This window comes from Xanthomonas sp. 4461 (assembly GCF_024806475.1).
Lineage (GTDB): Bacteria > Pseudomonadota > Gammaproteobacteria > Xanthomonadales > Xanthomonadaceae > Xanthomonas > Xanthomonas arboricola_F.
In genome coordinates, this window is the sequence record NZ_JANTYV010000001.1 from 803,535 (window position 1) to 861,205 (window position 57,671).

The 57,671-nt window shown below is 66.4% G+C and carries 36 protein-coding genes and 1 pseudogene (2 of these 37 cut by a window edge); 22 read left to right on the plus strand and 15 right to left on the minus strand.

The window, feature by feature from the left end:
• From FHY19_RS03340 to nudE, 5 genes and pseudogenes are all read right to left on the minus strand, one after another.
• Window positions 1-913, minus strand: the 5' portion of a protein-coding gene (locus FHY19_RS03340) for an SPFH domain-containing protein (protein WP_259151979.1). The gene continues 53 nt to the left of window position 1, outside the view; 913 of the gene's 966 nt are visible here — the first part of the coding sequence; it begins with the start codon at window positions 911-913; its stop codon lies beyond the left edge, outside the window.
• A gap of 157 nt (window positions 914-1,070) precedes the next feature.
• Window positions 1,071-1,406: a YnfA family protein gene (locus FHY19_RS03345; RefSeq protein WP_259161616.1), complete on the minus strand. Its 336-nt coding sequence runs from the start codon at window positions 1,404-1,406 to the stop codon at window positions 1,071-1,073.
• A gap of 35 nt (window positions 1,407-1,441) precedes the next feature.
• Window positions 1,442-2,257, minus strand: a pseudogene (mazG, locus tag FHY19_RS03350) (nucleoside triphosphate pyrophosphohydrolase); the annotation flags it as partial.
• Between the two features lie 179 nt (window positions 2,258-2,436).
• Window positions 2,437-3,237 carry a 3'(2'),5'-bisphosphate nucleotidase CysQ gene (gene cysQ / locus FHY19_RS03355; RefSeq protein ID WP_259151981.1) on the minus strand — a complete coding sequence of 267 codons (801 nt, stop codon included), beginning with the start codon at window positions 3,235-3,237 and terminating at the stop codon, window positions 2,437-2,439.
• Window positions 3,234-3,782, minus strand: a complete 549-nt coding sequence (nudE, locus tag FHY19_RS03360) for an ADP compounds hydrolase NudE (protein ID WP_039423334.1) — start codon at window positions 3,780-3,782, stop codon at window positions 3,234-3,236. The genes cysQ and nudE overlap by 4 nt, the downstream gene beginning before the upstream one ends.
• Window positions 3,783-3,823: 41 nt before the next feature.
• Here nudE and bioA point away from each other — a divergent pair, with 41 nt between their 5' ends.
• Both bioA and FHY19_RS03370 read left to right on the plus strand, forming a co-directional pair.
• Window positions 3,824-5,242, plus strand: a complete 1,419-nt coding sequence (bioA, locus tag FHY19_RS03365; protein WP_259161623.1) for an adenosylmethionine--8-amino-7-oxononanoate transaminase — start codon at window positions 3,824-3,826, stop codon at window positions 5,240-5,242.
• The gene (locus FHY19_RS03370; RefSeq protein WP_259151983.1) at window positions 5,233-5,967 is read left to right on the plus strand and encodes a 16S rRNA (uracil(1498)-N(3))-methyltransferase; all 735 of its coding nucleotides are present in this window, start codon (window positions 5,233-5,235) and stop codon (window positions 5,965-5,967) included. Before bioA ends, FHY19_RS03370 begins: the two co-directional genes overlap by 10 nt.
• Before the next feature lie 367 nt (window positions 5,968-6,334).
• Here FHY19_RS03370 and FHY19_RS03375 read toward each other — a convergent pair whose 3' ends face one another.
• A complete protein-coding gene (locus tag FHY19_RS03375; protein ID WP_259163907.1) occupies window positions 6,335-7,333 on the minus strand; it encodes a glucokinase family protein in 999 nt (332 codons plus the stop codon).
• 718 nt (window positions 7,334-8,051) lie between these two features.
• Here FHY19_RS03375 and FHY19_RS03380 point away from each other — a divergent pair.
• From FHY19_RS03380 to FHY19_RS03390, 3 genes are all read left to right on the plus strand, one after another.
• Window positions 8,052-10,715 carry a TonB-dependent receptor gene (locus FHY19_RS03380; protein WP_259161625.1) on the plus strand — a complete coding sequence of 888 codons (2,664 nt, stop codon included), beginning with the start codon at window positions 8,052-8,054 and terminating at the stop codon, window positions 10,713-10,715.
• 208 nt (window positions 10,716-10,923) lie between these two features.
• On the plus strand, window positions 10,924-12,606 hold the full coding sequence (locus tag FHY19_RS03385) for an alpha-L-fucosidase (RefSeq protein WP_259161627.1): 1,683 nt from the start codon (window positions 10,924-10,926) through the stop codon (window positions 12,604-12,606).
• Window positions 12,607-12,609: 3 nt separating this feature from the next.
• Window positions 12,610-13,683, plus strand: coding sequence for a glycosyl hydrolase family 18 protein (locus tag FHY19_RS03390; protein ID WP_259161636.1), 1,074 nt, complete (start codon window positions 12,610-12,612; stop codon window positions 13,681-13,683).
• Between the two features lie 262 nt (window positions 13,684-13,945).
• On the opposite strand, the gene FHY19_RS03395 is transcribed toward FHY19_RS03390, so the two are convergent.
• Complete coding sequence (locus FHY19_RS03395; RefSeq protein WP_259151988.1) at window positions 13,946-14,161, minus strand: hypothetical protein; 216 nt, start codon at window positions 14,159-14,161, stop codon at window positions 13,946-13,948.
• On the opposite strand from FHY19_RS03395, the gene FHY19_RS03400 reads away from it, so the two are divergent.
• From FHY19_RS03400 to FHY19_RS03460, 13 genes are all read left to right on the plus strand, one after another.
• Window positions 14,160-16,574, plus strand: coding sequence for a family 20 glycosylhydrolase (locus FHY19_RS03400; protein WP_259161645.1), 2,415 nt, complete (start codon window positions 14,160-14,162; stop codon window positions 16,572-16,574). The genes FHY19_RS03395 and FHY19_RS03400 overlap by 2 nt on opposite strands.
• Before the next feature lie 21 nt (window positions 16,575-16,595).
• Window positions 16,596-19,298, plus strand: a complete 2,703-nt coding sequence (locus tag FHY19_RS03405; protein WP_259161646.1) for a glycoside hydrolase family 2 protein — start codon at window positions 16,596-16,598, stop codon at window positions 19,296-19,298.
• 178 nt (window positions 19,299-19,476) lie between these two features.
• On the plus strand, window positions 19,477-19,623 hold the full coding sequence (locus FHY19_RS03410; RefSeq protein ID WP_259161647.1) for a hypothetical protein: 147 nt from the start codon (window positions 19,477-19,479) through the stop codon (window positions 19,621-19,623).
• Window positions 19,624-19,627: 4 nt separating this feature from the next.
• Complete coding sequence (locus FHY19_RS03415) at window positions 19,628-22,288, plus strand: glycoside hydrolase family 3 protein (RefSeq protein WP_259161653.1); 2,661 nt, start codon at window positions 19,628-19,630, stop codon at window positions 22,286-22,288.
• A 720-nt stretch (window positions 22,289-23,008) separates the two neighbouring features.
• Window positions 23,009-25,918 carry a TonB-dependent receptor gene (locus FHY19_RS03420; protein ID WP_259163915.1) on the plus strand — a complete coding sequence of 970 codons (2,910 nt, stop codon included), beginning with the start codon at window positions 23,009-23,011 and terminating at the stop codon, window positions 25,916-25,918.
• Between the two features lie 81 nt (window positions 25,919-25,999).
• Window positions 26,000-27,913, plus strand: a complete 1,914-nt coding sequence (locus FHY19_RS03425; RefSeq protein WP_259161655.1) for a beta-galactosidase — start codon at window positions 26,000-26,002, stop codon at window positions 27,911-27,913.
• Window positions 27,907-29,274 carry an APC family permease gene (locus tag FHY19_RS03430; RefSeq protein ID WP_259151993.1) on the plus strand — a complete coding sequence of 456 codons (1,368 nt, stop codon included), beginning with the start codon at window positions 27,907-27,909 and terminating at the stop codon, window positions 29,272-29,274. Before FHY19_RS03425 ends, FHY19_RS03430 begins: the two co-directional genes overlap by 7 nt.
• Window positions 29,253-30,194 carry a carbohydrate kinase family protein gene (locus FHY19_RS03435; RefSeq protein ID WP_259161656.1) on the plus strand — a complete coding sequence of 314 codons (942 nt, stop codon included), beginning with the start codon at window positions 29,253-29,255 and terminating at the stop codon, window positions 30,192-30,194. The genes FHY19_RS03430 and FHY19_RS03435 overlap by 22 nt, the downstream gene beginning before the upstream one ends.
• Entirely contained in the window at window positions 30,191-31,615 is a 1,425-nt protein-coding gene (locus tag FHY19_RS03440; protein ID WP_259161658.1) for a 6-phospho-beta-glucosidase, read from the plus strand. The genes FHY19_RS03435 and FHY19_RS03440 overlap by 4 nt, the downstream gene beginning before the upstream one ends.
• Window positions 31,616-31,887: 272 nt before the next feature.
• Window positions 31,888-33,351, plus strand: coding sequence for a glycoside hydrolase family 125 protein (locus FHY19_RS03445; protein ID WP_259161661.1), 1,464 nt, complete (start codon window positions 31,888-31,890; stop codon window positions 33,349-33,351).
• Window positions 33,352-33,465: 114 nt separating this feature from the next.
• Window positions 33,466-35,808 (plus strand): GH92 family glycosyl hydrolase, encoded by a 2,343-nt coding sequence (locus FHY19_RS03450; RefSeq protein ID WP_259161667.1) that lies wholly within the window; start codon window positions 33,466-33,468, stop codon window positions 35,806-35,808.
• 339 nt (window positions 35,809-36,147) lie between these two features.
• Window positions 36,148-37,983, plus strand: coding sequence for a beta-galactosidase family protein (locus FHY19_RS03455; protein ID WP_259163924.1), 1,836 nt, complete (start codon window positions 36,148-36,150; stop codon window positions 37,981-37,983).
• 681 nt (window positions 37,984-38,664) lie between these two features.
• Entirely contained in the window at window positions 38,665-38,868 is a 204-nt protein-coding gene (locus FHY19_RS03460) for a hypothetical protein (RefSeq protein WP_259152004.1), read from the plus strand.
• Between the two features lie 54 nt (window positions 38,869-38,922).
• On the opposite strand, the gene FHY19_RS03465 is transcribed toward FHY19_RS03460, so the two are convergent.
• On the minus strand, window positions 38,923-39,252 hold the full coding sequence (locus tag FHY19_RS03465; protein ID WP_259161669.1) for a RebB family R body protein: 330 nt from the start codon (window positions 39,250-39,252) through the stop codon (window positions 38,923-38,925).
• Window positions 39,253-39,715: 463 nt separating this feature from the next.
• Between FHY19_RS03465 and FHY19_RS03470 the strand changes: the two genes are divergently transcribed.
• Window positions 39,716-40,792: a sialidase family protein gene (locus tag FHY19_RS03470; protein ID WP_259161670.1), complete on the plus strand. Its 1,077-nt coding sequence runs from the start codon at window positions 39,716-39,718 to the stop codon at window positions 40,790-40,792.
• A gap of 226 nt (window positions 40,793-41,018) precedes the next feature.
• Here the strand turns inward: FHY19_RS03470 and FHY19_RS03475 are convergent, their stop codons facing one another.
• The 3 genes from FHY19_RS03475 to FHY19_RS03485 all read right to left on the minus strand — a co-directional run bounded on the left by FHY19_RS03475 (window position 41,019) and on the right by FHY19_RS03485 (window position 43,069).
• Entirely contained in the window at window positions 41,019-41,765 is a 747-nt protein-coding gene (locus tag FHY19_RS03475) for a copper homeostasis protein CutC (protein WP_259161678.1), read from the minus strand.
• Window positions 41,762-42,826 carry a N(4)-(beta-N-acetylglucosaminyl)-L-asparaginase gene (locus FHY19_RS03480; RefSeq protein WP_259152013.1) on the minus strand — a complete coding sequence of 355 codons (1,065 nt, stop codon included), beginning with the start codon at window positions 42,824-42,826 and terminating at the stop codon, window positions 41,762-41,764. The genes FHY19_RS03475 and FHY19_RS03480 overlap by 4 nt, the downstream gene beginning before the upstream one ends.
• A gap of 87 nt (window positions 42,827-42,913) precedes the next feature.
• A complete protein-coding gene (locus FHY19_RS03485; RefSeq protein WP_259161680.1) occupies window positions 42,914-43,069 on the minus strand; it encodes a hypothetical protein in 156 nt (51 codons plus the stop codon).
• A gap of 501 nt (window positions 43,070-43,570) precedes the next feature.
• On the opposite strand from FHY19_RS03485, the gene FHY19_RS03490 reads away from it, so the two are divergent.
• From FHY19_RS03490 to FHY19_RS03500, 3 genes are read left to right on the plus strand one after another with little or no spacing between them, the layout of a single operon-like run.
• Window positions 43,571-45,385 carry a von Willebrand factor type A domain-containing protein gene (locus tag FHY19_RS03490; protein ID WP_259161683.1) on the plus strand — a complete coding sequence of 605 codons (1,815 nt, stop codon included), beginning with the start codon at window positions 43,571-43,573 and terminating at the stop codon, window positions 45,383-45,385.
• 29 nt (window positions 45,386-45,414) lie between these two features.
• On the plus strand, window positions 45,415-45,987 hold the full coding sequence (locus FHY19_RS03495) for a sigma-70 family RNA polymerase sigma factor (protein WP_104562684.1): 573 nt from the start codon (window positions 45,415-45,417) through the stop codon (window positions 45,985-45,987).
• Complete coding sequence (locus FHY19_RS03500; protein ID WP_259161684.1) at window positions 45,984-48,047, plus strand: hypothetical protein; 2,064 nt, start codon at window positions 45,984-45,986, stop codon at window positions 48,045-48,047. The genes FHY19_RS03495 and FHY19_RS03500 overlap by 4 nt, the downstream gene beginning before the upstream one ends.
• Window positions 48,048-48,824: 777 nt before the next feature.
• Here the strand turns inward: FHY19_RS03500 and FHY19_RS03505 are convergent.
• From FHY19_RS03505 to FHY19_RS03520, 4 genes are all read right to left on the minus strand, one after another.
• Window positions 48,825-49,415 (minus strand): GNAT family N-acetyltransferase, encoded by a 591-nt coding sequence (locus FHY19_RS03505; protein ID WP_259161690.1) that lies wholly within the window; start codon window positions 49,413-49,415, stop codon window positions 48,825-48,827.
• 297 nt (window positions 49,416-49,712) lie between these two features.
• Window positions 49,713-50,192 carry a chemotaxis protein CheW gene (locus tag FHY19_RS03510; protein WP_046962981.1) on the minus strand — a complete coding sequence of 160 codons (480 nt, stop codon included), beginning with the start codon at window positions 50,190-50,192 and terminating at the stop codon, window positions 49,713-49,715.
• 33 nt (window positions 50,193-50,225) lie between these two features.
• Complete coding sequence (locus tag FHY19_RS03515) at window positions 50,226-51,413, minus strand: chemotaxis protein CheB (RefSeq protein WP_259163933.1); 1,188 nt, start codon at window positions 51,411-51,413, stop codon at window positions 50,226-50,228.
• A 7-nt stretch (window positions 51,414-51,420) separates the two neighbouring features.
• A protein-coding gene (locus FHY19_RS03520) for an Hpt domain-containing protein (protein WP_259161696.1) crosses the window boundary here: on the minus strand, window positions 51,421-57,671 show its 3' portion. Its footprint extends 814 nt past the window's final position; the window shows 6,251 of its 7,065 coding nt (coding positions 815-7,065); the start codon falls outside the window, past its right edge; the stop codon is at window positions 51,421-51,423.

The following is a 57,671-nucleotide window of genomic DNA, read 5'->3' on the forward strand; positions in this document are numbered from 1 at the left end:
GCTTGCCGATCGCTTCCTTGGCCAGTTCGGCGATGCCGGCGATCGAGCCGATGATGCCGCTGGACTCCATCGGCATCAGCACGAACTTCTGGTTGGGCGCGGTGGCCAGCGCCTTGAACGCCTCCACATACTTCTGCGCGACGAAGTAATTGATCGCCTGCACGCTGCCGTTGGCGATCGCATCGGACACCACCTGGGTGGCACGGGCTTCGGCCTCGGCCAGACGCTCGCGCGCCTCGGCGTCACGGAAGGCGGCCTCCTTGCGGCCTTCGGCTTCGAGCACGGCGGCCTGTTTCTCGCCATCGGCGCGCAGGATTTCCGATTGACGCGAGCCTTCGGCCTCCAGAATCTGCGCGCGCTTTTCGCGCTCGGCCTTCATCTGCCGCGCCATCGAGTCGATCAGGTCGCGCGGCGGCTGGATGTCGCGAATTTCGATCCGCGTCACCTTGATGCCCCACGGATTGGTGGCCTGGTCGACCACGCTCAGCAACTGCGCATTGATGGTCTCGCGCTGGCTCAGCGATTCGTCCAGATCCATCGAACCGATCACGGTGCGGATATTGGTCTGCACCAGCGCGATGCTGGCGATCTCCAGATTGGAGACTTCATAGGCGGCCTTGGCGGCGTCCAGCACCTGGAAAAACACCACGCCATCCACGCGCACCACCGCGTTGTCCTTGGTGATGACGTCCTGGCTGGGAACGTCGAGCACCTGTTCCATCATGTTGATCTTGCGCCCTACGCCGTAGACCACCGGCACCAGAAAGTGCAGCCCCGGACTCATGGTATGGGTGTAGCGGCCGAAGCGCTCCACCGTCCACTGAAATCCCTGCGGCACCATGCGCACGGTCTTGAACAACACGATGACGCCGGCAACCAGAACGGCGATGGCCAAAAACGAAGTCGGAAACATGTGCATCCCCTTGCATGTGACGAGTCGATCCCTGCAACAGTATGCACGCGCACTGCCCCTCGCCGGCTCTGGGGCTGCAGTGCAGGGATACGCTCGCGCCCCCTGCCGTGCCGGGCGGCGAGTGCCTCAGCGTGCGCAGATCACGCGATGATCAGGCTCAGACAGTGCGCGGGGCGAACATGATGACGGCCATGCCGAGCAGACAGCAGGCGGCGCCAAGCAGGTCCCATCGGGTCGGGGTGATGCGGTCCACCCACCACAACCACATCAGGGCGCTGGCGATGTAGACCCCGCCATAGGCGGCGTACACGCGTCCGCTGGCAGCCGGATGCAGGCTCAACAGCCACACGAAGATCGCAAGGCTCAGCGCGCTGGGCAGCAGCAGCCACGCACTGCCGCCTTTTCGTAGCCATAGATAAGGAAGGTAGCAGCCGACCAGTTCGGCCACTGCGGTGGCGACGAACAGCAACAGCGTGGTCAGCGCAGCGCTCATGCGCCGGTTGCGGCGGCGGTACTGACCACTGCGGCGGCGGACTCGTCGCGCTTGACCTGTCGCCACAGCGCTTCCTGCGCGTCTAGCGACAACGCATCCAGGGGGGTGCCCTGCGCATGCGCATGGGCTTCCATCGCACGGAAGCGCCGTTCGAATTTCAGATTGGCATGCCGAAGCGCGGCACCCACATCGACCTTGGCATGCCGCGCAAGATTGGCGCAGACGAACAGCACATCGCCCAGTTCGTCTTCCAGGCGCGCCTGATTGTCGGCGACCGGTCCGCGCGCGAATTCCACCCGCAGCTCCTTCACTTCTTCTTCCAGTTTTTCCAGCACCGGCGCCGGGTCGGGCCAGTCGAAGCCCACCCGCGCCGCGCGCGACTGCAGCTTGGTGGAGCGCTGCCACTCCGGCAGGCCACGCGCGATGCCGGCCAGTGCGGAGTCGTCCTGCTGCCCTGCGGCACGGCGTTCTTCGCGCTTGATCTGGTCCCAGTTGGCGCTTACCGCCTGCGCATCGTCCACCGCCTGCGCGGCGAACACGTGCGGGTGACGGCGAACGAGCTTGTCGCTGAGCGTGGCGACCACGTCGGCGAAGTCGAACGCGCCCTGTTCGGACGCCATCTGCGCATGGAAGACCACCTGCAGCAACAGGTCGCCCAGCTCGTCGCGCAGCCCCGGCAGGTCGTTGCGATCGATCGCGTCGGCAACCTCGTAGGCTTCTTCGATGGTGTACGGCGCGATGCTGGCAAAGCTCTGCTCCACATCCCAGGGGCAACCATGTTCACGGTCGCGCAGGCGCGCCATCAACTGCAACAGGCCCTGGATATCGCCGGTGGACGGAGTCTGGAGCATGGTCTATTCCTGAAGCGATCTTGGAAGGCGCATCCGCGCCGGGATCTTCTGCGCGTTGCGGTATCGCGCGTGGCAGCAAGCCAGGCGCGCGATGCCGCCGCAGTGCACCGGTCGGCCGATGCGGACCCTGCGCGTGCGCAGCACCTGCCATGCAATACGCGCACGGCAGGCGGGCATGCTCAGGCCAGCCAATCGCGCCAGGGCAGATTGGGATCGCCCAGCGCGATGAAGTCGCCATTGAGCAAGGTGTCGCGGCGGTTGTAGCGGAACGGCTTGCCGGAAGCGCCGGCCAGCAGCACACCGCCGGCTGCGTGCAGCACGCATTGTCCGGCCGCGGTGTCCCATTCGGAAGTGGGCCCGAAGCGCGGGTAGACATCCAGGTCGCCCTCGGCAATGCGGCAGAACTTCAACGAGGAGCCTTGCGCCACCACGTCGATCTGCCCCATGCGCTCCAACGCAGCGGCGGTGCGCGCATCGCGGTGCGAGCGGCTGGCGGCAACCCGCAAGGGGCTGGCAGCCGGCATGCGGGTGTGCAGCATTTCGTCGCGATCGCCGTCGCGGCGGAAGGCGTTCTCGCCGCGTGCGGCGTACCAGACCCGGCCATCGACCGGTGCCTGCACCACGCCCAGCACCGGCGCGCCCATGTGGATGAGTGCGATGTTGACGCTGAACTCGCCATTGCGTTTGACGAACTCGCGGGTGCCATCCAGCGGATCGACCAGCCAGTAGCTGGTCCAGTACTGACGCTCTTCCCAGGCCATGTGCGCAGACTCTTCCGACAGTACCGGCACGTCGGGCGTGACCCGGCGCAGGCCGTCGACGATGACGCGATTGGCGGCCAGGTCGGCCTGGGTCAGCGGGCTGGCATCGTCCTTGATCTCCACCGCGAAGTCCTGCGCGTACACCTGCATGATGGCCTCGCCCGCTTCGCGGGCAATGGCGATCACGGTTTCGCGCAATTCCATCGGGATGCGGATCATGGGTTGCGCTCCAGCCACTCGCGCGCAATGAACAGGGCGGCCAGCGAGCGGCCTTCGGAGAAATCTTCGCGCAGCATCAATTCGTCCAGACGTGCGATTGGCCAGGGCACCACTTCCATCTCTTCCGGCTCATCGCCGACCAGGCGCTCGGGGTAGAGGTCGCGCGCCAGCACCAACCAGGATTGGTGACTCATATAAGTAGGAGCGAGCGTCATCGCGCGCAGCACCTGGACCTGCCGCGCACCGTAGCCGGCTTCTTCCTTGAGCTCGCGGTCGGCCGCCTGCTCCGGCGTCTCGCCGGCATCGATGCGCCCCTTGACCAGACCCAGCTCGTAGCGATGCACGCCGGCGGCGTATTCGCGCACCAGCAGCACGGTGCTCTCGTCGAGCATCGGCACCACGACGACGGCACCGTGGCCCTGGCTGAGTTGACGTTCGTAGAGGCGGCGCTGCCCGTTGGAAAACTCCAGATCCAGCTGCTGGCGACGGAACGGCCCGTCGCCCAGATCGGTGATCTTGTGGATGGTCGGCAGACGCGGGCTCATGCGTGGCACGCAGCCGCGGAGCGGACCGATAGAATAGGCAGATGCATCGACATGTTCATGAGCCCGAAATCCTAGCAGACCCTGCAGCCTCCGAAACTGCCGAACATTGGCGGCAACGCGATCTTGCCGTGCTGTGGCACCCGTGCACGCAGATGCGCGAGCATCCGCACACGCTTCCGCTGGTCCCCATCGCCGGTGGCCAGGGTGCGTGGCTGATCGGTCACGACGGCCGTCGCTACCTGGACGCGGTGAGCAGCTGGTGGACCAACCTGTTCGGCCATGCCGAGCCGCGCATCGGCGCAGCCATCGCGCAGCAGGCCGGCACCCTGGAGCAGGTCATGCTGGCCGGCTTCACGCATGCGCCGGCAGTGCAACTGGCCGAGCGCCTGCTGGCGATTGCGCCGCGCCAGCCCGACCGAGCGCCGCTGGCCAAGGTGTTCTATGCCGACAATGGCTCGGCCGGCGTCGAAGTGGCCTTGAAGATGGCCTTCCATTATTTCCACAACCGCGGCGAGCATCGCCGCACGCGTTTCATCGCACTGGAAAACGGCTATCACGGCGAGACCATCGGCGCGCTGTCGGTGGGCGACATCCCGCTGTATCGGCGCGTGTATGCGCCGTTGCTGCTGGAGTCGATCTTTGCGCCCTCGCCCGATGCCTACCTGGCCGAGCCGGGCCAGAGCGCGGAAGACTACGCGCTGCAGGCGGCCGATGCGCTGCAGGCACTGTTCGAACAATCGCCCGGCGAAATCTGCGCGTTGATCCTGGAACCGCGCGTGCAGTGCGCCGGAGGCATGCGCATGTACCACCCGGCCTACCTGCGCCGTGCGCGCCAATTGTGCGATGCGCATGGCGCGTTTTTGATCGCCGACGAGATCGCCACCGGCTTCGGACGCACCGGCACGCTGTTCGCGTGCGAACAGGCCGGTGTGATGCCCGATCTGTTGTGCCTGTCCAAGGGATTGACCGGCGGCTTTCTGCCGCTCTCGGCGGTGCTGGCCACGCAGCAGTTGTACGACGCGTTTCTGGACGACTCGCGCGAGCGCGCGTTTCTGCATTCGCACAGCTACACCGGCAACCCCCTGGCGTGCGCGGCGGCATTGGCGACCCTGCAGATCTTCGCAGACGACGACGTGATTGCGCGCAACCAGCACACCGCCGCGCGCATGAGTACCTTCGCTGCGCAGATCGGCGAGCACAGCGCAGTGGCGGACGTGCGCCAGGCCGGCATGATCGTGGCCTTCGAACTGACCCAGGGCGGCGACAAGCGCACGCCGTTCGCCGCCGCGGCACGGGTCGGGTTGAAGGCGTATCGCGCGGCGCTGGAACGCGGCGTCGTGCTGCGCCCGCTGGGCGACGTGCTGTACTGGATGCCCCCTTACTGTGTGGACGACGCGCAGCTTGCCTTGCTTGCCGCGACCACCCGTCACGCCATCGAGGAGGCCGTCGCATGCGCCTGACCCGCTCCCATGTCGCATTGCCGCTGCACTGCGACCAGGAAGTGACCCTGCCAGAAGAGTCCGCCAATCATCTGCTGCGCGTGCTGCGCCTGCGCGAGGGCGATGCCTGCATCCTGTTCAATGGCGATGGCAGCGACTACCACGCACGCATCACCGTGGCCGGCAAGCGCGAGGCACGTGCACTGGTCGAGCGTGCGCAAGCGCTGTCCAACGAATCGCCCTTACGCATCACGCTACTCCAGGGCATCGCACGCGGCGAAAAAATGGACCTGATCCTGCAAAAAGCCACCGAGCTGGGGGTTGCGGCCATCGTGCCGGTCAACGCCGAACGCACCGAGGTCAAGCTCGATGCGGTGCGCATGGAAAAACGCCTTGCGCATTGGCGCAGTGTGGTGGTGTCGGCCTGCGAGCAATCCGGCCGCGCACGCGTGCCGACCGTCGCAGCGCCGCTGGGCTTGCACGAGGCGGCGCAGGCCAGCGACCCACAGGCGCAACGACTGACCCTGGACCCGCAGGGTGAGCATCGCCTGTCCACGCTGAGTGCGAATGTCGACCAGGGGCTCATCGTGGCGATCGGGCCGGAAGGCGGTTGGTCGCCACGCGACCGCGCCACGCTGGCCGATGCCGGTTTCACCGGCCTGCAATTGGGTCCACGCATCCTGCGCACGGAAACCGCCGGACTGGCGGCCATTGCGGCATTGCAGGCGCGATTCGGGGATCTGTAGGTTCGACGAGCCGTAGGACATCGCGGCCGACGACGCGAAGTGCGGGACATGCATTGCCTCGTGAGACCGGACGTTTGTCGCGGCCAGCAACCCGCGTAGGAGCGCGCCTGGGCGCGAGAAGCCTTACCGGGAAGGCCCAGTCGCGCCCAGGTGCGCTCCTACGGGATGCGGTGATGCGATTGCCGATCGGCCCGATACGGCGACACTGGAATGACCGCAGTGACGTGAAATTCCGGGCCCACGCGTAGGAGCGCACCGGATGATTGTCGCGGCCAGCAGCCCGCGTAGGAGCGCACCTGGGCGCGAGAGGCATTATCGGTAACGCCCAGTCGCGCCCAGGTGCGCTCCTACGGTGTAGCGCCGCGCGTCAGCGGCCGTGTTGCAGAAACCAGCTGGCCGCGCCGATCACGCCTAGCTGGCCGTGTTCGACGATGCTGACCGGCACCTGTTCCAATGCGGGCCGCAGCGTGCCCTTGTCGAGCAGGCGGGCAGCGAAGTCGCTGGCGGCGATGAACCCGGCGATCTGCGGCAGGAATCCGCCGGCCAGATAGACGCCGCTGCGGATGCCATAAAGCAGCATCATGTCTCCGACCACGCTGCCCATGAACCCGCAGAACGCCTGCAGCGCATCGCGCGCGAGCGCGTCGTTGCCGGCCAATGCGGCGGCGGTGACATCGGCCGGGCCCTGATGCACCGCGTTCTCGCCAAGCAGCGCCGCCAAGGCAGTGTAAAGATTCAGCAGGCCCGGACCGGACAGCAAGGTTTCGGTGCCCACGTGCGTGCGCGTGCGGCGCAGCTCCTGCAGCAAGGCCACTTCCAGATCGCTGGCAGCGGCGAGCGCGGCATGGCCGGCCTCGGTCGGCAACACCATCGGGGTGGCGCCATTGGGAATCCACACCGCCGCGCCCAGCCCGGTTCCGGGACCGAGGACCAGCGCCGGGCCAGGTGCGCCCTGGGCGGGACCGGACAGCTGCATGACCTGATTGCCGGTCATGTAATTGGCTGCGTAGGCGACCGCTTCGAAATCGTTGACCAAATGCAACGCCTGCATGCCGAGCTGGCGGCGAATCTGTTCCGGCGCCAATACCCACGGCAGGTTCGCGGTGATCACGCTACCGTCTTCCAGCGCATAACCGGCACTGGCGATCACACCGCGCCGCACTGGCGCGCATCCCAGCTCTGCAAAGAACGCGGACATGATCTCGGCCAGGCCCGGGTAATCGGCGCAGCGGTACTTGCGATAGTCCAGCACCGTGACCGGCTTGCGCGCATCGGTGCTTGCGCAGACCAGCGCAAGGCGCACATGCGTCCCTCCCACGTCTGCGGCAACGAAGGTGTCGGGGCGCGGAAAGGCCACCGCGTCCATTGGGCTGCTTGCGCTCACGCATTCTCCTGATAAGTGGCAGCGGGCTGGCGTCATGTCCCGCTGTCCGACGAACGGCAGTGGGTAGACAACGTTGTCAGTAATCGCCTTGTAACGCAACTGTGGCGACCACGGTCGGCGCGATCTTCCGCACCACCCATCATCCACGAAAAATCCGCACGCATCACGGAGATTTCCGCACAAAAACCGAGTCTCCGCGACTGGAACGCCATTTAGCCATTGAAAGCGCCAATTGCGCACGCGGGGCATGGCTGCATGTGTGCGCAAGCACTCAGCCACTTCTGGGATTACGTCGCAAAAAATGCTGCATTGCAGCGCAATCGCAGCGACATCAGAGATCTGTGACGATGTGTTGACAACGCTGTCAACGCTACGCGAGACTCGATCCAAATCGAGGTTCTGGCAGGAGGGGCCGGAAACTGTTCGGTAGTTGAAGAACGGCGCTTCCCTCGCCTGTCACCCCAGATTCGCGAGTGGCGCGTCATCCGACGTTCGACTCGCCGATGTCGCATTCGCTTCACCGCTTCACCACACGGGGGACACCTCCTCTACCACGCGAATCGACGCCACCTGCTGCCATTGCGGAGCCAAGGAGTGCGATCACCGCGATCGGTCAGGGCGTGTTGTTTTGCCGGCCACGCCGAGCGCGTGACGCCTTTGACGGCGGCGCGCTCACAGCACTAACCAACGAGGTTTAGCCATGCACAGCCGCACCACGACGTTAGCACTCTGTATCACCGCCGCTCTGTACTGCTCCGGCTCTGCAATGGCTGCCGGACAAGAACAACAGGCCGCGGCTGGCACCACGCCATCTGCCACCACCGAGTTGGACACGATCACCGTCACCGGATACCGCGCGTCGCTGGAGAAGAGCCAGGCGGTCAAGCGCTCGGCCAACTCCATCGTCGATGCGATCAGCGCCGAAGACATCGGCAAGTTCCCGGACATCAATGCGGCCGAATCGCTGTCGCACCTGCCGGGCATCAGCGTCGACCGCCAGTTCGGCGAAGGCGAAAAGGTCAGTATCAACGGCACCGACCCGGCCTTGAACCGCGTGCTGCTCAACGGCCAGACCATCGCCTCGGGCGACTGGGGCGGCAATCCGACCGACACCAGCGGCCGTACCTTCAACTACACCCTGCTGTCGCCGGAAATCATCGGCCTGATGGAGGTCTACAAGACCCCCGAGGCACGCATCGACGAAGGCTCGATCGGCGGCACCGTGATCGTGCACACCCGCAAGCCGCTGGACCTGCCCAAGAACACCATCCGCGGCTCGGTCGGCTACAACTACAACGACCGCTCGGAAGAAGGCAATCCGCGCGGCTCGGCGCTGTGGAGCTGGAAGAACGACGACGAAACCTTCGGTGCGTTGATCTCCGCCACGCACGACAAGCAGGACCTGGCGCGCGCCGGTATCGAATACTTCGGCTACACCACCGGCGCCAACATTCCCGCCAGCGCCACCATCACCGGCGACGGCAGCGATGTGGCCACCGCCCGTGTACCGGCCGGCATCAACAGCGCGTTCTTCCAGCAGACCCGCGAACGCAGCGGCGTGCAGGGCGCGTTGCAGTGGAAGCCGAACGAGCAGAACGAGTTCAACCTGACCGGCCTGTACATCAAGGGCGAGTACAACAACTTCAGCGAATCGCGTTACGTCTGCCCGGCGTGCAACAACGACCTGCAGAAGGTCACCAGTGCCAATGTGCAGAACGGCGTGGTCACTTCGGCGACCTTCGGCGATGGTGCCGCGGGGCAGCCGTACGCACAGCTGGACGCGAACTACCGCGAGAGCACCGTCACCACCAAGAGCCTGAACCTGCGTCACGACTGGTCGGGCGAGAAGTGGGTGTTCACCACCCAGGTCGGCGACACCAAGGCCACCGGCGGCAAGAACCCCGAGTACCTGATGAAGTTCCTGATGACCGACGGCGGCTACAACTATGCCTTCGATGGTCAGAACACCGCGGTGAACTACGACAACGGCGGCGCCTCGAACTGGACGCTGCCCGGTTCGCCGGCCGGCCTGCCCGCCGGTTCGCAGGACTCCAGCGCGATGCAGGCCGGCGGTATCTTCTATCAGAAGAGCACCGACGAAGAGAAATACTTCCAGTGGGATGCGGCACGCGATCTGGAGCTGGGGCCGTTCACCAAACTGCTGTTCGGCTACAAGTACATCAACCACAACAACGGCGTGGACGCGCGCGGCAACCGCATCAATACCACCGATGCGATCTCGCTGACCCAGTTCAATCCGGGCACCACCCCGAGCGGTCTGTACGACGGCCTGGGCGCAAGTGGCGACCTGACCACCTGGCCGACCGCCAGCCTGAACTCGATCCGCAACTATCTGCTGTCGCAGCCGCAGGGTCCGTACCGTCCCGATTACGGCTCCTCGTTCGAGGTGAAGGAGATCACGCAGAACTTCTACACCCAGTTGAACTACGAGACCGGCAAGTGGCGTGGTAACGTCGGCGTACGCCTTGTCGACACCACCGACAAGTCGCTGTACTGGCAGACCGCCGATGGCGGCACCAACTACTCGCGCGTGGCCGAGAACAACGACTACCGCAAGGCGCTGCCGAGCTTCAACATCGCCTACGACATCACCGACGACGCCGTGCTGCGCTTCTCGGCTGCCAAGGTGATCGCACGTCCACGCTACGGCGATCTGGCCGGCACGTTCAGCATCAACAGTGCGAACGGCAATCTGACCGCCGGTGGCGGTAACCCGGATCTGAAGCCGTACGAGTCCACCAACTACGACCTTGCTGCGGAGTGGTATTTCGCGCCGTCCAGCATGCTGTCCGGTGAAGTGTTCTATCGCGACATCAGCTCCTACATCGTCAACACCACCAGCCAGCAGCAGTTGACCGATCCGATCAGCGGCAACTCCGGCATCTACACGGTGACCTCGCCGATCAACGTCTCCGATGCCAAGGTCAAGGGCGTGTCGGTGAACTACCAGCAGTCGCTGGGTCTGGGCTTCGGTGTGCAGGCCAACTACACCTTTGCCGAATCCGATTCGAGCTCGGGCCTGAATTTGCCGTACCTGTCGCGCGACACCTACAACATCATCCCGTACTGGGAGCATGGCGACTGGATGGTACGTGTGAACTACAGCTTCCGTTCCAAGTACTTCACCCAGATCGGCCGCCTGGCCTCGCAGGACTTCGCAGACAGCTACAAGCAGCTCGACCTGACCGCCTCGTATCAAATCACCGATTACATGGGCATTACCTTCGGCGCGACCAACCTGCTGGATTCCACCTACCGGCTGTTCAGCAACACCCGCTCGACCCCCACGGCGTTCTACAAGAACGGCCGCGGCTATCAGGCCCAGCTGAACTTCAAGTTCTGATGTAGCACCGGCGCGCCACCGACCCTCCACGGTGGCGCGCTTTTTTTTGAGTTGTGCGTTGCATGCAGCGCACCGCTCGATGTTTTACCAAGGAGTGGTACTGGCCACGCCCCTTCGCGGTTGAGGGAGCATGGCCAGGCCCGCTTTTGCCATCCACGCACGGTTGCAGCATCGCCGGCGCGTCTTGCTCAACAGGAGTGCAGTTCCCATGACGACCGATAGCCGCGTGTTTGCGGCTCCATCCCGCCGCCACGCCGGAGCTGTACCCAGAACGCGAATGCTCGCGCTCGGTCTGCTGCTCGCGTTGCCTGCCGCCACGCTCAGCGCGCAATCGCCCACCGCGCCGACCGCCACCACGCTCAGCCCGGAACAGATCGACCAGCAGTGGCTCAGCGCCACCGCCAAGTACGCGCCAGAACGCGATCGCCTAGTGCGCGAAGCCGAAGCCGGCGCACGCAAGGGCCCGTTTCGCCCCGATTGGGCCGCGCTGAAGGCATATCAATCGCCGGCGTGGTACGACAACGCCAAGTTCGGCATCTTCATCCATTGGGGCGTGTTCTCGGTGCCGGCGTTCGGCAGCGAGTGGTATTCGCGCAACATGTATCTGCAAGGCTCCAAGGAGTTCGCCCATCACGTGGCCACCTATGGCCCACAGGCGAGCTCCGGCTACAAGGACCTGATTCCCAAGTTCACCGCGCCCAAGTTCGATCCGAATGGCTGGGCCAAGCTGTTCCGCGAATCCGGCGCGCGCTACGTGGTGCCGGTGGCCGAACACCACGACGGCTTTGCGCTGTACGACTCCAAGTTGTCGGACTGGACCGCGATGAAGATGGGGCCCAGGCGCGACCTGCTGGGCGAGCTGTCCACCGCCATCCGCGCACAAGGCCTGCACTTCGGCCTGTCCTCGCACCGCGCCGAACACAACTGGTTCTTCGACGGCGGGCGAAAATTCGATTCCGACGTCAACGACCCGCGCTATGCGGCGCTGTACGGCCCGGCGCAGGTACGCCTGCCGGGCAAGGACGATGCCGACGTAGCCAACGACTGGACGCCGGTGTCGCAGGCCTGGCTGGACGACTGGCTGGCACGCACCACCGAGTTGATCGACACCTATCAACCGGACCTGATCTATTTCGACTGGTGGATCGCCCACCCCACGTTCCGTCGCAGCCTGCCGACCATGCTGGCGTACTACTACAACCAGGGCGCGGCGCGCACCGAAGCCGATCGCGGCGTGGTGGTGAACTACAAGCTCGGTGCGTTTCCGGAAGGGGCCGGCACGCTGGATATCGAACGCGGCCAGCTCACCGGCATCCATCCCACGCATTGGCAGACCGATACCTCGGTGAGCAATGCCTCGTGGGGGTACATCGAAAACGACACCTACAAGTCGCCGACCTTCATCATCCACATGCTGGCCGACGTGGTGGCCAAGAACGGCAACCTGATGCTCAACATCGGCCCGCGGGCGGATGGCTCGATCCCGGATACCGAACGCGGCATCCTGCTGGCGATCGGCAAGTGGCTCAAGACAAACGGCGGCGCGATCTACGACAGCAAGCCCTGGCGCGTGTATGGCGAAGGCCCGACCGAAGTGGTGGGCGGCACCTTCCAGGACGTCAAGACCAAGCCGTATACGGCCGAAGATTTTCGCTTCACCACCCGCGATGGCGCGCTGTATGCGATCGAGCTCGGCTGGCCGACCGATGGCGAGGCGGTGATCCGCTCGCTCAACGCCGCCGATGGCGTGCGCGGCGTGACCCTGCTGGCAAACGGCAAGAAGATCCCGTTCGAACAACGCGCCGATGGCCTGCATCTGCGCCTTCCCGTAAAGCCGGTTGGCGAGAGCGCGTATGTGTTCCGCATCGACCTTTCTTCCCCCACTCCCTGACGGATGTTGTCTTTCATGAGTAAGCGATTGACCTGGATGTTGCTTGCGCTGGCACTGACCTGCGCCCCGGCCCTGGCCCTGGCCAAGAGCCCCACGGCGTTGTTCTATCTGATGAACACGCAGAAATCGACCAACTCGTTCATTGCCAACGTCGACAAGATCGATGTGGTGGTGCCCACCTGGTACGGCGTCGACCAGAACGGCCTGGTCAACGGCACGCCCAATATGTACCTGTACGACATCGCCAGGCAGAAGAACCTGCGGGTGATGCCGATCCTGTCGATGACCACCGGCCGCGACGGCTTCCACAAGCTGATGCACGACGAAGCGGCCAAGAAGCGCATGATCGAATCGCTGCTGATCCACGGCAAGCAGCACAAGTACTACGGCTTCCAGTTCGATTTCGAGAACATCGCCTGGACCGATCGCGATGCCTACACCTTGATGGTCAAGCAGACCGCCGACGCCTTGCACAAGGCCGGCTTCAAGATGTCGGTGGCGGTGGTGCCCAACGCCCCGGGTCACGCCGAAGGCGGCCAGTTCTCCAAGTGGATGTGGGAATACTGGCGCGGTGCGTACGACCTGAAGGCGCTGGGCCAGGCTGCGGATCTGATCAGCATCATGACCTACGACCAGCACACCCGCTGGACCACCCCCGGCCCGGTGGATGGCATGGTGTGGATGAAGAAGCACCTGGATTACGCGATCACCCAGGTACCTAAGGAAAAACTCTCGCTCGGCATCGCCACCTACGGCTACCGCTGGTACACCGGCAACCCGGTCAAGGAAGACGGCACCGAAGCGTCGAACATCTCCGCAACCTACATCGATGCCGACGAATCCTTCCCGCTGGCGATCGAACAGAACGCCACCGTGCAGTGGGATCCGGTGGAGCAGGAATCGTGGTTCTACTTCTACCGCGACGACATGCGCGAGTGGGTGTTCCGCCCGGACGCACGCAGCTTCAAGGCACGCTACGACATGGCCAAGCAATACGGCCTGGAAGGGTTCAGCTGCTGGGTGCTGGGTGCGGAAGATCCGAAGGTGTGGGACGAATTGCCGGTCGCGCAGCGCTGACCCACACACCCGACTGGCGCAGCGCGTTGAAGCGTGCGCCAGTCCCTGCGTAAAGTGTGGCGGCTTTGGTACTGTGCGTTGCGCGATGCATGAGCAGATCGCCATGTGCACCCGATTCGGCAAGCGATGCGCATGCGCTCGAAATCATCGGTCGCCACTCGTACACTGCAATGGGGCTGCAGCCACTGTCGCCACATGTGTGAGTCGCATCGTCGCAGCGGCCAGGCATCGCTGGCTTGCGGCACTGCACGATGCGGCTGCCCTACCCCGCTGCGTCGGTGTCTTGTCGCAGCGCCCCGCTCTCCGCCATATCGGGATGTGATTGCATGATGGTCAACACCAGCCGGACTCCACACACACCATTGTCGAGAGTGCTGTGGCTGGACACGTCGCCATCGGGCACACCCTTATCAAGTACGCCCTTATCAAGCACGTCTGCATCGAACAAGCTGTCATTGCGCATGCCGTCGTTGGGCATGCTGTCAGCAGGCGCGCTGCCGTCGCGCCTGCTTGCGTTGTCGCTGGTCGCGCTGATGCTGGCCGGCTGCGGTAAACGCGAAGCCGGCACTGCACCGGCTGTGGCACGTGCAGGCGCCACAGCGGCCGCACCATCGGCCGATGCACCATTCCCCCTGATTCCAGCACCGGTCGAGGCGACGCCTGCGGCCGGTCGTTTCACCATCGACACCGGCACCGTGATTTCGATAGAAGCAGGCGACGCCGATGCGCGGCGCAGTGCCGAGTATCTGGCCGGCCTGCTCAAGCGCACCCGCGGGCTGACGTTGGAAGTGCGTGCCGAGGCCACCCCTTCTCCGGCCAGCATCCGCCTGGAACGCGACGCGCAGGCAGCGGTGACGCAGAAGGAAGGCTACAGCCTGGAAGTCACTGCCAAAGGCATCCGCATCGCTGCGCGCGATGGTGCCGGGCTGTTCTATGGCGCAATCAGCGCCTGGCAATTGATGACTTCGGATGCGCGCAAGGGTGCCGTGACCGTGCCCGGTGTGAGCATCCGCGACTGGCCGCGCTTTGGCTGGCGCGGCCAGCATCTGGACGTGGCCCGCCATTTCCACGACGTGGACACCGTCAAGCATGTGCTGGACGCGATGGCCGTGCACAAGCTCAATGTGCTGCACTGGCATCTGACCGACGACCAGGGCTGGCGCATCGAAATCAAGCGTTACCCCAAACTCACCGAGGTCGGTGCCTGGCGCACACCGCCGGGTGCCGGCAGACACGGCACGCCGGAGCGCTCCGGTGGTTTTTATACGCAGGAGCAGATCAGCGAAATCGTCGCATATGCGGCGCGCCTGCACATTACCGTGTTGCCCGAGCTGGACATGCCCGGCCATGCGCAGGCAGCCGTTGCCGCCTACCCCGAAGAGGTGGGCGTGCCTGGCGTGCGCACCCAGGTGGGCGTGGACTGGGGCGTCAACCCGTACCTGTTCAACACCAGCGAGCGCAGCCTGAGCTTCATCACCAACGTGCTGGATGAAGTGCTGACATTGTTTCCGTCGCCGTATATCCACATCGGTGGCGATGAGGCAGTCAAGGATCAATGGGAAGCCTCGCCCGCGGTGCGTGCGCAGATGCGCAAGCTCGGGGTCAAGGACGCGCACGCGATGCAGGGCTGGTTCAACGAACAGCTTGCGACCTACCTCACCAAGCACGGCCGGCGCATGATCGGCTGGGATGAAATTCTGGAAGGCGGCGTGCCGCAGAGTGCGTCGGTGATGTCGTGGCGCGGCGTCGAGGGTGCGGTCACTGCGGCCAAGCAAGGCCACGATGTGGTGCTTGCGCCGGGCGACTGGCTGTATCTGGACAACCTGCAGACCACCCGCAGCGACGAACCCAACGGTCGCCTGACGGTGTTGCCGTTGTCGAAGGTCTACGCGTTCAACCCGGTGCCTGCCGAGCTCAGCGCCGAACAGGCCAGGCACGTACTGGGCGCACAAGGTGCGTTGTGGTCCGAATACATCCCCTCGCGCTGGCATGTGGATCACGCGCTGTTCCCGCGCCTGTCGGCAGTGGCGGAAATGACCTGGTCACCGCAGGCGGCACGCAACTGGGACAGTTTTCTGACACGCATGCCGGCACAGCTGCAGCGCTACAAGGCACTGGGCATCGATTACAGCGACGGCGCCTTCGCCGCCGATATCGCCCTGGAAGACGGCCCCAACCCGGTGCTTGCCGGCGGCCCGGCCAAGGTGACGTTGGGCACGCAGACCGGCGCAGGCACACTGCATTACACCGTCGACGGCAGCGACCCCACCCCGGCATCGCCGCGCTATGAGGCGCCGTTGACGATCAGCCTGCCGACCACGGTCAAGGCCACCGCGTTCACCGCCGATGGCATACCGCTGGCCGCAGCGCGCAGCCGCACCTTCGACCGCGCCTCGCTGTTGCGCGTGGACACGCAAGGCCTGCGCGATTGCGTGGCACAGGGCGCGCTCGGCCTGCGCCTGCCATTGCTGCCGGAAATGACCGGCGCCGCGACGCCGGTCTACAACGTCGATCTGTTCCATGCCTGCCGGCTGTATCCGCAGGCACGACTGGATGGCGTCGGCGCGATCCGGATCGAGGCCGCGCGCCTGCCCAACAACTTCGGTCTGGCGCACGAGCAATCCAAGGTGGTGCAGTACCCGGCCAAGACCCGCGGCGGCGAGCTGGAAGTACGCCAGGGCTGCGACGGCGAACTGATCGCCAGCGTGCAACTCCCCAGGAGCGACACCCTGGGCGAACAGTTCACCCTGGAAACCCCGCTGCCTGCACGCACCGGCATCCATGATCTCTGCCTGCGCTTCACCGCGCCGATTCGCGGCCCGTTGTATGCCATCGGCGCCGTCCAACTGATTGAAACCACCGCGCAGGCGCCCCCCGCCGCCACGCGCTGACCCATCCAAGGAGACTCACCCATGCCCCTGCCGCACCGCACTGCCCCCGCACTGTCACCGCTCACACCCGCCCGTCTCGGGCTTGCCCTGACCTTTGCACTTTCGCAGGCCTGGGCGGCACCGCCTACGGCAGTGAACCTGGACAGCGGCTGGCAGGTGCGTCTGGTGCCGGGGCAGGAACAGGCCAAGACCTATCCCAAGGCCGCCAGCTGGATGCCGGCGCAGGTGCCGGGCGTGGTGCAGACCGACCTGATCGCCGCCAAGGTGGTGCCCGACCCGTTCCTGCGCGACAACGAGGGCAAGATCCAGTGGGCCGGCTTGAGCGACTGGCAGTACCAGACCCGCTTCAACGTGGATGCGGCCACGCTCAAGCGCGAGCACGTGGAGCTGGTGTTCGATGGCCTGGACACACTGGCCGAGGTCACCCTCAACGGCAAGCCGCTGCTGAGTGCCGACAACATGTTCCGGCAGTGGCGGGTGGACGCCAAGCCGCTGCTCAAGCGCGGCGACAATGTGCTGGAAATCAAGTTCCTTTCGCCGATCAAGAAGATCCAGCCGTGGCTGGCCAAGCAGCCGTATGCGCTGCCGGGCGCCTACGATTCGGCGTTCGGCGATGAGCCCGATGGCCGCCACAGCTCCACCTACGTGCGCAAGGCGCCGTATAGCTACGGCTGGGACTGGGGCCCGCGCATGGTCAATGCCGGCATCTGGAAGGATGTGCGCGTGGAAGCCTGGGATGCGCTGCGCGTGGACGGCCTGCATATCGCCCAGCAACGCGTCGACGCGGATGCTGCGCAATTGCAGGCGCAGCTGGAACTGCAGGCCGGCCGCAGCGGGCCGGTGCAGGTGACCCTGGATGTGCTGGGCCCGGATGGGCAAAAAATCGGCCAGTTCACCCAGGACGCGGTGGTCGACCCGGGCAAGAACCGCATCGACCTGGCGGTACGCATCGCCAAGCCCAAACGCTGGTTCCCGGCCGGCTACGGCGCGCAGGACCGCTACACCTTCGTGGCCAGCGTACGCGACGCCGATGGCGACAGCCAGCAGATCAAGCGCGTCACCGGCCTGCGTTCGGTGGAGCTGCGCCGCGAAAAGGACACCTGGGGCAAGAGCATGGAGATCGTGATCAACGGCATCCCGATCTTCGCCAAGGGCGCCAACCTGATTCCGCTGGATGCGTTCCCCTCGCGAGTCAGCCAGGAGCGCATGCGCAGCACCTTGCAGGATGCGCGCGACGCCAACATGAACATGCTGCGCATGTGGGGCGGCGGGCATTACCAGGACGACCACTTCTACGAGGTGGCCGACGAGCTGGGCATCATGATCTGGCAGGATTTCATGTTCGGTGGCGCGGTGCCTCCGTATGACGTGGAGTTCCGCGAGAACACGCGACAGGAGGCGATCGAACAGGTCAAACGCCTGCGTGATCACCCCAGCATCGTGTTGTGGTGCGGCAATAACGAGGTGCAGACCGGCTGGGAAAACTGGGGCGACCGGGTCAAGTTCAAGCAATCGCTGGACCCGGAAGAACGCACCCGCGTCGAACGCGGCATGACCACCCTGTTCGGCACCGTGTTCCGCGAAGTGGTGGCCACCTACGATAGCGACGTGCCGTACTGGGCCACCTCGCCGGGTACCGACTTCGACGGCGGTGCCGACCAGACCAACGATGGCGATATGCACTATTGGAAAGTGTGGGGCGGCCCCGCGCTGCCGGTGACCGAATACCTCAACGTCACCCCGCGCTTCATGTCCGAGTACGGCCTGCAGTCGTTCCCGGACATGCGCACCGTGCGCGTGTTTGCCGATGCGGCCGACATGGATCCGGAATCGCCGGTGATGCGCGCGCACCAGAAGTTCGACAAGGGCAATGGCAACAAGCGGCTGATGCTGTACATCCGCCGCGAATTCGGCGAGCCCAAGGATTTCGAAAGCTTCGTCTACCTGAGCCAGCTGATGCAGGCCGAAGGCATCAACCTGGCCGCCTCGCACCTGCGCGCCTCGCGTCCGCAGTCGATGGGCTCGCTGTACTGGCAGCTCAACGATGTCTGGCCGGGCGCGTCGTGGTCCAGCGTGGATTACTACGGCCGCTGGAAAGCACTGCAGTACCATGCGCGCCGCTTCTATGCGCCGGAACTGATCGCCGCATTGCGCAACGACAAGGGCCAGACCCAGGTCTCGCTGATCTCCGATCGCACCACCGCCTTGAATGCACGCTGGCGCATGCGGGTGATGAGCATGGACGGCAAGGTGCTGAGCAAGCGCGAGCAGAAGACTACGGTCAAGCCGCTGAGCAGCCTGCAGGTGGGCAACTTCAGCGATGCGCAATTGCTGGGCAAGGCCGACCCCAAGCGCAGCTATGCGGTGTTCGAGTTGCTGGAGGGCGACACGCTGCTGTCGCGTGAAGTGGTGTTCTTCGCACCGGCCAAGCAGCTCGCACTGCCAACTGCGAAGGTCGACAGCCAATGGCGCGCCGATGGCGATGGCTATGCGCTGACCCTGACCAGCAACACGCTGGCGCGCGAGGTGTGGCTGTCGTTCGGCGACCTGGAGGTGAAGGTGGCCGATAACGCCTTCGACCTGCTGCCGGGCGAACCGCTGACGCTGCACGTGTCCAGCAAGCTGCCGATGGCGCAGGTGCAGTCTGCGTTGCAGGTACGCGATTTGGGATCGACGCTGGCCGGCGCTCCGCCGGAGCCGCCGGAGGCAGCGGCGACGAAATGAGCTCCGGGACGGCCCTCATCCGCCCTGCGGGCACCTTCTCCCGCCAGGCGGGAGAAGGACTCGGTATCCGCTCAAGCGTGCCCTTTCCCACATGCATGGCCGTCCCCTCACACGCATGACCACGCCCGCGTTGGGTGTCCTTCTCCCGCTGGCGGGAGAAGGTGCCCCGCAGGGGCGGATGAGGGGCCGCCGCAGTACCAGCAACAACCATTACACCAATGGCGCGCATGACACCGCCGCGCCGGAACCCAAGCTCGCCGCAGCCGCAGCCGCTGCGGCAACACCAGAACAACGCCTGGCGGATCTTTCCGCTGCGCAGGAGTGAATCGATGTCATCCGTGTTTGTCACGCGTCTTGCCCTGGCACTGAGCCTGAGCCTTGGCCTGCCCTGTATCGCCCTCGCCGCGCCTGCCGACCGCAGCGGCACGCCCGAACAGCGCGCCGCCGCGCTGGTGGCGCAGATGAGCCGCGAGGAAAAGGTCGCCCAGGCGATGAACGATGCGCCGGCGATTCCGCGCCTGGGCATCCCCGCCTACGAATGGTGGAGCGAGGGCCTGCACGGGATCGCACGCAATGGCTACGCCACGGTGTTTCCGCAGGCGATCGGCCTGGCCGCCAGCTGGAATACGACGCTGATGCAGCAGGTGGGCACGGTGGTGTCCACCGAGGCGCGCGCCAAGTTCAATCTGGCCGGCGCCCCAGGCAAGGACCACAAACGCTACGCGGGCCTGACCATCTGGTCGCCCAACATCAACATCTTCCGCGATCCGCGCTGGGGCCGTGGCATGGAAACCTACGGCGAGGATCCTTTCCTCACCGGGCAATTGGCAGTGGGCTTCATTCGCGGCCTGCAGGGCGACGATCTCGATCACCCGCGCACTATCGCCACGCCCAAGCACATCGCCGTGCACAGCGGCCCGGAACCGGGCCGGCACGGTTTCGATGTGGATGTGTCGCCACGCGATGTGGAAGCGACCTATACGCCGGCCTTCCGCGCGGCGCTGGTCGATGGACAGGCCTGGTCGGTGATGTGCGCGTATAACTCGCTGCATGGCACACCGGCCTGCGCGGCCGACTGGTTGCTCAATGGCCGCGTACGTGGCGACTGGGGCTTCAAGGGCTTTGTGGTGTCCGACTGCGATGCGGTGGACGACATGACCCAGTTCCACTACTTCCGCCCGGACAATGCAGGCTCGTCGGCCGCCGCACTCAAGGCCGGTCACGATCTCAATTGCGGGCATGCCTATCGCGACCTCGACACAGCGATCGAGCGCGGCGAAGTGGACGAAGCCTTGCTCGACCAATCGCTGGTACGCCTGTTTGCCGCGCGCTATCGGTTGGGCGAACTCGCAGCACCGCGCAAGGACCCGTATGCGCGCCTGGGCGCCAAGGACATCGACAACAACGCCAACCGCGCACTCGCGTTGCAGGCCGCTGCCGAATCGATCGTGCTGCTGAAGAACAACGCCGATACCCTGCCGTTGAAAGCCGGCATCAAGCTGGCGGTGATCGGCCCCAATGCCGATGCCCTGGCCGCACTGGAAGCCAACTATCAGGGCACCTCCTCCGCACCGATCACCCCGCTGCTCGGCCTGCGCCAGCACTTCGGTGCGCAGCAGGTGCGCTACGCGCAAGGCGCGCCGCTGGCCGCCGGCGTGCCGGGCATGATTCCGGAAACCGCCCTGCGCAGCGACGGCAAGCCGGGATTGCGTGGCGAATATTTCGACAATGTCGACATGACCGGCAGCCCGGCGGTGGTACGCCAGGACCGCACCGTCAGCTTCAACTGGGATCAGGTCAGCCCGGCCAAGGGCGTACCGGCCGATCGCTACGCAGTGCGCTGGAGCGGCGAACTGCTGCCGCCGGGCGCGGGCGATTACACGTTGGCGGTGCGCGTGGCGCGCTGCTTCGACTGCACCGGGCATGACCCGGTGCGGCTGTATATCGACGACAAGCTGGTGGTTGCCGGCAATGCCGAAGACAAGCACGTGCCGGCCGGCATGCACAACGCCGATGGCCGAAGTGTGGAAACCGTGCTGCATTTCGACGACACCCGCCCGCGCAAGATCCGCCTGGAAATGGAACATCGCGGCCAGGACCAGGGCCTGCGCCTGGAATGGCTGGCACCGGCCGCCGCACAACTGGCCGAAGCCGAACAGGCAGTGGCGCAGTCCGATGCGGTGGTGGCCTTCGTCGGCCTGTCGCCGGATGTGGAAGGCGAGGAACTGCGCATCGACGTGCCCGGCTTCGATGGCGGCGACCGCAACGACATCGCCCTGCCCGCCCCGCAACAAGCCCTGCTGGAACGCGCCAAGGCCTCCGGCAAGCCGCTGGTGGTGGTGTTGATGAGCGGCAGCGCGGTGGCGTTGAACTGGGCCAAGGCCAACGCCGACGCCATCGTGGCGGCGTGGTATCCGGGCCAGTCCGGCGGCACCGCGATCGCGCGCGCACTGGCGGGCGAGGACAACCCCGGCGGGCGTCTGCCGGTCACGTTCTACCGCTCCACCAAGGACCTGCCCCCGTATGTCAGCTACGACATGAAGGGCCGTACCTATCGCTACTTCAAGGGCGACCCGCTGTTCCCGTTCGGCTATGGGCTGAGCTACACCAGCTTCGCCTACGACGCACCGCGCCTGTCCACCACCACGCTGCAAGCCGGCAGCACGCTGCAGGTGACAACCACGGTACGCAACACCGGCAGCCGCGCCGGCGATGAAGTGGCGCAGGTGTATCTGCAGTACCCGGACCGGCCGCAATCCCCCTTGCGCAGCCTGGTCGGCTTCCAGCGCGTGCATCTGAAACCGGGCGAACAGCGCACGCTAAACTTCACCCTGGATGCGCGCGCCCTGAGCGATGTGGACCGTACCGGACAGCGTGCGGTGGAAGCGGGCGACTACACGCTGTTTGTCGGCGGTGGTCAGCCGGGAACCGGCGTGGTTGGTGCAGCGGCAGCGTTTTCGATTTCGGGACGTTCGCCGTTGCCGAAGTAAAGCGTTCGCACACCTGCTGCACAACAGGCGTCGGCTGTCGTGGCCGGCGCCTGTTGCTCAATGCACGTGTTGCAGCGCATCGCAGAACGCCTGGATTGCGTCTGCGCAATGGCCAATTGGTGATCTATCTGCAAGCACCACGATGATGTCCGCACATACTTCACACGTGCTTGACAGACATTCAAACGGGGTCTATCACTGACCGAGGTCGGCACCACGCGCCATCGGCGAGACGACCGACTCACCTTGACGGCAACAACGTTTCCACGCAGTACCTGCACCGGGAGATGGTTGAATGCAGCATCGTCGTATCGACCAGCGCCTGGGTGTTGCCGATCGTGCAGTGCATCGCACGCACGCCTGCTGCGCTGCTGTCACGCTGGTGCAGCCGTCATGACCAAGCACTACAAACTGAGCGCCATGCGCTCGCGCTCGAAGTGCATCGCCGGCTACTCGCCGCCACGCCACTGACGCCTGCACCGCTGTAACAGCTGGCAGACGCTCCGGCGCCAACCCCGTTCGGTCTTTCGCACACGCTTCCGTTGCGTGCCGTGCGTTGCCGTGCGCGCACACCGCCGTGCAGAGCGTCTGCCCTAGAGCAAGGCATCGGAAGGCGTTGCCATCGGCAACGTTGCCCAGCATCTGGCGAGGTGGCATGTGCACAAGCATGAGCGTTTGACCCGCAAGCGATTGATCGTGGCGATCCTGGCCGTGACCGGCATGACCTCGGCGGCCTGCGCCGTGGCCGGCACGGTAGAGGGAACCCTCAAGGAGCGCGGCAGCGGCAAGCCGGCCGCCAACGCAAAGGTGCGCATCGCAGGCACCGCATACAGCGCGGTGGCCGATGCGCGCGGGCACTTCGTCATCCGCGACGTGCCGGCCGGGCAGTACGCACTGGCGCTGGACTACCCGGGCTTCGGCGCCGCAGACACCCGCATCCAGGTTGATGGCAGCGGCACTGCCGCGGTGGACGTCGCACTGGACGAGGTCAAGCAACTCAAGGCGGTCAGCGTGGTGCGCAACCGCTACGATGCCAGCGATCTCAAGATCAATGCGGCCAACACCGTCGATGTGCTGTCGGCCAACGACCTGCAGCGCACCGCCGTGCACAACGTGGCCGAAGCGTTGGGCCTGATCGCCGGCATCAACATCACCAGCACCGGCTCGGGCTACTTCGGCGGCATCGACGGTGCAGCGCGCGGCGAAGGCATGTTCGCCTCGGTGCGTGGGCTGCCGTCCGAATACAACGTCAACATGATCGACGGCGTCACCGTGGCACAAGGCATGCCGTACAGCCGCAGCGTGCAACTGAGCCTGTTGCCGCCCACCGGCCTGCAGACCATCGTCGCCAACAAGACCTCCACCGCCGACATGGACGGCGATGCGATCGGCGGCACGCTGGATTTCCGCACACCCACCGCCTACGACTTCAAGGACATCACCAGCGGTAGCGTCACCGGCAGCGGGCGGCTGGAAAGCCGTGCGCGTGATTACGGCGGCGATGGCCTGGGCGGTGGATTCGGCGGCGAATTCCAGCACAAGTTCGGTGAGGCGCAACAGTTCGGCGTGTATGCCAGCGCCTACTACGACTACCGCACCACCACCAACAGCGAGGTGGCCGCGGCCACCAGCGCGCTCAACGATGGGTCGTGGGAATATCTGAATACCGATGCCGAAGGCGGAAACGCGGCAGGTTTGGATCCGCAACACAACCTCACCAGCACCGGCATGAACGTCGGCATCGCTGCCGGCTGGGAGCGTCGCTACGGCGGCAATGCCTCGTTCGACTGGCATGTGGACGACAGCCTGTCGCTGTATGCGCGCATGACCTACGCCTATGCCAAGACCGATCAAGGCACCACCTTCGTGCAGCTGTTGCCGCAGGATGTGAGCTATGTGCCGACCGGCACAGCCGGCGCTTTCACACCGAATATCGGCCGCATCGCGGCGCGGTTCTGGTACGAAACCAATCCGGAGGTCGCCGACCTGGCCACCTTTCAGATCGGTGCAAAAAAGATTGTGGGTGGCTGGACCTTCATGCCCAACGTGTTCTACAGCTTCGGCGACAACGACCGCCCCGACCATGTCGAAATCGACGGGCGAGAGGACAAGTTCACCCAGGACAACTACGCCTATTCCGGCAACACCTTGGTGCGCTACGGCGGCGGTGCATTCCCGTATCCGCAACTCACACCTGCACTGCAGGCGCAGGTCAACAACATCCCGGCGTTGTATGCCAGCAGCTATGGCGAGCTGACCAAGATCTATTCCGGCCAGAAGAAAGGCGGCGCGCGTTTCGATACCCGCTACGACTTTGCCGATGGCGCGCTGCGCTCGCTGCAGTTCGGGGTGAAGTACAGCAGGAGCCGTCGCAGCTTCAGCAATCGCGACTGGTATACCGGCGGCGTGGATGGCACCACCACGCTCGGCGATCTGGGCATCTTCACCGGCACCTACGCATCGATCTTTCCCGGCAAATATGACTGGAACACGCCGCGCGTGAGCGAAGCGGCAGTGGCCGGCGTGATTGCGCAACACCTCACCGACGACGATCTGGATACCTGCGGCAGCGCGTTCTACGTCAACAACTTCAACTGCAACACCATGCGCGGCACCGAGGCGGTGAGCGCGGCCTATGCCAGCGCCACCTTCACCATCGGCAACCTGGATATCGTGCCGGGCGTGCGCCTGGAGCATACCGCCATCGACAACACGTTCTGGGTGACCCCGGTGGATGCGGACGGCAACCAGGTGGTCGGCAACTTCGCCCATAACAGCACCACCTACAACGAGCCGCTGCCCAGCGTGTTCCTGACCTGGCGGCCGGACCTGCGCACTGCCTACCGCGCCTCGCTGTGGACCAGCTACACCCGCCCGGCATTCGTGCAGTTGGGCGGCGGCAGCCAGATCGGCATCTCCAACGGCGTCACCACGATCACCCAAGGCAACCCCGACCTGAAGCCGATCGAATCGACCAACCTGGATCTGTCCGGCGAGTGGTCCACCGAGCGCGGCGGCTTCTTCTCGCTGGCGGGCTTCTACAAGCAGTTGCGCAACTACATCTACGATGCCGGCTCGGCCCAGGCCAACGGCAACACCACCGGCAGCGGCACGGTGCTGTACCACATGCCCACCAATGGCGGCGACGGCAAGATCTACGGTGTGGAACTCAGCGCGCGGCAGAAGTTCCAGGACCTGCCCGCGCCCTTCGACGGCCTGGGCATCAGTGCCAACGCCACCCGCCAGCATGCGCGCGCCGACCTGGGCCTTGCTGGCTTCGACAACGAACACATGCAATCGGCGCCGTCGGCGATGGCCAACCTGGAGTTGTTCTACGAGCACAACGGGTTCTCGTTGAACCTGAGCTACCACTTCAGCAGTTCGTACCTGCTGGGCTACGACTTCCTGCATGAAGGCGCGCCCTGGAACGACCTGTGGGCACGCCCGACCCGGCGCGTGGATCTGCACACCGGCTACCGCTTCGACAATGGCGTGAGCATGGACCTGTCGATCTCCAACCTGACCAAGGAATACAGCTACTGGGCGCATGTGGGCCGCAACAACCTGGCGATCTCCGACATCGTCGATGCCGGCAGCACCGCCTTGCTGACGGTCAAGTACGCCTTCTAGCGCACCGGCATGCAGCGCCGCGCACCACCAGCACGCGGCGCGTTGCAACGCGGCTGGTTCCTTCCCCTGGCTGGAGACACCATGAAGCGCAGGACCTTGTGCACGTTCGGCCTGCTCGCCCCGTTCGGGCTGGCGGCATCGCCGCAGCCGCAGCCGTCGCTGCACGCACCGCAACCGGATGGGCAGGCGCATGCATTCGGATTCGCGCAGGGGCACTTCACCCTGGATGGGCAGCCCTGGCAGCTGCGTAGCGGCGAAATGCATCCGCTGCGCATCGCGCGCGCCGATTGGCTGCACCGCATCCGCATGGCCAAGGCGATGGGCCTGAATACCATCGCGTTGTATCTGATGTGGAATGCGCTGGAACGCGAACCGGGGCAGTTCGATCTGGATACCGGCGAGCGCGACTTCGTCGCCTTCATCCGGCTGTGCCAGCAGGAAGGCATGTGGGTGTACCTGCGCCCCGGTCCCTATGTGTGCGCGGAATGGACGCTGGGCGGGCTGCCGCCGTACCTGCTGCGCGAGCCGGGCATGCGCCTGCGCGACCGGACCGACGCGCGCTACATGGCTGCGGTGCAGCGCTACATCGATGCGGTGGCGCCGCGGATCGCACCGCTGATGGCCAGTGCCGGCGGCCCGGTGCTGATGCTGCAGATCGAAAACGAATACAACATGCACGGCGCCGATGCGGGCTACCTGCGGGCTTTGGCTGCACTGTGGCGCACGCACGGCATCGATGGCCCGTTCTCGTTGGCCGAAGGCATGAAGGATCTGCGCCGACGCAAGGCCTATCTTCCCGGTGCCGCGCTGGGACTGGATGGCGCCGATCTCGCTGAACTGCAGGAAGCAAAACAGATCGCAGGCAATGCGCCGGTGTGGGTGGCCGAAGGCTATCCTGGCTGGTTGACGCATTGGGGCGAAGAGGCCTTCGCGCAGCGCGACTACGCGCCGATGCTGCAGCAACTGATGGCCGCCGGTGGCTCGTTCAATCTCTATGTGGTGCACGGCGGCAGCAATTTCGGATTGAGCGCCGGTGCCAATGCCGAAGACGATGGTTCGCAGTTCCAGCCCGCGCTGACCAGCTACGACTACAGCGCCCCGATCGACGAAGGCGGGCGCGCCACGCCTGCGTACCTGACGCTGCGAAACATCATCGCGACGCATACCGGCAGCGCGCTGCCGGCGCTGCCGGCGCCGCCACCGCGCGCGCGTTTTGCGCCGGTCATGGCGCAGCCGATCGCCGCGCTGTGGGACAACCTCAGCACCGGGCCGCTGCAGGTCGCACGCCCGACCGACAACCAGACCCTGCTCCGGCAGAACCTGGGTCTGGTGGTGTACCGGCGCCGCATCGCGGCCGGTACGCATCTGCAACTGGGGCGAGTGCACGACTACGCGAGCGTGCAACTCGACGGTCGCGAGATCGGCCATGTCTCGCGCATGCAGCACGCACGCCTCAACAGCGATCCGCAGCTGACCTTGCCGGACGTCACCTCCACCGAGCGAGTGCTGGAGGTGCTGGTGGACAGCTTCGGCCATATCAACTTCGGCCCGGCGCTGGGCGATGCAAAAGGCCTGCTTGGTCCGGTGCACCTCGATGGCAGGGAACTGCGCGACTGGCAGGTGCAGGGCATGGCGCTGGACGGCGATGCGCCGCCCACGCTGCGGGCCTTGCAAGGTCTCCCCACCCGGCCTGGCCTGTTCTTCGCAACCGAAATCACCCTGGACACGGTCGGCGACATCCACGTGGACATGCGTCAGTGGCGCAAGGGCTATCTGTGGATCAACGGCAGGCTGCTCGGGCGCTACTGGGAAATCGGCCCGCAGCGCTGCCTGCATTGCCCGGGCGCCTGGTTGCGGCCCGGCCGCAACGCGGTGCTGGTGCTGGATCTGCATCAACTGCAGCCCGCCGCCATCCACTGTGCCGACGGGCTGACCGCCTCGGTCAAACGCAGCAACGACGTATCGCTCGCGCATGCGGAGCGCTGCGCATGTTGAGCGCCCCCATCGCACCTTCACCGGCCACGCTCGTCGCTGCGCCACCGCGCACGCTCGGAGTCTGGAGCGCGCTGTCGGCGAACCTGCTCAACATGATCGGCATCGGCCCGTTCATCACCATCCCGTTGGCGTTGTCGGCGCTGGCCGGGCCGGCGGTGTTGCTGGGCTGGGTCGCCGGCGCGCTGCTGTGCGTGTGCGATGGATTGGTGTGGGCCGAACTGGGCGCGGCGATTCCGCGCTCCGGCGGGCCGTATCACTACCTGCGCGAGGCCTACGGGCGCGAACGCTGGGGGCGGCTGTTCGGTTTTCTATACCTGTGGCAGACACTGTTGACCGCGCCACTGTCGGTTGGCTCGGCAGCGGTGGGCTGCGCGCAATACCTGGCTTTCCTGATGCCGGGACTGAGCCAGAGCCGGCTCACGGCGATCGCGATGGCGCTGTGCGCGTTCAACACCTTGCTGCTGTACCGCAAGGTGCGCTCGGTGCAGTTGCTGTCGTTGCTGGTCAGCGCGGTGGTCCTGGGCGCCTGCATGTGGATCATCGGCAGTGGCGTGCTGCATTTCGATGCCCGCATCGCCAACGCATTCTTGCACGCGCGCCCCGCCTCGCCGCATGGGTTCTGGCTGGGCTTCGGTGCGGTGGCGCTGATCGCGGTCTACGACTACGGCGGCTACAACAACGTGTGCATGCTCGGCGGCGAAATCCGCAAGCCGCGGCGCACGATTCCGCGCGCGGTGCTGCTCTCGATCCCGATCGTGGCGCTGCTGTACCTGGGCCTCAACATCACCCTGCTCGGGGTGCTGCCGTGGCAGCAGGCCGCGCACTCCAAGGCGGTGATGGCCGACTTCATGCAGGCCATCTACGGCCCGGCCGGCGCCACGGTGGCCGTGGCGCTGATCGCGCTGGCCGCGTGGGGCTCGGCGCTGGTGGTGCTGCTGGGCTACTCGCGGGTGCCGTACGCCGCCGCTGCGGCCGGGCAGTTCTTCGGCGTGTTCGCGCGGCTGCATCCGCGCGGCGGCTTCCCCACCGTGTCGCTGCTGTTCGTCGGCGCGACTTCCACGCTGGCCTGCCTGCTGTCGCTGGACGATCTGATCGCCACCTTGATGATCATCCAGATCCTGTTCCAGTTTCTGGCGCAATGCCTGGCGGTGGTGCTGCTGCGTCGCAAGCGGCGCAGGCGAGCGTTTGCGATGCCGCTGTATCCGTGGCCGCTGCTGATCAGCGTGTTCGGCTGGATCTATCTGCTGGCGACCAGCCCGGGGCGACGCGTGCTCGCCGCGGTGCTGGCGCTGTGCGTGGGTAGCGCGGTGTATCTGCTGCAGGCACGGAGGGAGCGCGCATGGCCGTTCCAGCTGCAATGAGCGCAGCGCAGATCGCGGTAGTCGGCGAGGTCTACCTGGACCACATCTTCAGCGGCTTCGCACGCTGGCCGGCGCCTGGCGAAGAAGCGCTCGCGCAGCACTACCGGCGCGAACTCGGCGGCGGCACGCTCATCACCGCCTGCGCGCTGGCGCAGCTGGGCTGCAACGTGCGCGTGATCGGCGCGATCGGTGCGCAGGACCGTGCGCTGTTCGCGCACCGCCTGGGCGACTTCGGCGTTTCGGCCGACGGGCTGATCGACTCGCCCGTCGGCACCGGCGTGACCACCAGCGTCTCGCTGCAGGACGACCGTTCGTTCTTTACCTATGCCGGCGCCAATGCCGACCTGGGTGGGTTGCTGCTGCGCGACGACGCCATCGCTGCAATGTGTGCGGCCACGCATGTGCACTTCGCACTGCCGCTGCCGGCCACGGTCGCGCGCAGCTTGCTGCCGCAGCTGGCGCGCGCCGGCTGCAGCACTTCGCTGGATGTCGGCTTCAGCCCGCAGTGGCTCGCCGACCCGGACAACCGCGCCACCTGTCGCGCGGTGACCTGGTTCCTGCCCAACCAGAAGGAAGCCGCGCTGATGGGCTGCGGCGACAGCGTCGACGCCTGCGTGGCCTGGGCGCAGGCGCAGGGCCTGCGCGAGGTCGTGGTCAAACACGGTGCTGCCGGCGCGATGGTCGTCGATACCGCCGGCGGCCGTTCGATTCCCGCGCCCCAGGTGCAACTGCGCGACAGCACCGGCGCCGGCGATGCCTTCGATGCCGGCTTCATCGCCGCGCGCCTGCACGGGCTGTCGCTGGACGCTGCCGCCCGGCAGGGCTGCCGATGCGGTGCGGCGTGCTGCAGCGCGCTGGGTGCGCTGGACGGCCTGGCTTCCCTGCCTCCCCTTTTCTCCCCCCCTGAGGACATTCCATGAGCAGTTCTGTCGACAATCGCAAGCTGACCCTGATCGGCGGCGGCGGCGTGCGCACGCCGTTGGTGGTGTACGGCGTCAACGAAGCGGCCGAAGCGCTGGGCGCACGCGAGATCGTGCTGTACGACCCCGACCAGGAGCGCCTGGCATTGATGGTGGCGATGGGCCGCGCCATCGTGGCCGAGGCCGGCGGCAGCCTGCAGGTGCATGCGGCGCCCTCGCTGGAAGCGGCGATCGAAGGCGCGCATTTCGTGCTCAACAGCATCCGCGTCGGCGGTATCGCCCAGCGCGCCTCCGACGAGCAGACCATCATCGGCCATGGCTATTCCGGCCAGGAGACCACCGGCCCCGGCGGCGTGGCCAAGGCATTGCGCACGGTGCCGGTGGCGATCGAGCAGGCGCGCATGATCGAGCGGCTGAGTCCGGATGCGTGGCTGGTCAGCTTCACCAATCCGGCCGGGCTGATCACCCAGGCCATCACCGCACATACCCGCGCGCGGGTGGTCGGCATCTGCGACACCCCGGTGGAGCTGTTCCACAACATCGCCCGCGCGCTCGGCGAGCCGGCATCCGACGTGGAATGCGATTACGTCGGCCTCAACCACCTGGGCTGGATCCGTGCGGTGCGCCTGCGCGGGCAGGACATCATGGATCGCATCCTCGACGACGACGCCATCCTGCGTCAGCTCTATCTGGCGCCGCTGTTCGATGTCCAGATGCTGCGCGCCTTGCGGCTGATCCCCACCGAGTACCTGTACTTCTTCTACGAGCGGCGCCGCGCCCTGGACAACCAGCGCGCCAGCGGCGCCAGCCGCGGTGGCGAGATCGAGCGTCTCAACCGCAGCCTGATCGGCGACCTGGGCAGCCGCCTGCAGGCCGGCGACACCGCCGGCGCGGTGCAGACCTATGCCGCCTACCTGGCGCAGCGCTCCGGCTCGTACATGAAGCTGGAGGCCGAAGCCGGCTCGGCCTTCGCACCCGACATGGCGCCGCAGCCGGACCCGTTCCGCGCCAGCACCGGCTATCACCGCATCGCGGTGGACGTGATGAGCGCGCTGACCGGCGCGCGCCCGGGGCGGCATGTGGTCAACGTGCGCAACCGCGGCGCGATGGCCGAGCTGGCCGACGACGATGTGGTGGAAATCGCCGCAGACATCGACCGCGACCGCGTCGTGCCGATTCCTGCCGCGCCCCTGCCGGACGCGGTGCATGGCCTGGTGCGCGCGTTCAAGGCCTACGAACACGCCGCGATCGAGGCCGCGCTCAGCGGCAGCCATCGCGACGCCTGCAAGGCCATGCTGATCCACCCGGCGATCGGCGAGTGGAGCCCGTCGCAGCGCCTGCTGGACGCCTTGTTCGGGCACGAGCACGACGACGGCCACTGCGCGGGGCCGGCGCACTGGCGCGGGCATGCGGCTGGATGATGCACCCGGCACGCGGGCCGTCGGCGTGCCGGCACCACGCTAACGGCAGTGCCCGCTTCTGCAGCCGCCGTGCCACCTCCGTTGGCAAGCATCCGGCAGCGCCCGTCCCCCGAAATTGTGCGAGCGCACTATGCAGTTTCGACGCACACGTTGTATGGTCATCAGGAATTGGTCATGCATAGGTCTCATCGCCCAGGCTGCCGTCTTGCAGCCGCCAGCGCGGGGAGGACCATCGTGCGGATCGCAGGTTGAACCCATGGAGTCTTGAGGTCATGCATACCCGCCGCGACATTCTTCAGCTGCTCGGCGCCAGCGCCGGTGCCGGCCTGCTGGCCAGTGCCCTGCCTGCCTTCGCGGCTGCGCCCGCTGCCGGCGCCTCCACGGCCGCCGGTGCCTTCGTCAGCAAGCGCCCGCCCAAGGCGCAGCGTCGTTTCGTCAGCAAGGCGGTCGAGCAGCAGATCGTGCGGATCAAGGCACAGATCGCCGACCCCGAGCTGGCCTGGCTGTTCGAGAACTGCTACCCGAACACGCTGGATACCACGGTGGAAACCGGCACCCGCAACGGCAAGCCGGACACCTTCGTCATCACCGGCGACATCCATGCGATGTGGCTGCGCGACTCCTCCGCGCAGGTGCATCCGTACGTGCCGCTGGCCAGGCGCGACCCCGCGTTGCGACGCATGTTCCATGGCCTGATCCAGCGCCAGGCCGCGTGCATCCGGCTGGACCCGTATGCCAACGCCTTCCTGCCCGACGGCCAGACCCAGCGCCTGAAGTGGTCGCTCAACGACATCACCGAGATGAAGCCCGGCGTGGGCGAGCGCAAGTGGGAGGTGGATTCGCTGTGCTACCCGATCCGCATCGCGCACGAATACTGGCGCGCCACCGGCGATGCCGCACCGTTCGACGACGACTGGCGCGCGGCGATGCACGTGGTGGTCAAGACCTTCCGCGAGCAGCAGCGCAAGGACAACCGTGGTCCGTACGTGTTCCAGCGTCCCTCCCCGCTAGCCACCGAAACCCTGGTACTGGAGGGCTACGGCCAGCCGACCAGACCCAACGGCATGATCCACTCGATGTTCCGTCCCTCCGACGACGCCTGCGTGTTTCCGCTGTTCGTGCCGGCCAACCTGTTTGCGGTGACCTCGCTACGCCAATTGGCAACGATGAGCACCGCACTGCATCGCGATGCCGCGTTTGCCGCCGAGTGCACAGCCCTGGCCGATGAGGTGGACACCGCCACGCGCCAGTTCGGCCAACTGCGCGACAGCGACGGCCAGGCGTACTGGGCATTCGAAGTGGACGGCTTCGGCAACCAGTTGTTCATCGACGATGCCAACGCCCCCGGCCTGCTCAGTCTGGCCTACCTGGGTTGCTGCGACCGGCGCGACCCGGTGTTCCTGCGCACCCGCCAGCTCGCCTGGAGCGAACGCAACCCGTATTTTTCGCGCGGCAAGGCGGCCGAAGGCGTGGGCAGCCCGCATAGCGGCATGGGCACCATCTGGCCGATGTCCATCGTGCAATACGCGTTGGTCAGCGACGACGATGCGCAGCTGCGCCAATGCCTGCAGTGGCTCAAGACCACCCACGCCGGCACCGGCTTCATGCACGAGGCGTTCGACAAGGACACCCCGGGCACCTTCACCCGCGACTGGTTCGCCTGGGCCAACACCTTGTTCGGCGAACTGATCATCGACCTGCACCAACGCAAACCCCAGTTGCTGCGCAGCGCCTGATTCCCCACCGGAAGGGCACAGCGTTCGACGCTTCCCTTCTCCCGCCGGGAGAAGGTGCCCGAAGGGCGGATGAGGGTGCCCCGGCATCGGCCCGCACATTCAGAGACCACACACATGGCAACACGACGCGGTTTTCTCCAAGGCGCCATCGCAGCGGCATTGTTCGGCAGCGTTGGCCTGCCCGGCGCAGCCCGCGCACGCGCCGGCAACTACGCGCTGCCGGCCGATGCGCGCGTGCGCGCCGACCTCACCCGTCACGTGGACGTCTTCATCGGCACCGGCGGCCATGGCCACACCTTCCCCGGCGCGACCTTGCCGTTCGGCATGGTGCAGCTGAGCCCGGACACCTATAACGCGGTATGGGACTCGTGCTCGGGCTACCACGAATCCGACGGTTCGATCATGGGCTTCTCGCACACCCATCTGTCCGGCACCGGCATCGGCGACATGCTGGACTTTCTACTGGTGCCCGCCACCGGCGAGGTGAAGCTGGTGCCCGGCCCACTGGACGACCCGGATGCCGGTTACCGCTCGCGCTACGACCACAGCGACGAAGCCGCCTCGCCGGGCTATTACCGCGTGCGGCTCAAGGACAGCGGCGTGCATGCCGAACTCACCGCCACTGCGCGTGCAGGCCTGCATCGCTATCACTTCCCCAAGGGCAAACCGGCGCACGTACTGCTGGACCTGTGCCACGGCATGCAGGACAAACCCGGCATCCCCACCCGCGTCAGCGATGCGCAGCTGCGTGTGGTCGACGAGCGCACCCTCACCGGTGGCCGGCGCGTCTACCAATGGGCGCAGGGCCGCTACATCTATTTCGCCCTGCGGCTGTCGCGGCCGTTCAAACAGGTGCAGCTGTACAACGAAGACCAGCCGCTGGCCGCCGGCACGCGCAGCGCCGATGGCGTGCATCTGAAGGCCGCACTGCACTTCCCCGATGCCTCCGATGCGCCACTGCTGATCAAGGTCGGCATCTCCGCCGTCAGCGCCGACAATGCACTGGCCAACCTCGACGCCGAGCTGCCGGACTTCGACTTTTCCCGCGTGCATGCGCAAGCGGTGGCCGCCTGGGAGAAGGAGCTGGCACGTGTGCGCATCGACAGCGATAACGACGCGCAACGCCGCATCTTCTACACCGGCCTGTATCACAGCCTGCTGGCGCCCACGCTGTTCAGCGACGTGGACAACCGTTACCGCGGCATGGACCTGCAGATCCACACCGCACCCAAGGGCTACAACAACTACAGCACCTACTCGTTGTGGGACACCTACCGCGCCGCGCATCCGCTGCTCACCCTGGTACAACCCGAGCGCGTTCCCGACCTGGTGCAGTGCCTGGTCCGCGGCGCCAACGAATGCCCGGACGGCGTGGGCATCTGGCCGCTGCAAGGCGTGGAGACCGGCTGCATGATCGGCTACCACTCCGCCGTCGTGCTGGCCGAAGCGCACGCCAAGGGCTTTAACGGAATCGACTACGCCGCGGCGTGGCCGGCCTACCGCAAACGTGCGATGGACGACACCACGCACGGCCTGGCGTACTACCGCAAGCTTGGCTACATCCCCGCCGACAAGGTGGACGAAGCGGTCAGCCGCACCCTCGAATACGCCTATGACGACTGGGCCTGCGCGCACCTGGCGCAGGCTGCCGGCGCAACCGACGATGCACGCGCGCTGCGCGCACGCTCGCGCAACTACCGCAATGTCTTCAACCGCGACAGCGGCTTCGTGCAGGCGCGCCTGGAAGATGGCAGCTGGGCCAAACCATTCGACCCGCGCGGCATGGGCCACATCGCCAAATGGCGCGACTTCACCGAATCCAACGCCTGGCAGGCCACCTTCCTCAACCAGCACGACCTGTACGGTTACATGGATTTGTACGGCGGCCGAGACGGTTTCGTCGCCAAGCTGGACGAACTGTTTTCCACCAGCTCCGAACTGCCGGCCGATGCGCCACCGGATATCGACGGCCTGGTCGGCCAGTACGCGCATGGCAACGAGCCCAGCCATCATGTGGCCTATCTGTTCGCCTACGCCGGCCAGCCGTACAAGACTCAGGCGATGGTGCGCCGCTTGCTGCGCGAGCAATACCATGACGCGCGTAATGGCCTGTCCGGCAACGAAGACTGCGGGCAGATGAGCGCGTGGTTCGTGCTCAGCGCGCTGGGCCTGTATGCGGTGGACCCGGTCAGCGGCAACTACGTGCTCGGCAGCCCATTGTTCGAGCGCGCCACGCTGGACGTGGGCAACGGCCGCACACTGCGCATCGTGACCAAGGACAACAGCGCGCAGAACGTCTATGTGCAGTCGCTGACCTTCAACGGCAAATCGCTCACCCGCGCCTGGCTACGTCACACCGAGCTGGCTGCCGGCGGCACGCTGGAATTTGCGATGGGACCCAAGCCGAACCCGGCCTTCGGCGCAGACAAGAAGGATCTGCCACCGTCGTTCGCGTAATGCCGGTACGTCGCTTGCGCGAGCGGCGCGTTCGCTTCTTGCTGCGCGAATGGGGAACGTCCTTCCCCGCTCACGCAAAAACAAGGATCGCTTGTTTATTCGCGAGTGGAAGTTGCTTTCTGATTCCGCAGGCGGGGATTGCTCTTCCCTTCTCCCGCAAGCGGGCGTTGCTCTTCCTTCTTCGCAAGCTGATAGCCCTTCCTTCTCCCACAAGCGGGTATTGCTCTTCCCTTCTCCCGCAAGCGGGAGAAGGTGCCCGCAGGGCGGATGAGGGCAGAACGCAAACACGGCCGCCTGCCGTCCACCCGCACCACCGGCCCCACCTACATCGAGACCTCCATGCTGCGTACCACTCTTGCCCCCCTGGTTCTGGCCCTGGCGCTCGCGCTGCCCGCCTCCGCTGCTACGCCCGAGTCCTGGCCCGCCTTCGGCACCCAGGGCACGCAGTTCGTGCGCGACGGCAAGCCGTATCAGATCCTCTCCGGCGCCATCCATTTCCAGCGCATTCCACGCGCTTACTGGAAGGACCGCCTGCAAAAAGCGCGCGCACTCGGCCTGAACACCGTGGAGACCTACGTGTTCTGGAATCTGGTCGAACCGCAGCAAGGCCAGTTCGATTTTTCCGGCAACAACGATGTGGCCGCCTTCGTGCGCGAAGCCGCCGCGCAAGGCCTCAACGTCATCCTGCGCCCCGGCCCCTACGCCTGCGCCGAATGGGAAGCCGGCGGTTATCCGGCGTGGTTGTTCGGCAAGGACAACATCCGCGTGCGCAGCCGCGACCCGCGCTTTCTCGGCGCCAGCCAGGCATACCTGGATGCGGTGGCAACACAGGTGCAACCGCTGCTCAACCACAACGGCGGCCCGATCATTGCCGTGCAGGTGGAGAACGAATACGGCTCCTACGATGACGACCACGCCTACATGGCCGACAACCGCGCCATGTTCGTCAAGGCCGGCTTCGACAAGGCGCTGCTGTTCACCTCGGACGGCGCGGACATGCTCGCCAATGGCACCCTGCCCGACACCCTGGCAGTGGTGAATTTCGCGCCAGGCGAGGCGAAGAGCGCGTTCGACAAGTTGATCAAGTTCCGCCCCGAGCAACCGCGCATGGTCGGCGAATACTGGGCCGGCTGGTTCGATCATTGGGGCACGCCGCACGCCAGCACCGATGCCAAGCAACAGACCGAAGAACTGGAATGGATCCTGCGCCAGGGTCACTCGGCCAACCTCTACATGTTCATCGGCGGCACCAGCTTCGGCTTCATGAATGGCGCCAATTTCCAGGGCAATCCCAGCGACCATTACGCGCCGCAGACCACCAGCTACGATTACGACGCCATCCTCGACGAAGCCGGCCAGCCCACGCCCAAGTTCGCGCTGATGCGCGATGCCATCGCCCGGGTCACCGGCGTGCAGCCGCCCGCATTGCCGGCACCGATCGCCATGGCCGCACTGCCGCAAACCCAGTTACGCGAATCCGCCTCGCTGTGGGACAACCTGCCCGCACCGATCGCCATCGACACCCCACAGCCGATGGAGCACTTCGGCCAGGACTACGGCTACATCCTCTACCGCACCACCATCACCGGCCCGCGCAAGGGTTCGCTGTATCTGGGCGAGGTGCGCGATGTGGCGCGGGTGTACGTCGATCAGAAGCCGGTCGGCAGCGTCGAGCGCCGGGTGCAGCAGGTCTCCACCGACGTGGATATTCCTGCAGGCCAGCACACGCTGGATGTCCTGGTCGAAAACAGCGGCCGCATCAACTACGGCCCGCGCATGGCCGACGGCCGCGCCGGCCTGGTCGACCCGGTACTGCTGGACAACCGGCAGCTCACCGGCTGGCAGGCCTTCCCGCTGCCGATGCGCTCGCCCGACAGCATCCACGGCTGGACCCGCAAGCCCGTGCAAGGCCCCGCCTTCCACCGCGGCAACCTGCGCATCGGCACGCCCACCGACACCTACCTGGACATGCGCGCCTTCGGCAAGGGCGTCGCCTGGGCCAACGGCGTCAACCTGGGCCGCCACTGGAAGATCGGCCCGCAAACGGCGCTGTATTTCCCCGCGCCGTTCCAGCGCAAGGGCGACAACAGCGTGGTGGTGTTCGACCTGGACAGCACCGCCAAACCCGGCGTGCGCGGCCTGAAACAGCAGGTGTGGCTCAAGCCGGAGCAGTGATCGCTGCACCGTCGCGCAGGCCGTGAAGGTGGTACGCGACTGCAATGCTCAAGCCCCTCTCCTTTTGCGAGAGGGGTTGAGGTGAGGGTACGAGGCGACCGGCCGGCACCATCGCGCGGCACGCCGCACGCGTTAACCCACCACTTCCCTGGATGCCAACCGCGTGCGCCAGCACTGCCCCACTGCGTGATGCGCGTGGTCCCAGGCACACCAAGCCATGCCGCCCCGTATCCGCCCCTGCGGGGGCACCTTCTCCCGAAAAGCGAAGCGATCAAACCCCAGCCGCCCTCGACAGAGCCCCTTTCCCGCCGGAACAGAGGTTGAGGTGGGTACGGATCAATCCGCATGGACTGCATGGCCGCATGCAGCCAGCCTGCGCCTGGCACATCCCCGCGCAAATCCACGGTCCGGCCAACAGCGTTACGGCACGGACACAGCCCTCGCCCACCCTGCGCCACCGCCAAACCCACCGCAGGCCAACTGCGCGTCAGCCGCCCAGGCTCCCTGCCCTTCAGTCCGTGCCCCGCGCGCCGCTATCTGGAAGTCCGGTGCACCTGTACCGCCTGCTGCCGCCCTGGTATCGGGCGGACCATATTCCAGGCAAGATCACCGGCTGACACCGTTACGGGGGCGCTTTGGTTGCTACGTAGACGGCCTGATTGCAGGTTCCAGGAGCGTTGCATGTCGTCGTCCACCGTTGTTGCCGAAGAGTCCACCTCCGTTGCCCCGGAGCATACCCAGCACGCATTTGCCCAGCAGCTTCACAGCAAGCCGATGGACAGCACCGAAGCGGCGCACACGATGACCTTCCTGTGCCAGACCCAGTCGGCCAAGAAGCCGCAGACGCTGTTGCCGCCGCAGGTCCGCGACGACAACGCGACCTGAGCACACCGAGGACGTGCAGCGGTGGCGGCCGCGTTCGCAAGCCGCCAACGCTCATCAGCTGCCGGACTGGAACGATTTGAGCACGGTGAGCAGGCTGGTCAGATTGTCGGCCACGCCGGTCTGCGCCACGTGCTCGCTCGCGCCGGCGCACGCCGTGGTATCCACGCTGTAGATCTGCATCACGCCCTGGTTGGTCGCGGCCTGCGCCAGGGTGTTTTGCTGTTGCTGCGCCGCGACGGCGTTCTGGAACAGGATGCCGCTCGAATGGGCCATGGTCTGGTAGACCGAGCCCAGCGCGATCGCTGGCGCTTCGCCTACGACCTTGACGTTGGACTGGGTGACGGCATCGGTGATCTGGTCATTGACTGTAGTTGGAATGGCCATGCTCGGCTCCTGGGTGGGCGGAATGCACGGCTTGCGCCCTGACCGTTAATGGCCTGCTCGCGACGTCGCGATGTACAGACCGGGCTACAACGCACGCGGTGCCCTTCCGATAACGGCGCAGGGGCGTATCGCTGAATCGGCGCAATGCAGCTTCGCAATGCACGTCGCAACACCGATGTGCCGTCCAGCCACCAATCGTCGATCCGGCCATGGCGCCAGGCCAGCTCCACCAGCTGCGCCGGCATCAACCTTGCCGTCAACGCACTTGGCCACGTGGCGATCCTGCGGCAGCAGAGACATGCCAACGCCTGTGGACTTGCTTACCGACCGCCTCGCTGGCGCGCCCGACCAGTTGCCCTTGCCGCACATGGTTGGCAACCGCTGCCACCCAGGATGGTCAAGGCACAGGTATTCAATAGATGATAAAGAGGTCTTTATTGAATCCACACAACACCGGACCCCGATGTTTTCCACTCGCCTGCTGACCTGCCTTGTTGCCGGTCTTGCGGCCTGCAACGCGCAGGCACGCTCTCCCGTGTTTCCGCCTTCGCCGATCGTGCTCAGCGAGTTCATCGCCGACCCGGCACCCACCCCGCAGGCGCACGCATCCACCTTGCTGGAAACCCGCGATGGCCATCTGTTGGCGGCCTGGTTCGGAGGCGCACACGAAGGTGCAGCCGACGTCGGCATCTGGCTGACCCGGCGCGACGCGCAGCACTGGCAGCCACCACGCCGTATTGCCGATGGCACGCACGCCGGCACGCAGGGAGCGAGCGTACCGGCCTGGAATCCAGTGCTGTTTCAATCGGCCACCGGCCCGGTGCAGCTGTATTACAAGCTCGGCCCCAACCCGCGGCAATGGTGGGGGCTGCGCATGACCTCGGCCGACGATGGAGCACATTGGTCTGCGCCGCAGCAGTTGCCCAACGGCATTCTCGGGCCGATCAAGAACAAGCCGCTGCAACTGCCCAGTGGGCGCATCCTGGCACCCAGCAGCAGCGAAGACCGCGGCTGGCGTGCGCATCTGGAATGGAGCGACGACGACGGGGAGCACTGGCAGCGCGGCATGCCGCTCAACGACCCCGGCGTGATCGGCGCCATACAGCCCAGCCTGTTGCTGCATGCCGACGGCCGCGTACAGGCGTTGGGCCGCAGCCAGCAGAACAAACTCTTCAGCACCTTCTCCGACGATGGCGGCCTGCATTGGCAGCCGATGCAACTGCTGGAAGTGCAGAACCCCAATTCCGGCACCGACGCGGTGCTGCTGCGCGACGGTCGCGCCTTGCTGGTCTACAACCCCGCCATCGCCGGCAAGGACTGGTGGGAGGGACGCGGCACGCTGGCGGTGGCACTGTCGGACGATGGTGTGCACTGGCAGCGGGTAGTGACGCTGGAAGACAGCGCCAAGGACGAATTCTCGTACCCGGCGGTCATCCAGACACGCGACGGCCTGGTGCACATCAGCTACACCTGGAAGCGCCAGCGCATCAAACACGTGGTACTCGATCCGACACTGCTTGCGGGCCAGGGCGGCGGCTGACGGCAGCTGACGGCGACGCGATGTTCCGGCGCCGGGTCGATCGCGCGCGCCTCGCGCCGGCGCTGCCCCGGCATCGCCACACGCTGCGCTTCAGCGTCTCGACGCCGCTGCTGTCCAGCGCCCCGCCGCCATCGATCAACGTTCCTTCTCCCGCCTGCGGGAGAAGGTGCCCGAAGGGCGGATGAGGGCCGCGCTGCACCAGGCATAAAGCAGCAGCCCGGAACACTCAGCCAGCTGCAGCAGCCGACGCGCCCAACCCGTCCACAATCCTGCGCACCCGCTGCACGTCGGTGCGTTGGTAATCGCCGCCCAGGTCGCTGATGTAGGCATGCGGCGCAGGCACCTGCGCAGCCACCGGACCTCGGGCGGATGCATGGAATTCGCAGGCACCGGTCCTGGCGCGCAGGTCGGCGACATTGTGCTCGGAGACACCCGCGCCCGGCATGATGCCGATGCGGCCGGCGGCCTGCCGCACCAGCGCGGCGATGACGTCCGCGCCCTCGATGGCACTGGCGCGTGCCCCGGAGGTCAGCACGCGTTCGCAGCCCAGCGCGATCGCATCTTCCAGCGCGCGCGCTGGCTCGGCACTGACGTCGATCGCACGATGGAAGGTCACGCCCAGCGATCCGGCCGTATCGATCAACACCCGCATCGTGTCCATATCGACCTGGCCATGACGATCCAGCGCGCCCAGCACCACCCCATCGCAGCCCAGCGCAACGCACTGCTGCACATCGCGGCGCATTGCCTCCACCTCATCGGCACTGAACACGAAGTCGCCCACGCGCGGGCGTATCAGCACATACAGCGGAATCCGCAAGCGCGCGCGCACCACCGCCAGCGTGCCGAACGAGGGAGTCAGGCCGCCGCCATCCAGCCCGCCGCACAGCTCCACCCGCATCGCCCCGCCGTCCTGCGCGGCCACGGCCGATGCCACCGAATCGGCCGCCACTTCAAGACCCGATGCACTCATGCCGCCGGCTCGCTGGTGTAATGGCTCTCGCCGGGCACCAGCAGATCCTGCCGTTGCGCATCGCACACTGCGTAACTGAAGCCTTTCTGGATCGCGAACGCACCCACCTCGCCACGCTTGTTCATCGCCAGAAATCCCACCTGCAGCGTGCGCGTCAGCTCCGGCTTGCGGCGGATCAACCGCATCACCACCTCGCGGCAGGCGTCGGCCGGCGACTTGCCCTGGCGCATCATTTCCACCACTGCAAAACTGCCGACATTGCGGATCACCTCTTCGCCCACGCCGGTGGAGGTCGCGCCGCCCACCTCGTTGTCCACGTACAGGCCGGCACCGATGATCGGGCTGTCGCCGACCCGGCCGTGCATCTTCCACGCCATGCCGCTGGTGGTGCAGGCGCCGGACAGGTTGCCGTGCGCATCCAGCGCCAACATGCCGATGGTGTCGTGATTGTCCTTGCCGCCGGGCAGCTTGGCATCGCGCCAGGCGCGGTTTTCCACGTTGGCCTCGGGCGAGTACTTGGAGGTCTTCAACCATTGCTTCCACGCCGCTTCAGAGCTGGGCGTCAGCAGCTTGGTCTTCGGAAAGCCCTGTTCCAACGCGAACTGCCGCGCACCATCGCCGACCAGCATCACGTGCGGGGTCTTTTCCATCACCGCGCGCGCCACCGAGATGGCGTGCACCACATCTTCCAGCGATGCCACCGCGCCGCAATTGCCCAGGTGATCCATGATGCAGGCATCCAGCGTCACCCGACCGTCGCGATCGGGGTAGCCGCCCAGGCCCACGGTGGGATTGGTCGGGTCCGCTTCGGGCACGCGCACGCCCGCTTCCACGGCATCCAGCGCAATGCCGCCGGCACTGAGGATTTTCCACGCGGCCTGATTGGCGGCCACGCCGAAATCCCAGGTGGAAATCACCCGTGCCTGACCTTTGGGCAACGCCGCAGGACGTACCGCCGCCGTGCCAGCGGCCGCGGCCTGCGCACGTGCGCCCCATCCGGCCAGACCGGAAGCGATGGCGCCCAGGGTGGCGCTCTTGAGGAAATGACGACGTTGAATCATCCAGGCGAACTCCATAACGGAAACAGATGCCGCGCACTGCGCCGCATCCTCCCATCATGCGGCAGCAACGTCCGCGGATAAACCGCATTACCCCGCGCCGCGATGCGGATTGAGGCATAACGCCCGCAGGCATGATGCGCGCAGCCGCGCCTGCTTTCGCAAGGTCGCAGCTTCGGCCAGCGGCTGCTGCGGCAGACAGCCTGCACGGACGTCGATGCGATGCAGGCCGGTGGACTCGGGCACGCCGATGTCGGCGATGGCTGAGCTGCGCACTCACCGCCGGGTCGATGGCATGTGCCAAGACCTGCCCGCCAATACAGAGCCAAGGCGTCGGGCGGGCAAGCGGCAACACATCCAGTCCACCGCGTGCAGTCGCCAGCCGCCAATGAAAAAACGACCTGATCCGTCGGCGTGCACGCCCACGCTCGGCTCCCAGGACATTACCTGCGCCAATGAAGGGGGCTGCACCAGTCCTACGCCCCATCGCGGGCTCTCCACGCACTTCAACCCACCAGCGCGGCTACGCCCGCCGCGCGTCGCCTAGCCGGATCCGCAACGCAGCGGACACGACCAGGCCACTGCCGCTGACGGCCATTGAACGCCACGGCAGCGCTTGGAAAAAAAACTGCATCCGTTTAACCCCGTTTGCCGCCCTGGCCCGTTTCACCTGCAGAGGCGCAGTGCACGGCGACCTCGGGCTGCCCGGTTGTTCACCCATTCGTTCTCGCCACGCAAAGGATTCCCATGCCACGTCACAGCCTTCTCGCGCTCGCCTTGCTGCTGAGCGCCTGCTCGCACGAACCCACCTCACCCGTCGTTGGCGACCCGCCCGCATCGTCCACTCCCAACCCGGTAGCGTTGCCGCCGTACAAAGCCGACATCGCGTATACGCCCGCAGCCGAACCGCAACCCCAACCCGCGTCCCCACCCGTGCTCTCGGATCCTGCACCGATGCATCCAAGCCCGGCTGAAATGGTCCATGCGCCCAGCCCGCCAGCACCCGCGGCGCCGCAGAGCGTCTATGGCGCACTTGCGCGGCAAGCACCTGCGGCCACGCTGATGGCCAGGCGCGCACTGCCCGACCAGTCCATGCCCGTACCACCGCTTGCGTCGATTACACCAGCCGAAAATCGCGAGACCTATCAGACCCTCAGCGACAACCCGATCGTGCAGGCCGCTGAAAGCCCGGTGTCCACCTTCAGCATCGATGTCGATACCGGCAGCTACAGCAACGTGCGGCGCTATCTCACCAGTGGCAGCCTGCCGCCGGTGGATGCGGTGCGCGTGGAAGAAATGATCAACTACTTCCGCTACGACGACCCCGCGCCCCGCGATGGCCAGCCCTTCGCGGTGCGCACCGAACTGGCTCCCGCGCCCTGGAACGGCAAGCACCTGCTGCTGCGCATCGGCATCAACGGACGCGATGTCCCGACCACCGCGCTGCCGGCAGCCAACCTGGTGTTCCTGGTCGATGTCTCCGGGTCGATGGACGCGCCCGACAAGCTGCCGTTGCTGCAATCCTCGCTCAAGCTGCTGACGCGTCAATTGCGCGCGCAGGACCGCATCACCCTGGTGACCTACGCCGGCAACACCGCCGTGGTGCTGCCGCCCACTTCAGGCAATCAACAAGCGCGCATTGTCGAAGCCATCGACAGCCTGCAATCGGGCGGCGGCACCGCTGGCGCCAGCGGCATCGAGCTGGCGTACAAGGCGGCGCAGCAAAGCTATCTGCGTGGCGGCATCAACCGCATCCTGCTGGCCACCGATGGCGACTTCAACGTGGGCGTCACCGACTTCGATACGCTCAAGGGCATGGTGGCCGAGAAGCGCCGTTCCGGCGTGGCGCTGTCCACGCTGGGCTTTGGCACCGGCAACTACAACGACACCTTGATGGAGCAGCTGGCCGACGCCGGCGACGGTGCCTACGCCTATATCGACTCGCCGCTGGAAGCGCGCAAGGTCTTGACCCACGAGCTGGGCGCCACGCTGGAAACCATCGCGCGCGACGTCAAGATCCAGGTCGAGTTCAACCCGGCCACCGTGCAGGAATACCGCCTGATCGGCTACGAGAATCGTGCGCTGCGCCGCGAAGACTTCAACAACGACCAGGTCGATGCCGGCGACATCGGTGCCGGTCACAGCGTGACCGCGCTGTATGAAATCACCCCGGTCAACAGCACCGCGTCGGTCGATCCGCTGCGCTACGCCGCCAGCCTGCTGCGTCCGGCGGGCAACGCAGACAACGAACTTGCCCACCTCAAACTGCGCTACAAATTGCCAAGCGCGCACCGCAGCAGCCTGCTCGATACCGTCATCCGCCGCGACCAGCAGGTGGCATTGAATGCCTCCAGCGAGGCCTTCCGCTTCTCTGCGGCCGTGGCCGGTTTCGGCCAGCGCCTGCGCGGTGGCAGCCAGCTGCACGGCTGGGATTTCCCGCAGGTGCGCGCCCTGGCCGCAGGCAGTATCGGCAAGGATCGGTACGGGTATCGCGCCGACTTCCTGCGCATGGTGCAGCAGGCCGAAGCACTCGGCAGCCGGCCGGTCGCAACCACGGACTGATGCACGCGGCGGTTGCCTATACTGCGCGGATGCATCCAGCCGATCTTGCGCCGCTGCCCGACGAGGAGCTCATGCTCCTCGTCGCCAATGGTTTTGTCGAACAACCGGCCACCGAGTTGTTCAAGCGCCATAACCGCGCCCTGTTCAACTTCCTGGCCTGGCAGTGCGAAGGCAATCTGAGCGAGGCCGAAGACCTTGCGCAGAAAACCTGGGTCAAGCTGATGACCCGCTGCAGCGACTATCGCCCGGGGCAGGCGGCCTTCACCAGTTTCCTGTTCCAGATCGCGCGCAATGCCTGGCTCGACACGCGGCGCAGCGCCTACGTCGCCACCTCGGTGCCGCTGGAAGACCCCCATCTGCAGCTGCCCGACGATGACCTGTCCACCGAGCAGCTGGCCATGCTGGGGCAGCAGCAACAGCGCGTGCGCGCAGCGGTCATGGCCCTGCCCGATGCGCAACGCGAAGTGGTGGTATTGCGCTTCTTCGTCGGGCTGGCGGTGGAAGACATCGCGCAGGTGGTGGGCGACGGCTTCGAGACGGTCAAGAGCCGGCTGCGCTACGCCTTCGCCAAACTACGCCTGAGCCTGGACGCGGTGCAATGAACGCGGCCTTCGAACGCTTCCTCGCTGGCGACGACGGCCTGGCTGCACTGTTGCAGGCCCAGCCGGGCTATCTTCCGCCTGCGCGCATGGATGCCTGGTTTGCACAGGCCGCGCAGCAGGCCGAGCGCGCACGCAACAGCGCTGCGCAAGACGCCGCACAACGCGGACCACTCGCGTCGATGGACGCGCCAGTTGCCGCGTCGGCTGCGCAATCCGATCACACGCAAGCCACGCCGCCAGCAGAAGGCGCGCGCGATGCGGCCATGCAAGAAACCACGCAATTCGAGCCGACCGCATCGATGGATGCGCCGGTTGCCGCGTCGACTGCGCAATCCAACCAGACGCAGGCCACGCCGCCGGCGGAAGGCGCGCGCGATGCAGCCATGCAAGAAACCGCGCAGTTCGAGCTGCCCGCATCGATGGATGCCGCGTTTTTCGCATCGGCTGTGCAGGCTGACAGCCCCCACACCGCAACGTCGACTGACGGCTCGCGCAATACAACGGCGCAGCAGTTCGAACCGCCATCATCGATGGCTGCGGTGTTTGCTGCTGCAGCCGCGCAGGCCGATCTGTCCCAGGCCGCACGGCGCGCCGCCATCCAGGGGCGTCTTGGTGCCGGCGAGGATGCGGCGCAGGCACTGGGCGCACCGGTGCAGGGCGCGACGCGTGCATGGCTGCAGCAGCTGCCGCCGGCCACCGGCAGCGACCGGACCGATGGCGATGCACGGTATCGGCACTACGGCGCTGAAGCGGATGCGTCGACCGGCGACAGTCAGCCAGCTGCGCAGGCTGCGACCGCGGAGGTCTCCGGTCCTGCAGCGGGCGATTCCGCGCAGAGCGCGGCCCAGGCCATTGCAACGGCCGAAGTGACGAGCAACGCAACAACGCCCGACGCTGCGGCAGTAGCCGATGCGCTGCATTCGGCAACACCGGCGGTGCGGCGCGCGCGCCGGCAACGCTGGATGCCGGCGCTGGCGCTGGCCGCCTCGGTCACCCTGGCCGTGGGTGTCGGGCTGCACTGGCGGGCCAACGTAGCTCTGCCCGCGCCGCCCATCGAGGCGGCACGCGTCGCCGTCCAGGAGACTGCAGACCGGACCAATGAACCGCAGGCTGCGTCGGTGGCGGCAAGCCCGGGCGAGTCCGACTCTGCACCTGCATACGAAGGCGGCCTGGTCGCAGAACGCTCGCCGGTGCCACCACCATTGGCATCCATGCCACCACCCGTATCGGCAAAGCCCTCAGCCGCATTCGCCGCTCCCCCGAGTCCAGCGCCGTCTGCCTCGCCCGCTCCACCGGCACCGCCTGCGCCTGCGCCTGTTGCAGTCTTGCCGGAACCGATGGTCGCTGCACCGTCCCCATCGATGCCTGCAGCCCCGATGGCAGCGATTGCCGACACGGACGTCGACGCCACGCAGCCCCTCTCTGCCGAGCGCGAATCTGTCGCGATTGCCAACGGCAGCGCGCAACAGACCACGCAAGAGCGGCCGAACGCAGTGGCGCCCCCCTCGGCACACGTGCCCGGCATACCCGTGCCGGCCATCGACACCCAGCAGCGATCACTCGCCGAAGCCGGCAAGTCGACACCTTCCATCCAGGCTGGCAGTGCCACCCCAGCCACTCAGCCTTCCGGGCTGCTATCGCGCACTCCGCCGAAAACGGCTCCACTGAAAGCCCCCGCGGCGCAGCGACGGCAAGCAGACGACACTGCAGCAACGTCGGGCGAAGCAGCGGCGCCATACCCGATATCGGCCAGCAGGCTTGCGACATCCGACACTGCGCGGCAGCGCGCTGCGTCTGCCGCGGCAATGCAGTTGCTGCCACTGTCGAGCACTCCGGGCGAATGGATCGATCGCCATCTGCGCGCGGGCCAGCGCGCGCCGATCAGGCTGCGTCTCGAAGCCGCCACACCGGATGCACCTGACGTCAGGCGTTGGGTGGACCAGCTGCGTACCGCCTGTCGCGATCGCGGCTGGTCCACGCAGATCGAGATCGCGCGCAATGCGCAGCTACCGGATGATCGCCTGCGCATCGAGGTACAGGTCGCCCTGAGCGCCGATTGAGCCCGGCGCCTACAGGTGGGTTTCGGCCGCCAGCCAGGCAGGCACAACCCTTTGCCTGGAACCGGCATGGACCAATCGCGCAATGGCTGTGGACGCTGTCTGGTCTTGGAGGCCAACCGCAGCCGTTCGGCAGCAACTGCTTACCCGTGCCACCGCAAGAGCAAAACGTGGAGCGCAGTGCGCACCGATGTATCCGACCCGTGCCGTTCGCTGTTGCGCAGAGGATCGATGAAGACAGCCGAGATTGCAGCGACCTGCTGCAGGCATGCGGGCGGCTGACGGCTGACGGCTGGCGGCTGGCGGCTGGCGGCTGGCGGCTGACGGCTGACGGCTGACGGCTGACGGCTGACGGCTGGCGGCTGGCGGCTGGCGGCTGACGGCTGGCGGCTGGCGGCTGGCGGCTGGCGGCTGGCGGCTGACGGCTGACGGCTGACGGCTGACGGCGGCAATATCCAAGACCAGCGCATCCGCGTACAAGCGCTCCACCTTCGGGCTCACAGCGCATCGGTGCGCGTGCGCCTGCGGCGTTGATGCCAGTGCCAACGCACTCCATCGAGTACAGCAGCTCAATGGCGCGCTTGGCCGCTGAATGCGCGGATCACCGCGCGCAGTCCACCAAAGTTCCGGCCAAGGCAGGGTCACGCAGTGCGCTCCTACCCGCGCCGTCCCGGCATCAACGCGTGGTGCAACGCGACTCCAGGCGTCAATGCTCGCCAGCAGTGTGCAACGACCAGTAACAGCAGAGACGTCACAAACTGCCCGCCTTCGCTGCGCCGATCAGCCTTCGGCCACCTTACCGTTCTCGCCAGCCTCGCCGTCCTCGCGCAACAGGCTGGTCAGCACATGATCGCGCCAGACGCCGTTCAACTGCAGATAGCGCCGCGCGCGACCTTCGATCTGGAAGCCCAGCCGCGCCAGCACCTGCGCGCTGCGCACATTGTCCGGCACGTACTGCGCCATCACCCGGTGCAGCCCCAGCGGACCGAACACGAACGCAATACCCTGCGTGGCAGCCCACTGCATCAGGCCACGCCCTTGTGCCGCGGCATCCAGCCCATAGCCGAGATGGCAGCCCTGAAACGCGCCGCGCTGAATCTGGGTAAAGCCCAGCGTGCCGATCACCTCCTGCCCGGCACACAGCACCAGCTGCAGCTCGCGCTCGCCGGGTACCGACGCGCGGTAGGCGATGCACAACCGCCGCCAGCCCTCGGCGGTATAGAACGCCGGCGGCCGCAGCGGCATCGCCTCGATCAGATGGGCGCGGTTGCGTGCGTGGTAGTCGGCGACGGCAGCGGGGTCGATGTTGGCCAGATCGGACAACACCACACCGTCCGCATGGCGCACGGGCTTGAAGGCGGGCAGGCTCATGGCATCCCTCTGCAACCGCGGTATTGCGCAGCGTATCGAACGATGACAGCCGTGCATCGCACCGTCAAAGCTGCGCTACCGGTAGCGAACCGAACCCCGGCCTGGCTCTTGCAGCCGCGTGACCGCGAACGCATCTCCCGGCTTGCAGTCACTGCCAGCGCGGCGCCCGATACGCTGGCTGCATGTCCCGGTTGGATCCGACAATCGCACGGAGGCTGCACTGCGCGCGCACGCTCTGCCGATGGGGAGCACCGCAAGTGCCGGTCCGACGACTGCGGTGTCGCTCTACCGGCTGCCCTAGGCGGCGGCAGCCGAGTCAAGCGCCTGCGCCACCTGCGACTCGATGGCATCCAGATTCGGCAGCAGCGCGCTTTGTTCGCCGAGCAGCACACGCATGTGCACGCCGTCCGGCAGCGCGTCTTCCGAGGCGTCGGCCAGCAAGCCGTCGCGCGGCACCGAAATCAGTTGCGGGAACGAGGCAGTCAGCAACGCGAAGTACGGCAACGCAGGATTGCCGCCGAGCGCCTTCAACACGATGACCTTGTTGTTGACGGCAGTGGGCTCCTCGCCCAGGCCGCTGAGGCGTGCGAACGACAGCAGTGGCACTTTCCAGCCATACCAGTCGATACGCCCCACGACCCAGCGCGGCATGTCCGGCAGCGCTTCGACTGCCACGCGCGACATCACCTCGGCCACCGTGGCGTTCGGCAGCAGCACGCGCTCGGTGCCTGCCTGAATCAGGACGCCGCGGATTTCGTCATTGTTGGCGTAGCTCATCGCACCATTCCGATCTGAGAGGGAGCGCCCGGCTTACGCCGGCCAACGCTGTGCCAACGCCTGCGCCAACTGCGCAGGATCGCCGGTCAAAATGCCTTGTCGGGCCAGGCGCGCCGCAGCGGCCGGGTCGTAGCAGCCGTCGGCGGACTGACCGGCCAACCAAGCACCCTGCTCGGCCAGTGCCAGCGATGCCTCCACCAGCGCCTCGTTGGCGCCGCTGAGCATCAGCACCGCACTGTCGGTGGCCGGCAGCGCGGCGATCAGCGCGGCAGGATCGCTGTGCGCCACGAACGCCAGCGCACCTGCGTGCTGCTGTACGCCAAGTTCGTCGGACAACACATAGGCCTTGCCCGGCACGACCACCTGCCCAGGCTCGCCCAGTTCGACCGGCAACGCGGACACGCGCCCCATCTGTCGCACCAGGTTGCCGTATTGGCCACCATCGAGGGTCATCCGCACCAGCACCGCACGCGGGAAATTCGGCGGTAGCGCAGCCAGCAGGCGGCGGATCGCATCCGGACCACCGATGCCGGCCATCACCAGCACTGCGCCGGTCACCTCGCCGCTGTGTTCCAGATCCACCAGCGACAAGCCGCCGGTCGACAGCGCAGCCACATCCACTTCGGTGCGCGGGCGCACCACCACGGCAACCTCGTCGACCAGGCCCCAGGTGCTGGAATCGCCCAGCGTCGGGCCCGGCTTGTCGGCACCAGGTGAGGTCTGCGCCTGATCGACGGCACGCGTGAACATCGCATCGCCCGGCACGCTTTCGAAAGCATGCGCGGCCGCTTCCAGATGTTGGTCCAGTTGCAGATCCGAATGCTGTCGCGGTGCGAGCGTCAGGCCCGGCTCGGGTTGCAGCGAGGGCTCGCTTTCGGTGCCCGGCGGCAACACATCGGCATGGCCGTGCAGCTTGGCGGCCAGATGGCGCACCCAACGCTGTGCTTCCCAACCCTCGCGACGTACCGTGAGTTCGGCCTCGTCGAAGATCACCGTCACGCCAGGCATATTGAAGGCCGGCTCCAACGCTTCCAGCGCATCTTCGATCGCCGGCTCCAGCGCGACCAGCACCGCGACCGGCTCGGCGTCGCGCAGCATCTGCACGTCGACCGCCGACGGTTCGTCTTCCAGCACGACCTGCGCACCGGCCAGGCCGAGCGCTTCGCGCAGGCGCTCTCGCGCCTGGCCCGGCCGACCCAGCAGGGCGACCGGAGTTCCCATTGCGCCATTAGTCTCGGACACGGGCGATCCCCAGCAGGTCATACACGTTTCGCATCAGATCCAACTCTTGGTAAGGCTTGCCCAGGTAGCGCTGCACGCCGATCTCGAAGGCGCGCTGGCGATGCTTCTCGCCGCTGCGCGAGGTAATCATCACGATCGGCACCGACTTGAAGCGCGGGTCGGCGCGCATCGCAGTGGCCAGCTCGTAGCCGTCCATGCGCGGCATTTCGATATCCAGCAGCATCAGGTCCGGAACGCGCTCTTCGAGCAGCTCCAGTGCCTCCACGCCGTCGCGGGCGGTGGTGACATCCAAGTTGTGGCGTTCCAGCACGCGGCTGGTGACCTTGCGCATGGTCAGCGAGTCGTCGACCACCATCACCAACGGCACCTGACGCTGCGCTTCGGCCGGGGTTTCCAGGGTCGGACGCGCCGGCTGGCTGAGGTAACGCCGCACCAGCGGGGCCACGTCCAGGATCACCACCACGCGGCCATCGCCGGTGATGGTGGCGCCGTAGATGCCCGGCACCGAGGCGATCTGCAGGCCCACCGGCTTGACCACGATTTCGCGGTTGCCCAGCACCTGATCGATCGCCACTGCAGCGCGCAGATCGCCCGCACGCACCAGCAGCAACGGCACCTGCGCCTGACCATCGGCGCGCGCAACCGGCTGGCCGACCAGCGAGCCCAGGTCGTGCAGCACGTACTCTTCGCCGGCGTAGTGATAACCGCCCTCGCCCGATTCGTAGCGGGTGCGCGAGATGCGGCCGATACCGCTGACCGAACCCACCGGCACCGCGAACGTGGTTTCGCCGATGCGCACGAACACCGCCTGGGTGACCGCCAGCGTCTGCGGCAGGCGCAGGGTGAAGGTGGCGCCCTGGCCGCGCACCGAGTGGATATCCACCGAGCCGCCGAGCTGACGCACTTCGTTGCGCACCACGTCCATGCCCACACCACGGCCGGACAGCTGACTGACCTGTTCGGAGGTGCTGAAGCCGGAAGCGAAGATCAGGCCATCCAGTTCGGCCTCGCTGAGCTGCTGGCCGGGCTCGATCAGGCCGCGCTGCTCGCCGCGGCGACGGATCGCCTCGCGGTCCAGCCCGGCGCCGTCGTCGGCCACTTCAAGCACGATTTCCGAGCCTTCGCGGCGCAGACGGATGGCGATGCTGCCTTCTTCCGGCTTACCGGCGTCGCGGCGTTGCTCCGGCGTTTCCAGGCCATGTGCGACCGAGTTGCGCAGCATGTGTTCCAACGGCGCGACCATGCGGTCGAGCACGTTGCGATCCAGTTCGCCCTGGGTGCCTTCCAGCACCAAGTGCACCTGCTTGCCGGTATCGCTGGCTGCCTGGCGCACCACACGGCGCAGGCGCGGCACCAGACCATCGAACGGCACCATGCGCGCGCGCATCAGGCCGTCCTGCAGTTCGGAGCTGACGCGCGACTGTTGTTGCAGCAGGCCGTCGTACTGCCGCGACAGATCTTCCAGCACGCCCTGCAAGCCGCCCAAGTCGGCCGCCGATTCGTTCAGCGCGCGGCTGAGCTGCTGCAGGGTGGAAAAGCGGTCCAGCTCCAGCGGATCGAAGGTGCGATCGCCCTGGTCCTGTTCGCGCTGATAACGCGCCACGATCTGCGCTTCGGTTTCCAGATCCAGACGACGGAGCTGGTCGCGCAGACGGGCGTTGGTACGATCCAGTTCGCCCATGGCGCCGCGGAAGGCGCCCATCTGCTGTTCCAGACGCGAACGGTAGATCGCCACTTCGCCGGCGTGATTGACCAGGCGGTCGAGCAGGTCGGCACGCACGCGCACCTGTTCCTGCTGCGCGCGCGGCATCAGTTCTTCTTCGACCTGGCCGTCGACCGGCACCGGCGCCGACAGCGGCGCAGGCTCCACCGATGCCTTGGCGATCGCGCGCACATCGGCGTCGCTGGGCGGGGCGGCATTGCGGCCACGGGTGCGGGTTTCGAAGGCTTCCACCAGGTCGGTCGGCATCGACACGGCGCGGTGCATGCCGGTACGGGTCAACAACTGATGCAGGCGGTCGAAGCCGCGTTCGAACAGGCGCACGTCATCGCGATCGATGTCGGTCCGGTTGGCCGCCACTGCTTCGAGCAGCGATTCGATCGCATGACCGAGGTCGCCGATGGCGTTGATGCCGGCCATGCGCGCGCCGCCCTTGAGCGTGTGCAGATCGCGCTGCAGTCCGTTGAGGACCTCGCGGTCTTCCGGCACTTCGCGCATGCGGGCAAGCAGACCGTCGCAATGGTCGAGCAGGTCGCGGCCTTCTTCGACAAAGATGTCGACCAGTTCGCCATCGAGCTGATCGAAGTTGAGCGGGCCGATATCGAACGCGGCGCCCACCTCGTTGGTGGCCGCTTCGACCGGCGCGGCGTCTTCCACCGGTGCGCTGAGGGCCGCCGCTGCGCTGGCTTCGTGCTCGACATCCTCAGGCTCGGCCGTCGCGGATTCAGCGGCGTCGATGTGCTCTGCCCGATCGCGCGTTGCAATCGCGTCGTCGTGGGGCGCGTCGGCGTCGGTGGTCGCGCTGTGGTCTTGCAACTCCGGCACGGTCTCGGACTGCGGATCTCCCGATTCTTCGACCTGATCGGCCGCATGCGCCATTTCGAACGCCTGCACCGACGCGATGGTCTGCTCCGGCACGGCGTCATCGGCATGCACCGTCGCGGCGTGCTCGGTCTCGGCGTGCTCGTCCTCTGCGTGCGCTGCATCCACGTGCTCGACGTCCGCCTGCGCTACGTTGTCGTCAGCTTCGGCGGTCGGCGCATCGTCGTGCGCTTGCTCGTCCGGCTGCGCCGGTTCGATCGCGTCCGCCTGCTCGCTCGATTCAACCAACGGGTCCGACTGCGACGGTGCGTCGTACGCCGCCTGCGCTTCGAAATGCGCCGACTGCTCGGCGTCTGCCTGGTCTTGCGCCTCGGCGTGATCGTCCGCTTGCGCGGCGTGCTGCGCTTGTTCGCTCGTCGTTGCATCGGCGTCATGCACCTGCACCGACTCGGCGTGCTCTGCGGCCTGGTCGGCCGCATGCTCGCCATGGTGATCCTGCGCGCCGGCGGCATGTTCGGGCGACGCGGCGACGTGGTCGACATACCCCTGATCGAGGCCCTGACCATCTTGGTCGGTCGAAACGCTGTCCAGCGCCGCAGTTTCAGGCGTCCAGTCCTCGGCGATCGCGGCAGGCGCCTCGTCGGCGACCGCGGCATCGGTGTGCACCGCTTCCAAGGCGTCGATGGTTTCGACAGTCGCTTGGTCTGCAAGCGTGTCGGTATCGGCCACCGGTGCAAGCGTTTGCGTCTGGCCCAGCGTGGCCTCCGCCTCGGCCAGCTCGTCTACCGCAACGCTGTCGTCCAGGTGAGTGGCATGGTCTGCGGCGTCGTGCGCAGACGGCGATGCATCGGCAGCGGCGTACGTTTCGCTTGCTGCATCTTCGACAGGGTCGGCAGGCTGCGATGCCGCATCCGCTACCTCGCCGTGCTGCAGCTCGGTGGCATCCCAGACGTCGGCTTCGACCGCCGGCTCATCGACCGAGCTGTCGTGCGCATCGGTGCCCTGGGCTGCGGCTTCGTCATGCTGCGCGGCTTCGCCGTGCAGCGAGTCGGCCTGTTCGGGATGCGCGAGCGGGGCGACGCCATCGCTGGACGCGGCATCGGCATCGGCGGATTCGGCGAACGCGCCATCCTGCTCCAGCGCTGCGACGTGCTCGTCGCTGGCTGCAGGTACCTCGAGCGCGTGTAGCGAACTGTCTGCCTCGGCGCCGGCCAGCTCGTCCACCGCAATCGGAGCCTCGGCGCGTGCATCGGCGTCTTGCGGCTGGTCGGCCGGATGCGTCGGTGCAGCGGTATCGGCCGGCAGTGCGCTGGAGTCCAGGTACTGCGACAGATCCTCCACGCCGGTGAGTTCGACCGTTTCGTTGGCGTCGACCTCGTCGCCGGCAGCGTCGAGCTCGTCCAGCTCGTCCAGGGCCACCTGCGGCGGCCACTGCGCTTCGGGCAGCGTGTCCACCAGGGCGCGCAAGCGCTCGGTCAACGGCGCAAACGACGGAATCAGCGGCGCGTCGGCGCGCAGTGCGGTGACCGTGGTCGCGATCGCCGCAGCGGTGGCGGCGATCGCATCGATGCCGTCCTGCGAAGGCGTTTGCGACGCCGCAAGCAGACGCTTGACATAGCTTTCGGCCGGCGTGGTCACCAAGGTGATTTCCGGCACATCGGTCATCGCGAACGCGCCACTCATGGTGTGCACGGCACGCAGCAACTCTTCGGTTGCCAGTTGCGGCTCGACCTGCGTGGCCTGCAGCCAGGCGTTGACGGTTTCCAGATGCGTGGCGACTTCGGCTTCCAGGATCTCGCGCAGCACGCTGTCCACCGACGCCGGCGTGCCACCGGCGACAAGCGCCCCGGCAACGGCAGGAATCGCAGCAGGTTCAACCGCCACCGGCGTTGCCGGTGCGGGCACGTAATAGACCTCTTCGCCCGCGGCCACCCGTTCGGCGACTGCCTGGATCTGCGGCAGATCGGCACCGATTCGGCCCTGGTCGCGCAGCGCTGCGTTCAATTGCGGCAGCACTTCGTAGGCCAGCTCGACCATCGCCACCACCGCCGGGCTGGCTGGGCGCGAGTTGTCGAGCACGCGGTTGAGCATGCTCTCGATCTTCCAGCTGAATTCGCCCAGCACGCTGGCACCGACCAGACGCCCACTGCCCTTCAGGGTGTGGAAGACGCGGCGGATCGGGCGCAGGTGGTCCGGACTATTGGGCGCAGCGCGCCAGACCGGCAGCAACTGTCCGAGGTTGACCAGTTCTTCGTCGAATTCTTCGAGGAAGACATCGCGGATGTCGTCATCGATATCGCTGTCGCCAAAGCCGCCGAAAATGCCGGCATCGGCGGTATCGGCCGCCGCCGCTTCGCTCGCTGCCTGCAGCGGCGCTGCATCGGACGCTGCGTCGCTGGGGGCCGGTGCATCCTGCGGACGCGCCACGTCGAATTGCGCGGCGGCCGCGTCGAGCTGCGCCAGGAAGGCGGCCGAAGCATCGTCCAGTTCGAACTCGCTGACCGTGGCCTGCTGCACGCGCGGAGTCGTTTGCTCGGCGCTGGCGTCGGCCGGCGCGTCCGGTGCAACGTCCGGCGCGGACTCGACAAACGGATCGTCCAGTTCCTGCGGCGGAGCCGGCGGCGGCGAGAACGCATCTTCGATGCTGGTCTGCGCGCGGCGCGCATGGTTCTCGGCAATGAAATCCAGCGGTGCGTCGACCTGGTCCATATCGCCAGGCAACTCGATCTGCTCGATCTGCAACGGCGTGGTGTCGGCCACCACAGGCGCAGCGGCCTGCTCCTGTTCCAGCGCGCTCAGATCCACGGTGTAGCTGACCTGCGCGGCCTCGCTCGCTGCGTGACCGTCCTGCTCGGCCGATACCGGGTCGAACGCCGACGTGGCGATCGGTGCAGCCTGTTCGGTGGTTTCCAGCTGCCAATCGCCGGGCGCATGCGTACCGTCGTCGGACAAGTCCAGCGGCGCAACCGTAAACGGCACGTGCGCCTGGCCGGAGAGGGTTTCTTCTGCAGCCACCGGGTCGAACGAGAACACCGTATCGGTCGCCGCAGCGCCGGTGTCGTGCACCACGCTGGCCGCGAACGGCGTTTCGACCACGGTTTCGTTGGCCCATTCCAGCGGCGCGACAGGCGCCGCATCGTTGGCTGCCGCGTCCGGCGTGCCGGCATGCTGGGCAAGCGACACGGCAACCGGCTGCACCTCGGCAACGCTGCCCGGCTGGTCGGCACCGACCGGCAATTCGGACGGCTGGCCCGAAGGCAGCGGCCAATAGCGCAACGTTTCCAGGCTGTTGCGGGTGATGTCCAGAATCTCCTCGCGGCCGGGACGGCGCTCGCGCAGGGCTTCCAGGTAATACTCCAGGCTGGCCATCGCGTCGGCCAGCGTATCCAGCTGACGTCCGCTGGGCACGCGTTGCTTGCCGATCAGTTCCAGATCGACATAACGGCGCACGCCTTCCAGGTAATCGGCCGCCTGCGGCAATTCGAGGATGCGCAAGGCACCGCCGACCTCGCCCAGCAGATGCGGCACGTCGGCCAGACGCGCGTGATCCCAATTGGTCTCGATGAAGGCGACGAAGTGTTCGCGCGCCGCACCGAAGTTGGCGATCGCTTCCTGCGCCAGCACATCGACGGTGCGACGCACTTCCGACGAGGTGGCGCTGTTGCTGGCCTCGTTGCCGTCGCCGCTGTCGGCGC

Coding starts and splice junctions, on each gene's coding strand:
- FHY19_RS03345 (WP_259161616.1), bottom strand. CDS start 1,406: ATGAGCGCTGCGCTGACCACGCTGTTGCTGTTCGTCGCCACCGCAGTG.
- cysQ (WP_259151981.1), bottom strand. CDS start 3,237: ATGATCCGCATCCCGATGGAATTGCGCGAAACCGTGATCGCCATTGCC.
- nudE (WP_039423334.1), bottom strand. CDS start 3,782: ATGAGCCCGCGTCTGCCGACCATCCACAAGATCACCGATCTGGGCGAC.
- bioA (WP_259161623.1), top strand. CDS start 3,824: ATGCATCGACATGTTCATGAGCCCGAAATCCTAGCAGACCCTGCAGCC.
- FHY19_RS03370 (WP_259151983.1), top strand. CDS start 5,233: ATGCGCCTGACCCGCTCCCATGTCGCATTGCCGCTGCACTGCGACCAG.
- FHY19_RS03375 (WP_259163907.1), bottom strand. CDS start 7,333: ATGGACGCGGTGGCCTTTCCGCGCCCCGACACCTTCGTTGCCGCAGAC.
- FHY19_RS03380 (WP_259161625.1), top strand. CDS start 8,052: ATGCACAGCCGCACCACGACGTTAGCACTCTGTATCACCGCCGCTCTG.
- FHY19_RS03385 (WP_259161627.1), top strand. CDS start 10,924: ATGACGACCGATAGCCGCGTGTTTGCGGCTCCATCCCGCCGCCACGCC.
- FHY19_RS03390 (WP_259161636.1), top strand. CDS start 12,610: ATGTTGTCTTTCATGAGTAAGCGATTGACCTGGATGTTGCTTGCGCTG.
- FHY19_RS03400 (WP_259161645.1), top strand. CDS start 14,160: ATGCTGTCAGCAGGCGCGCTGCCGTCGCGCCTGCTTGCGTTGTCGCTG.
- FHY19_RS03395 (WP_259151988.1), bottom strand. CDS start 14,161: ATGCCCAACGACGGCATGCGCAATGACAGCTTGTTCGATGCAGACGTG.
- FHY19_RS03405 (WP_259161646.1), top strand. CDS start 16,596: ATGCCCCTGCCGCACCGCACTGCCCCCGCACTGTCACCGCTCACACCC.
- FHY19_RS03410 (WP_259161647.1), top strand. CDS start 19,477: ATGAGGGGCCGCCGCAGTACCAGCAACAACCATTACACCAATGGCGCG.
- FHY19_RS03415 (WP_259161653.1), top strand. CDS start 19,628: ATGTCATCCGTGTTTGTCACGCGTCTTGCCCTGGCACTGAGCCTGAGC.
- FHY19_RS03420 (WP_259163915.1), top strand. CDS start 23,009: ATGACCTCGGCGGCCTGCGCCGTGGCCGGCACGGTAGAGGGAACCCTC.
- FHY19_RS03425 (WP_259161655.1), top strand. CDS start 26,000: ATGAAGCGCAGGACCTTGTGCACGTTCGGCCTGCTCGCCCCGTTCGGG.
- FHY19_RS03430 (WP_259151993.1), top strand. CDS start 27,907: ATGTTGAGCGCCCCCATCGCACCTTCACCGGCCACGCTCGTCGCTGCG.
- FHY19_RS03435 (WP_259161656.1), top strand. CDS start 29,253: ATGGCCGTTCCAGCTGCAATGAGCGCAGCGCAGATCGCGGTAGTCGGC.
- FHY19_RS03440 (WP_259161658.1), top strand. CDS start 30,191: ATGAGCAGTTCTGTCGACAATCGCAAGCTGACCCTGATCGGCGGCGGC.
- FHY19_RS03445 (WP_259161661.1), top strand. CDS start 31,888: ATGCATACCCGCCGCGACATTCTTCAGCTGCTCGGCGCCAGCGCCGGT.
- FHY19_RS03450 (WP_259161667.1), top strand. CDS start 33,466: ATGGCAACACGACGCGGTTTTCTCCAAGGCGCCATCGCAGCGGCATTG.
- FHY19_RS03455 (WP_259163924.1), top strand. CDS start 36,148: ATGCTGCGTACCACTCTTGCCCCCCTGGTTCTGGCCCTGGCGCTCGCG.
- FHY19_RS03460 (WP_259152004.1), top strand. CDS start 38,665: ATGTCGTCGTCCACCGTTGTTGCCGAAGAGTCCACCTCCGTTGCCCCG.
- FHY19_RS03465 (WP_259161669.1), bottom strand. CDS start 39,252: ATGGCCATTCCAACTACAGTCAATGACCAGATCACCGATGCCGTCACC.
- FHY19_RS03470 (WP_259161670.1), top strand. CDS start 39,716: ATGTTTTCCACTCGCCTGCTGACCTGCCTTGTTGCCGGTCTTGCGGCC.
- FHY19_RS03475 (WP_259161678.1), bottom strand. CDS start 41,765: ATGAGTGCATCGGGTCTTGAAGTGGCGGCCGATTCGGTGGCATCGGCC.
- FHY19_RS03480 (WP_259152013.1), bottom strand. CDS start 42,826: ATGATTCAACGTCGTCATTTCCTCAAGAGCGCCACCCTGGGCGCCATC.
- FHY19_RS03490 (WP_259161683.1), top strand. CDS start 43,571: ATGCCACGTCACAGCCTTCTCGCGCTCGCCTTGCTGCTGAGCGCCTGC.
- FHY19_RS03495 (WP_104562684.1), top strand. CDS start 45,415: ATGCATCCAGCCGATCTTGCGCCGCTGCCCGACGAGGAGCTCATGCTC.
- FHY19_RS03500 (WP_259161684.1), top strand. CDS start 45,984: ATGAACGCGGCCTTCGAACGCTTCCTCGCTGGCGACGACGGCCTGGCT.
- FHY19_RS03505 (WP_259161690.1), bottom strand. CDS start 49,415: ATGAGCCTGCCCGCCTTCAAGCCCGTGCGCCATGCGGACGGTGTGGTG.
- FHY19_RS03510 (WP_046962981.1), bottom strand. CDS start 50,192: ATGAGCTACGCCAACAATGACGAAATCCGCGGCGTCCTGATTCAGGCA.
- FHY19_RS03515 (WP_259163933.1), bottom strand. CDS start 51,413: ATGGGAACTCCGGTCGCCCTGCTGGGTCGGCCGGGCCAGGCGCGAGAG.